Source organism: Paucibacter sp. TC2R-5 (assembly GCF_025717605.1).
Classification (GTDB): Bacteria; Pseudomonadota; Gammaproteobacteria; order Burkholderiales; family Burkholderiaceae_C; genus Paucibacter_A; species Paucibacter_A albus.
In genome coordinates, this window is record NZ_JAJIRQ010000004.1 from 446,091 (window position 1) to 501,032 (window position 54,942).

Below are 54,942 nucleotides of genomic sequence, written 5' to 3' on the forward strand. Positions count from 1 at the left end.
TCGTTTCAGCGCCTCAGCGTTGACTTCGAGGCGCAGCCGCTGAGCCTGCACGGCCTGCGCGCCGATGGCCGGCTGGTCGGCGTGGGCGGCATGAGCGAAGGCACCCGCGACCAGCTGTTTATGGCGCTGCGCTTGGCAGCCTTGGAGCTGCATATCGAGCAAAATCCGGTTCATGCCTTGCCCTTTGTCGCCGATGATTTATTCATCAACTACGACGACACCCGCGCCGAGGCCGCCTTGCGGGCATTGGCTGCGCTGTCAGAGCGTACCCAGGTGATTTTTCTGAGTCACCATGCGCATCTGCTGCCTTTGGTGCGGGCGGTGTTCGGCGAGGCGGTCAATGTGATTCGGCTATGAGCTCGCACCAAGCTTTTCAATCACGTCTTTCGCTTCCTTCAGACCCAGTCCGGTTTGCTCACGGTAGGCCTTGATTGCCGCAATTTTTGCTTTCGGGTCCTTGGCCAGGGCTTTGACTTCATCTGACGGTTCGGCGTACTGGCCCCACTTGATGCCCATATGTGTGAGCAAGGCGTTCAGCTTGGCTTCGCTCTCCCGCAGCCGCGTGTGAATGCCCACCAGCTGGGACAAGGCGATGGCCAGGGCCAGCAGTGTCAGGACGAAGAAAGTGTCGTTGTTCATCCGAGGCTCCAGGGTTCATGCGCGCCGAGCGATGCTAGCAGCCTTGGCCCAGTAGCCTTGTGAGACCAGTGGGCCCAGGCGAGCCCAAGTAGACTCCACCACAGCCATGCAACAAACCCGAATCCTTTTAGAAAAAGCCGCCGATCAAGCCTTGCCAGACTGGGATTTTTTGGCACCGGCTTACCAACTCGGCCAATTTACCAAGGGCGTCGATATTTTTGCGCCCGGCGAGTGGCAGCCCTTCGTCTATGTGCTGCGTGGTGGCTTGGTCAAACTCAGCTATACCAACGCGGAGGGCGAGGAATGGATCAAGTCCTTCATTGGCGAGGGCGACTTCTTTGCCTGCCCCAATGTCTTGGTTGCCGGCCTTAAGACCGACTACGGTGCCGTGGCGCTGGAGGACTGCCAGGTCGAACAAATCGATTACGCCGCGATGAAGCGGTTGATGGCCCTTCACCCGGCCTGGCAGCGGGCGATTTCGCAGCTGCTGCAAAGCCATATCGTGCGCAAGGAGCAGCGCGAGCGCGAACTGCTCACCATGCGCCCCGAAGAGCGTTACCAGTCCTTTTTGCAGACCTATCCGGCCTTGGCCAAGCGCATACAAGTACGGGACATAGCGCATTACCTGGGCGTCACGCCGGAGGCCTTGAGCCGGATCCGTAAGCGCTTGCGGGTTTGATGCAGATCAAGGGCGGAGAAGCCGCGACCTCGCGATTGATTCAGATCATTTGACGCGCAGACGAAGCCGGCGAAGCTGTGGGCTCTTCATCACCTCCCTGTGAATTTTGTGCAGGGCGGTGATGCCGGGCCCTTTTCTTTTCAGTCAGGCTTTCGCCATGCAAACCTCAGTTTCCAGTTCCAGTTCCAGTTCCAGTATCAATCGCACCCAGCTCAAGGCTTATTTGCTGGGCGGCGGCATAGGCTCGATGGCGGCCGCCGCCTTCATGATCCGCGACGCCCAGGTGCCGGGCGCCAACATCACTATCCTGGAGGCGCTGCCCTTGATGGGCGGCAGCCTGGATGGCGCGGGCGACGCCGCAAGCGGCTATTCGCTGCGCGGCGGCCGCATGCTGACCACGGATAACTACGAATGCACCTGGGATCTGTTCAAGACCATCCCCTCGCTAGAGCATGCCGGGCAAAGCGTGTTCGAGGAAACGCTGGCCTTCAATGAAAAGCACCAAGCTCATTCAATGGCGCGCCTGGTCAACCGCCAGCGCGCCAAGATGCCGGTGGAAGCTATGGGTTTCACGATGAGCGACCGGCTTGAGCTGCTCAAGCTCAGCCAAGCCAGCGAGGAGGCGCTGGGCAGCTCGGCCATCACCGACTGGTTGTCGCCGGCCTTCTTTGAGACCGAGTTTTGGTTTATGTGGGCCACCACCTTCGCCTTCCAGCCCTGGCACAGCGCCGTTGAGTTCAAGCGTTATCTGCATCGCTTCATGTTGGAGTTCTCCCGCATTGAAACGCTGGGCGGCGTCAAGCGTACGGTCTACAACCAATATGACTCGCTGGTGCGGCCCTTGCAGGCTTGGTTGCAGGCGCAAGGCGTGCGCTTCATACCGGATTGCAAGGTCACCGATCTGATTCATGCCGAGCAAGACGGCCAGTTTGTGGTGACGGCGATTGAGTGCCAGCGTGCCGGTGCGGCCGAGCGCATCGTCGTCAGGGAAGGGGATCTGGTGTTCTTCCAGAATGGCTCGATGACCGATGCGTCCAGCCTGGGCAGCATGCACAGCGCGCCGCCGGCCTTGAACAAGCACGACAGCGGCGGCTGGCAGCTCTGGGAAAAGCTGGCCCAGGGTCGGCCCGAGTTTGGTAACCCTGCCGCCTTCAACAGCAGCATTGCCGAGTCGATGTGGGCTTCGTTCACGGTGACGCTGAAGGACACGCGGTTCTTCGACAAGATGCAGGCTTTCAGTGGCAACGAGGCCGGCACCGGCGGCCTGGTGACCTTCAAGGACTCCAACTGGCTGATGTCCATCGTGCTGGCGCACCAGCCGCATTTCGCCAATCAGCCGGCCGAGGTGCAGGTGTTCTGGGGCTATGCCTTATTCCCCGACCGGATCGGCAACTTTGTGGCCAAACCGATGGCCGACTGCAGCGGCGCGGAGATCCTGCGTGAGCTCTGCGGCCATTTGCGCTTTGATCTGGACGCGGTGGCCCAGGCCAACTGCATCCCCTGCCGCATGCCCTACATCACCAGCATGTTCATGCCGCGGGCCCACAGCGATCGGCCCTTGCCGGTGCCCAAGAATTCGAAGAACCTGGCCTTCATCAGCCAGTTTGTCGAGATCGCTGACGACGTGGTGTTCACTGTCGAGTATTCCGTGCGTGCCGCTCAAATGGCGGTGTACGAGTTGCTGAACGTGGCCCGCCCGGTGCCGGCCATCACCCCGCATGACAAGTCGGTGAAGACGCAGTTCGAGGCCTTGGTGAAGGCCTTGAAATAGGGCCTGCGGCGGACCGCGCCAACGCAGGTGGCAAGGCCACACTAGGCCTTCATCGGCGCGGGCCGCCCCAGCAAGAATCCCTGCACCTCGTTGCAGCCGAGTTGATTCAGCTGAGCCAACTGGCCGCTGCGCTCGACGCCGGCTGCGCTGACTTGCAGGCCCAGCGCTTGCGCCATCGCGATGATGGAGCCGACCACCTGCTGGGCATGGGGGTCGGTGTCCAGCGCTTCAATCAGGCTGCGGTCGATCTTGAGCTTGTCAAACTGGCCGCGCCACAGATAGGACAGGCTGGCCGGGCCGGAGCCGAAGTCGTCCATCACGATGCCCGTGCCTAAGTGGCTCAGGCCCTCCAAGGTACGGGCCACGGCCTCACGTTGGGGTAGCAGGATGGCCTCGTTGATTTCGAGGTTCAAGCGTAGCGCCGGCAGGCCGCTGGACTTGAGTGCGGCGGTCACGCTCTTGATCAGCTTGCCGTGCAAGAGCTGGCTCGCGGCCAGATTGACCGACACCGTCAGCGGGCTGGGCCAGCGCATCGCTTCGGCGCAGGCCTGCTGCAACACCCAGTCCCCAAAGGCTTCCATCAAGCCGGCGGCGTCGGCCGGTTCAATGAAGGCCTGCGGCAGCAGCGGGCCGAGCTGCGGGTGCTCCCAACGCAGCAGCGCTTCGTAGCCGAGCAGGTGCTCGCCGCCATGGGCAAAGATGGGTTGGTAATCCAGGCTCATCTGCGAGCTGCCTATGGCTGCGCGCAGATCGCTCATCAACTCGCGCTGGCCTTTGAGCTTGTCATCGAGTTGCTCGTCATAGAGGCTCCAGCAGCCGCGTCCTTGGGTCTTGGCGCGGTACATGGCGAGGTCGGCTTTGTGCATCCAGTCTTCGCAATCGACCACCTCGGCGCTGTATTGGGCGATGCCTATGCTGGCGCCGACGCGAGCGGCCTTGCCGGCCAGCATGACCGGCTGGGTCAGCGCATCGATGATGCGCTGGGCCAGCACCTCCAGGTCTTGCGGGCTCGCAATTTGCTGCAGGATGACGGCGAATTCATCGCCCCCTAAGCGTGCCAGGTGATCACCCAGACGCAGCAGTTCGCGCAGGCGCTGGGCGGTGATGCGGATGACTTCGTCGCCATGCGCGTGGCCGAGGCTGTCGTTGACGGCCTTGAAATGATCGAGGTCGAGGTAGAGCACCGCCAGGCCCCGGCTGCCACGCCTCGCTTGGGCGAAGGCGATATTCAGCAGCTCATTGAAGCTGGCCCGGTTGAAGGCGCCGCTCAAGGAATCGTGGCGCGCCATGTACTGCACCTGCGCTTCGATGGCCCGGCGCTCCAGCAGGCGCATCCGCACATGCTCCAACGCAGCCAGCACGCTTTTGGGATGCTGTGGCGAAACCGGGACCGGGCTGTCCAGGTCGCCCTTGGCGATGGATCTGGCGATGCGCCGGGCCAGGCCGGGGTCGCCGCCGAGTTGATGGTCGAGCAAGCGCACCAAGCCTATACCTGCAAGAGCGGTCAGCGCGGTCAGGCCGAGCAGGCCACCGACCAACCAGAGCTCGCCGGCCTTGAGTTCGTCACTGGCTGTTCGCTCGGCGCGGTCCTGGGCGGCCAGCAAGATGGGCTTGAAGGCCTCCATGTCCTTGGCCAGGCGGCCATAAGCGATCAAGGTGGAGTCGTCCTGGGCATCAATCAGGCGCAGCGCCAGCAAGTCGTCGATATGGGTCTTCAACTGCGGCCACTTGAGCGCGGCCTCGGCACTCACCGGGTCACTCTGCGGCAAGGCAGCCAGATCGTCGGACACATGCGTCATGGTCCGGGCAAGCGCTTCACGTGCGCTCTTGGCACCTTGTGAGAGCAGCAGTTCGCCACTCAAGCGCAGCAGCCTTTGGCCGTCCAGCGTCAGATGATGGGCGGCGTTGGAGCGGGCCTGCGCCTCATCCATGCGCTCAAAAGCGGCGCGCGCCAGCAGCAGCATCACCAAAGCCAGCAATGCCAAGCCGGCAGCGCCCCAAACCACCCGTTGGCGCAGCGTCAGACGCTTGGGGCGCGCTGCTGTCTCGTCCTTGCTGAGGGCGGGTCCCTTTGTGCTCAAGGTGTCCATCGCTGATTGGTGGTTGAGGTGCTTGGATTGATTTTGCCGTGGGGCTATTCCTCTTTCGGCAGACCGGCAGCTTCCCAGCCGGCCCAGCCGCTGCGCAGGTAATGCACATTCACATAGCCTCGGCGCTGCGCAAGCACGGCCGCTTTGTAGGACTTCCAGCCGGTCGGTCCATCACTGTAGAACACCAATGCTGTTTGCTTGGTCGGCGGCAGTTTGCCGAAGTCGAAGCTGTCGAGCGAGGCGTCGAAGTTCTCGGCAAACTCACTTTTCTCCTTGTAGAAAACCGAGATTGAGCCGGGTATATGGCCTTTGGCAAAACTCAGTGGGCTGCGCGCGTCGAGAAAAACCGCTTTGCCGCCGAGCAACAGCGCATGCGCCTCTTGCGGGCTGATCACCTTGGCGCCAGCCAAGCGGGTCGGCGTCTGGGGTTTGTCTTGCGCTCGGGCCGGCAAACTGGTGACCAAGGAAGCGGTCAACACTTGGATCATCAAGCCCACGAAAAGTCTGCGATCTTGCATCGGGAACTCCGGCAATGGAACATAGTCAGCGCCCAAGCGCTGACCAAGCCCGGGCCAATATTGCAGCAATATCGGCTTGCGCGTGACCGGCTTGAGACGAAATAGCGACTCTGTTCTTGCGCTGCAGCCTTGTGGGGCTAGGGATGGTGGCTTGGGAATCAGGCCAGCGCGACTCGGTCGCGGCCCAAAGCCTTGGCTTGATAAAGAGCCCGGTCGGCGCGCTGGAAGATGGCGTCACCGTCGTCGCCCGGCTGCCAGACGGCGACTCCAAAGCTGGCGCTGATGGCCGGCTTTGAGGGCTCGGCTGCCGAGCCCACTTGCTGCCTGAGGCGCTCGGCCAGAACCAAGGCGCTGTCTGCGCGGGTATCGGGCAGCAAGGCAATGAACTCTTCGCCGCCGTAGCGAAAGGCCTGATCCTGGGAACGCAGGCCGCCGCGAAGCCGTGCGGCGAAGGTTGCGAGCACTTGGTCGCCGGTGTGATGGCCGAAGCGATCATTGATGCTTTTGAAGAAGTCCAAGTCGATCATCAGCAGCGCGAAGGGCTGTTCTTGTCGCTGTGCTGCACCCAAGGCCGCATCCATCGCTTCATCCAGCGCGCGGCGGTTTGGCAATCCGGTCAGGCCATCGGTCAGCGCTTGCATGCGTACCTCGGCCTCGGCGCGCATCTTGCACATTTGCAAGAAGCCGAGGTTGGTGGCGATGATGTAGATGAAGCCCAACAGGTAAATCGGTTGATTCCATGCCTCGGGGATGCTGAACTGCCCCACATTGATTGCGTCGAGCAGCAACACACCGGCGCGTACGGGCAGCAGCAGAGCCATGGCAAAGTAGAGCAGGGCCACGATGCGCTGCACCCGACGCAACTCCGGCCTGGGGCTTCGCCACAGCGCCAGCGCATTCAGCCACTCCAGGCCGGCGTAAACAAAGCCGTTGAAGATGGTTGGTATGAGTCGATGTTCGCTGGGTGTCAAGCCGCTGGCAACGGTTGCAGCGGCCGTCACCAGGACGAACATCAAGGCCAGTCTTCGAATGGCGATGGGCAGGCCGAGGAACTGCCGAATGGCGGTAAAAAACAAGGCCACGCTGAGGGCACCCAGCGCATTGCCGAGCAAGGTCGACAGCGGCATCGGCCACCAGCTTAAATTGGCCAGCAGCAGGTAGGCCAGGGCCTGGCAGCCCACGGCCCACATCCAAGTCTTCAGCCCATTGCCTTCGTCGGCCGGGCTGCGGGCGACCCAGAGCATGGCGGCAATGGCCGCCATGGCACAGGTCTGGGCGAGAAACAGGGTTCGGATGTCCAAGTGGCTAGCGGCGATGTTCAACAACTGGGTTTGTCATGGGCGGCAGCCAATGTAGCGGCAAACGCTTGCTTGCCTAGCTGGAGTCTTGCCTGTGTGCTTGGCTTTGGTCCAGCTTTTCACGCTTGGCCTCGCGCAATTGCGCCTGCGCGCGCTGTACATCGCCGCTGAGGCGGCTGGCCAGCAGGTCGATCAGGTGAAAACCAAAGGCATGGTCTTGGTAGTAGAGCTGCCGGACGGTGCTGTCATGAATCCGCAGCACGGTGCAAGGCGTGACGCAGCGCACGGTGCTGGTACGAATGCGGTCGGGGGAGAAAAGTGCAATTTCGCCAAAAATGCGGCCGGGCTCCAAGACCTTGCCCAACTCGACCAGTTCCATCTCTCCTTCCACCAATAAAAACAGATGCTCAGCCAAGTCGCCTTTGCTGAACAGGGTTTGGCCGGCCTTGAGCTTTTTGGCCTTCATATAGGGCTTGAGCCAAAGCCCGGCCTGACGGGCGTCGGCCTCCGCGCGGTGGACCCGGCGGGTCAGCTTGCTGACTTCAATCGCGCGGTAAAGGTTGACCGGCAGCAGCACGGCTGCGATGGAAAAGGTGATCGGCGACGGATGCAAGGCGCCGTAAATCATCAAGCCGACATTGCTGCCGGCAGCCAACCAGCGCAGCGGCATCATGGTTCGGGCCAGCGCGCCGGCCATCACCAGCGCGACGGCGATGGCTGCCGCCAAATGCGCCAGCGTTTGTTGTGGCGAAGCCAAGACGTCCCCGAGCCATGCTTGGGCAAACTCAGTCAGCTGTGAAATCGACTCGTTCAAGATGGCGCTCGCTACCCAGGCTGTTACCGTGACCTAGTGCCCAAATTGTGCACTGCAAGATGTCCCAAGGCTATCCAAGGCGGGCGCAACCGTGTCGCGTCCCTTTGTGCTGTTTATAATCTCACCCGACGCCGGTTCAACGGTGTCACCGCCGATTTACCAACTACTTGCGGGCGGGCTATCAAATACGGCTAAAGCGTTGCGGCTCCGAGATGCCCTGGGCCGGCAAACGCCGGTGTCAGGGCACTCGGAGTTATCATTTTTATCATGCAAGGTCTTGCTTCTTTTGATCGTTGGTTGACCCGCCGGGCCGCCTCACTCGCCGCTTCAGAGTCAGCGCAGCACGCCAACCCTAAGTCGACCCAGCCCGTCGCATTGCCGGCCCAGGTTGCATCGGCCTCTCGCCATCTCATCAGCCCTTGGGGCGAAGCCCTCGCGCAGATGCCCAGGCGTGCTTCGGCGGCCCGCATCGTGCGCGCGGCCTATGGCGTGCGCAGCGGTGATTGGCTGGGCTTGCTGGCCGATGAGGCCCAGGCTTGCGGCACCCAGCATGCCTGGCGTTTGGCCCTGTGGCGAGCGTCTGCATCCAGCGAAGCCCAGGCCGCGCCGCAGTGGCTGAGTCCGGTGGTCTTGGCCCGGCCCGGCCAGAGTCCAAACGCCTTGCGCGATGCTGTTTTGGAGCAGGCGCTGCAAGCCTTGTGGCAGCAGGGCTGGCGGCTGCAAGAAGCTTTCTCGCCGGACCTGCACTGAGCGCGGTATGAGCCCTCAAGCGAGCAGCCATCCGCCCCTGACCCAGGAGGAGATGCGCGCGCTGTTGGCGGTGACGCGCGCGCTCGCCGCGCCATTTGATTTGCCGACCATGCTGCAAACGGTGGCGGCCGCTGCGCGCCAAGTGCTGCACGCCCAGCGCAGCTCGATCTGGCTGCTGGACAGCGAGGCGGAGGAGTTGGTGCTCGAAGTTTCAAAGGACTTGTCCCAGGTGCGCTTGGCCTTGGGCGCGGGGCTGGTCGGTGCTTGTGCGCGCGACCGCTGTTTGATCAATGTCCCCGACTGCTACGCCGACCCGCGCTTCAATCCCGAGGTCGACAAGCGCTCGGGATTCCATACCCACTGCAGTTTGACGCTGCCCCTGATTGACCATGCCGGGCAATTGGTGGGGGTGATGCAGGTGCTGAACCGCATGGACGGCGTGTTTGAGGCCGAAGACGAGGGCTTGGCGCAGGCCCTGGCGGCCCAATGTGCGATGGCTTTGAGCCGGGTGCGCATGACGGCAGCGATGCTGGAAGGCGAGCGCATGCGTCAGGAGTTGGAGTTGGCCCGTGCGGTGCAGCTGTCGACGCTGCCGGCGGTGCTGCCGCAGATTCCCGCTTACGACATGCATGGCACTTTTTTGCCGGCCTCCTTGACCGGCGGCGATACCTATGACATCGCCTTGATCGAGCAAGGCCTGCTCTTGGTCCTGGGCGATGCCACCGGGCACGGCATCGCGCCGGCCTTGTCGGTGACGCAGATGCATGCCATGTTGCGCATGGCCTTCTCTTTCGGGGCGGACCTGGAGACGGCGTTTCGCAAGGTCAATGATCAATTGGCCGCCACCTTGGCGGACAGCCGTTTTGTCACCGCCTTTATCGGCTTGCTGGACACGGACAAACATTGTTTGCGTTTCCTGAGTGGCGGGCAGGGCCCTATTCTTCATTTTCAGGCGGCCACAGGGGCTTGCGTCAGCTACAAAGCCACCAGCTTCCCAATGGGTGCGATGCCGATCACGAACTTGCGCCCGCCGGTGCAGATCGAATTCGCGCCGGGCGATATCTTGTGCCTGCTGACCGACGGTATTTATGAATACGAGGCGCCTGATGCAGAGCAGTTCGGGCGCGGGCGGGTCGAGCGATTGCTGGCACAGCATTGCGACGCATCGGCAGAACAACTATCGGCGCTGATCTTGGCCGCGGTGCGGGAGTTTGCTCGCGGCGCGCCGCAAGAAGACGACATCACAATGCTGCTCTTGAAACGCGCCGCAGCGCAGCGTCACTGATTTGTCATGTGTTTGAGCTAGGCTCGCTGGCAAGCGGCCAACCGGGCGTGTGCAAGCTGCTCAGGCCCAAGGCCTGGGCCGAGCTAACAAGGAATGACCATGGAACTTGAAGTTACTGAAATTGACGCGGCGACGCATTGCGTGCGCTTGCAAGGCCGCTTGGACGCTGCGGGCGCGGATCAAATCGGCGTTCGATTCACCGCCTCGACTGCCGCTGCCGGCCAACATGCCTTGGTGGATTTGGCCGGCGTGCCCTTCATCGCTTCGATGGGCATTCGCCTCTTGATCTCCAGCGCCCGCGCTCTGCATGCCAAGGGTGGCAAGATGGTCTTGTTCGGGGCCCAGGAACTGGTGCAAGACGTGTTGGAGCAAGCGGCGGTGGATCAGATCATTCCCTTGGTGGCGACCCAGCAGCAAGCGGTTGACTCTTTGCTGGCTTGAGTTGCTCTGCTCAAATGTTGAGCCTGTCTCTGCCGAACAAGCTGGAGTCTCTTGAGACTGCCCGGTCGGCCTTGCTGGCCTATCTGGCCCCGCAGGCGTTGAATGCCAAGGTCTTGTTCAACTTGGAACTGGTGCTGGAGGAGAGTCTGATGAACGCGTCCTTGCACGCGTTCAAGGACGCCGGCCTGCATCTGATCGAGTTCAGCGCTTGGTGTGACGACGAGGCGGTCTACCTTCGGTTTGAAGACGAGGGCCTGGCTTTTGATCCCACCCAGGCCGCCGAGCCCGTCTTGCCCCAGTCGATTGCCGAGGCTGCGCCCGGTGGTTTGGGGCTGATGCTGGTTCGCAAGCGGGCTTTATCGGTGAGCTATTCGCGGACCGAGGGACGCAATCGCTTGACGATAGCGCTGGCCCGGCGCTGAGCGCCTCTTCATTGTGTGGCTCATTGCGCGGCTCATTGCGCAGTTATAGCAAGCTGGTGATCTTCACCGAGGAGCCCAGGCTTTCGACCTGCACATTGTCGGCCAGGCTGCGCGCCAGTTTGATCATGTGTTCGTTATTGGCCAAGACCTCGGCGACGAAGCCCCGCACGCCGCGCGCCTTGGCATGTTCACTCATGCGTTGCTGAAGCAGGGCACCCAGGCCTTGGCCTTGCCAGTCGGGGTGAACCATGAAGGCGGTCTCGGCCAAATTGGTGCCGGGGTCGACCATATACATCGCGTGCGCAATGATCTTGGGGTTCTCGCGTGTGCCGACGCAAGCCACCAGGCCGACCTCGGTTTGTGAATTCAGATTGCACAGGCGTTGCACATCGCGGTTGGACAGCCCGCGCAGACGGCGGAAAAACCGCGTGTAGATGTCATGTTCGGGCAGCTGATGGAAGAGGCTACGAATGCCTTCGCCGTCGCTGGGGCAGGCCGGACGCAGCAAGACCGGGCGCTTGTCCTTGAGCTGCAGCTGACGCTCTTCTTCGACGGCATAGGCTTGCAAATTACGCAAGCTCTGCTCGCCCGACACATAGCCCAGCGCCTGGGCTTGTTCGAACAGCCCCGGGCGCGCGCTCGGGTGAGCAATCTGAATCATCGCCACCGCCCGCTCGCGGATCGACTTGCCGAACAGATAGGCGATGCCGTACTCGGTGATCACGTAATGCACGTCGCTGCGCGGTATGGCCACTCCTTCGCCGGCCAGCAGGGCAGGGCGGATGCGGGAGCTGAGGCCGTCTTCCTCGGTCGAGGCCAGGCAGATGATGGCCTTGCCGCCGGGCGAGCGCGATGCACCCTGCAAGAACTCGGACTGAGCGGCCACGCCGCTGTAGAAGTCGCCCTGATATTGGTCGACGCAGACTTGGCCCGTCAGGTCCACGGCAAAGGCCTGCGTCACCGACACCAGCTTGTGGTGCGAGCCCAGCGTCCAGGCATCGCAGACGGCCTCGATGGGCTGGAAGGAAAACATCGGGTTGCGATCGATCAGATCGTAGAGCCGACGCGTGCCCATCGCAAAGCTGCTGACGATCTTGCCGCGCTGATTGCTTTTGCGCTGGCCGGTCAGAATGCCGCGCTCCAGCAGCGGGATGATGGCGTCGGTGATGACGTCGGAATGGATGCCCAGGTCTTGGCGGTCGGTCAAATACTTGAGTGCTTCATTGCTGAAGCGACCCATACCGATCTGCAGCGTCGAGCCGTCATCGATGATGCTGCTGATGTAACGCGCTATCTTCTCGACCACCTCGGTCTGCTGGGCCGGGTGGGTGTACTCGATCACCGGCGTGTCCACCGGCACCAGCCAATCGATCTCACCCACATGCAGGGTGGAGTCGCCCATGCTGCGCGGCATATGCGGGTTCACCTCGGCAATCACCAAACGGGCCTTGGCCACGGCGGCTGGGGCGATGTCGACCGAGACCCCCAAGGACACATAGCCGAATTCATCGGGCATGGAGACCTGTATCAGCGCCACGTCGAGCGGAATACGCCCGATCGCGATCAGCTGCGGCACGCGCGCGATCGAGATCGGTACATAGTCGGCCAGGCCCAGCTTGACCGCGCGGCGCAAGTCTTGGCCGACGAAGAAGCAGCGGTGCTGGTATTTGGTTTGCGGCTGGCCATTGGCGCCTTGTTGCACGGCTTGGTCGGTCAGAAAGTGCAGCAGCTCGACATCTTGCGGGGCCGGCGAGAGCGCTTCCAGCGCGGCGACCAGCGCGCGCGGCGTTGCGCACGCGGTGCCCACAAAAACATGGTCACCGGGCTTGATCTGGGCGGCAGCCATTTGCGCGCTGCAGATTTTCTCGGCACATAAAGCCAGACGCGGATCCACGGCCGGCCCACTGCCATCATCATCAGGCTTGGCCTCGGCGCTCGCAAAGCGGCCCTTCCAGGCCTGCGTCAAGCGGTTCAACAGGCCGGCGGCGCCGTTGTTTGGGGATGCGGATTCAAGCGGCTTGTTCATGGGCACCAACTCCGGCTTCAAGCTATTTTTTAGGTGTTTGGGCGTCCAGCACTTCGCAGGCATGTTGGTAGCCAAGCTGGACCAATTCGTCGAAACGACTCCACTGCAACATGCCGATGCGCTGCAAGGGCGGGTTGAAATAGAGATCGATCAACTTACGCACCTCGCGCTGCCTGGAGGTGCTGTAGAGCACAGTGACGTTCATCAGCAGCGCCGACAGCGCGGGCAGTTTGTAGCGGCGTTTGGAACGCGGGCGCAGGCTGTCGCGCAAGAGGGCCAGGCTGCCGGGCACTTCGTCGAATTCAAAGCGGCGCGGCTTGTTGGAGCCCAGGTCCACGCCAATAACCCGACCTATGCCCCAGCGGCCGCGCATCACATCGGCGGGTAAGTTGTTGAAGGTGCCGCCGTCGCAAAGCAGGTCGCCGCCCAGCACGACGGGCGGCAATGCACCGGGAATCGCCACGCTGGCCAGCAAGGACTTCAGCAGCGAGCCCTGAGCCAGCAGCTGCTCGCGCGCCTGCGAGTAGTTGGTCGCGATGCAAAAGAAGTTCTTCCACAAGTCTTCGATTTGCGCGTCGTGACCGGTCAGCTCGGTGATTGAGCCGGCCACCACGCGGCGCAGGCGCCGTCCGCGGATCAAGGAAATCATCGGCAACCAATTGAAGTCGCCGGTTGGATTGGTGGCAAAGGCCTTTTGAGCGGCGAGCGTGACCGCGTCGATGGAACGGTCAGTGCCGACCAAGGCGGCCATCACCGCGCCGATGCTGGTGCCGCCCACCAGGTCGATCTCGATGCCGCGTTCGGTCAGCGCGCGGTAGATGCCGATATGGGCCAGACCGCGCGCGCCGCCGCCGGCCAGCACCAGGCCAACGCCGTTGCGACTGACCAAGCGCGCCAAGCGTGTCAAATCGCGCGGCAGTTGCGGGCGAATATGCACATGGCCGGCCAGCGGCCTTCGAGCCAGCCAAGCCTGTGTGCCCTGCGGAGACAGGCGATCCTGGGGGTGCAGCAAGACCAAGATCTCGGTCGCATCGGTGCGCGGCGGGCGGCTGATCAGGCATTGGGTTTCGATGAGGTGCAGCTGCGCGGGCTGATCGGCATCGGCCAGCAGCAGCAATTCATCGCTATGCCTGCAGCAACGCTCGGTCCAGGGTGTGGGGCCGTCGTCGCCGATCAGGATGACGAAATCATGATCGGATTCGATGTGGTCCAGATGGACCGCGATGCGGCGAGTGGCCTCGGTGTCGGCGCGCGGGCGCTCACAGATGGCGGGGTCGCCCAAGGTGAGTCCTATGCTCGCAGCGGACACCGTGGCGACGCGCCCGAAGCCGCCGAGCTGCTGGGCGAGCTGAGCGGCAAAACTGGCGTGATCAAGGCCAGCGCTGACGGGCAGTACGCCAATCGTGACCGGCTTATCGGGCAGCGAGCGCGCACCTTCGGTCTTCAGCCTGACGATGATTTGCCGCGTTAGTGCGATCGAAACCTGTCCACTGATCGCCAGCAATTGTTTGAAGCGCTCCTTGCCCAGCCGCACCAGCACCGAGTCGCGGATGGCCACCAAGGTGGCGGAACGAGGCTCGTCGGTGAACAGACTCATCTCGCCGACGATCTGACCACGGCCGATCTCGCGCACTGCTCGGGTCTCACCAAATTCATTGCTGATATAGGTGCGCAGACGCCCGCTGAGCAGCAGATACATGGCGTCGCCGGCGTCACCTTGATTCATCAAGGCCTGGCCGGCGGATACTTCCACCCATTCCAGGTGTTGCAGCAGCAACTCAATGGCTTGCGGTTCGATCTCGCCCAGCAATGCGGCCAGGTGCTGGCGCAGTAGTGCTTCTAGGTGTTGTGGGTGTGCGGCAGAGGCTTCGGGCATGGCAAGCGCGGATAGGAAAATGCAGGTCTTAGGCTAAGGGTCGAACGTAACAGGAAAGCCACGCCGATGGCGGCGCTGGGTTTGCTGGTTTTCCCTGGGTTCGTGGGTGCTTGCACCAGCTTGGGAGCATGTCGCCGCGCCAAAACGGGCTCAGCGTGTGCTGCTGCGCTTGACTATCCGGATCTTGTTGCTCGTTTCACAAAGCCAGGCGACGGAGATGTCGGTGTCGCAGAAGTCTTGCTCCCCGATCGCGGTGCCCGGCGCGGCGACCGATTTGGTGTCGCTCCTTGCCGCTTTGCCCGGGCTCAAGGGCAGACCAATATGGACATGGCGGCCCTCCAGCAATGCGGCAATGCGTTTAAACATGGTGTTCATCTCAGACCCTCTTCGCCATGCGTCTGTTCGGTGACGCTTAGGCGCACTATCGCGGCAAGAGCTGGGCAGGGTTCTGAAAATTCTGTGAAACAAGGGTGGCAGGTGGGGGCGCCCTTACAAACGCCTAGGACGGCTGTGCCTGGATGCGGTAGCCATGCCCCGCCACGGTGCGTATCAGTTCACGACCCAGGGCGCGGCGCAGCGTGGCGATCTGGACCGAAATATTGTTCTCTTCCACGACCAGTCCGGGCCAGACCCGGTCCAGCATTTCACCCTTGGTGACCAAACCACCTGGCCGCTCCAGTAGCAGTTGCAGCAAGTCCAAGGCGCGCGCACCAAGAGCGACTTCGACGCCTTTGTCCAGCAGCCGGCGCTCGCGCAACTGCAGCTCAAAGCGGGTGCTGTCGTCAGCCGGCCCGAAACGCCATGCCGCCGCGACGGCCTTGCCTGGGCTGCGGCTGTGGCGGTTGATGCGTTCGGCCAGCTTGGCCGCGTCGCGGGCCAGACCGCGCTGAAACTCCAGATGAAAGCGAGCCGGCCGGCAGGCCAGCCAGGCCCGCACGACGCGCGAAGGTGCCGCCGCCTTGGCATGCAGGAGCAGCAGGGTTTCATGGGCGCCACTGGAGGCGGGGCGGCGCAGCATCAAGGCATGCTCATTCGGATGCAGCGTGGGGGCCTGCGCGGTGTCGCCGACCAGCAACAGTTCATCGCAATGGCGTGCGCAAGTCTCACTCCAGCGGCTCGGGTGCGCGTCGGCCAGCAGCAGAACATAGTCATGGCTGGCCTCGATTTCTTCTAACTCGGCATCCGTGAGCGCCGTCGCTATCGTGGCGACACGGGCGCCGGGGCGCAGCTGTTCGGCCAAGGCCGCGGCCAGCGCGCTCAAGTCCAAGTCGGCGCTGATCGGCAGCAAGGCAATGGTGGCCGAGAGCTGATGCGGTGCGCTTGAGTTCTCGGTGCGCAGGCGCTGAATGATTTGCCGCGTCAGCAGCAGCGAGGCATGCTTGTTGCTGGCCAAAAAATGCTCGAATTCAGCCTGGCCCAAACGCACCAGCACCGAGTCGCGGGCGGCCACCAAGGTCGCCGAGCGCGGCTCCTTGGTGTAGAGACTGATCTCGCCGACCACTTGGCCACGGGTGATTTCGCGCACCATCCGTTGTTCGCCACTGCCTGGCCTGTCGCCGCTGCTGTCGGCCATATAGGTGCGCAGTCGGCCGCGCAACAACAAATACATGGCGTCACCGGGCTCGCCCTGGCGCAGCAAGGTTTGTCCGGCCGGCAACTCGACCCATTGCAGTGATTGGCGCAGCAAGGCCAGTGTGGGCGGGTCAACCTCGCCGAGTAAGTTGGGCAAATGCTGCATCAAGAGGCCATCCAATGGATGCTTGGGTGGCTCGCGACGCTCGGGAATCAGGTGCATGGCTGGGCAGAAATGGGTGCGCAGGCGGCAACATAACATGAGTCTTTGACTTTGCTGAACCGGCCAAGCCGGCGGCTCCGCTACAGTGCTCGCATGAATGGCCCGCCCAAGATCTCGCTCAGCATCCGCCGCATCGGCATCGATACCTGGCGTGAAAACGTCGCCTATTTGCACCGCGATTGCCCGGTGGTGCGAGCGGCCGGCTTTCAGGCACTGTCCAAGGTCGAGATTCACGCCAATGGCCAGGTGATCTTGGCGGTCTTGAATGTGGTGGACGATGCGCAAATCGTCAGCGCCTGCGAACTTGGCGTTAGCGAGGAAGCGTTTGCGCGACTGGGCGTGGCGCAGGGCCACGCAGCCAGCATCGCGCATGCCGAGCCGCCGGCTTCGATTGCCGCGCTGCGTCGCAAGATTGGTGGCGAGCGGCTGAGCAAAGATGATTTGTTCGCCATCATTCGTGACGTGGCGCAGGCGCGTTACTCAAAAATCGAGTTGGCCGCTTTTGTGGTCGCGACCAATCAGTACGAGTTGGACCGCGAGGAAGTCTTGCACCTGACCGAGGCGATGATCGCGGTGGGGCGCAAGCTCGACTGGAAGCTGCAAGTGGGCGCCGGCCCGGTGGTCGACAAGCATTGCATAGGCGGCATCCCCGGCAACCGAACTTCGATGCTGGTGGTGCCCATCGTCAGTGCGCATGGCATGCTATGTGCCAAGACCAGCTCGCGCGCGATCACCTCGCCATCGGGTACCGCCGATACCATGGAGATGCTTGCCACGGTGGAGCTGAGTTTCGAGCGCATGGTGGAGGTGGTCAAGGCGACGCGGGCCTGCCTGGCTTGGGGCGGTACGGCCGATTTGTCGCCCGCCGATGACATCTTGATTTCGGTCGAGCGGCCGCTGGCGATTGACTCTCCTGGCCAGATGGTGGCGTCGATCTTGTCCAAGAAAATTGCCGCCGGCTCGACCCATTTGGTCTTGGACATTCCGGTCGGCCCGAGCGCCAAGGTGCGCTCCATGGTCGAGGCGCAGCGGCTTAAAAAGCTGTTTGAATATGTGGCCGGTCATCTGCGTCTGCAGCTCGATGTGGTGCTCAGCGATGGCAGACAGCCGATCGGGCGCGGCATCGGGCCGGTGCTGGAGGCGCGCGACGTGATGCAGGTCTTGCAGGGCGAGCCAGATGCGCCGCAGGACTTGCGCCAAAAAGCGCTGCGTCTGGCCGGCCGCATGATCGAATTCGACCCCGATGTGCGTGGCGGCGAAGGCTACAACATCGCCCGCGGCATTCTTGATTCTGGCCGCGCCTTGGCGCAGATGAATGCCATCATCGACGCTCAAGGGCGCCGCGCGGAAATGCCGGCGGTGGGTGCCTTGACGGCCGAGCTGCGGGCCAGCAGTGACGGGGTCGTGGTGGCGATTGATAACTTGCGTATTGCACGCATCGCGGGCCTGGCTGGCGCGCCCCAAGTGCCGGGCGCAGGCCTGCAACTGGTGAAGAAATTGGGCGATCCAGTCCGTGCCGGTGAACTGCTTTACCGCATTCATGCGCAGTACGAGGCCGATCTTCGCTTCGCGCAGGCGCATGCCGAGCAGGATTCGGCCTACCGCCTGGGTTCGGATGACCAGTTGCCGCATGAATTTGCCCGCGGCACGATGTTCTCTCTTTGAAAAGACCTGTTTATGACTTCGAATGCAATGCTGTTGGCCTTTGATGATGAGCGCCTGCTGGCGCTGGAGTTGGCCGAGGCCTTAGGCATGCCGCTGAGTTTCATCAGCCGGCACCGTTTTCCGGACGGCGAGATGCGCTTGGTGCTGCCAAAGCCGCTGCCTGCAACCGTGCTGGTGCTGCGCGGCCTGCAGCAGCCGAATGACAAGTTAGTTGAGCTGATGATTGCGGCGCCGACCGCGCGCGAGTTGGGGGCAAAGCGCTTGGATCTGCTCTCGCCCTACCTGGCTTATATGCGCCAAGACATGGAATTTACGCCCGGCGAGGCGGTCAGCCAGCGTCACATCGCCAGGCTCTTGGCCCATCACTTCGACCATGTGCTGACCATTGACCCGCATCTGCACCGCATCAACAGCCTTGACGAGGTGATGCCCGGCGGCTGCGGCGTGACGCTGTCGGCAGCGCGCTTGCTGGGCCAATGGGTGGCGGCAAAGGTGCCGGGAGCTTTGTTGATCGGGCCGGATGAAGAGTCCGCGCAATGGGTCAGTGAAGCGGCCGGCGCGGGCGGCTTGCAGCATGCGATCGGTAACAAGGTTCGCTTGGGCGACCATCAGGTGAGCTTGGCCTTGCCCGATGTTGATGTCAGCGACCGCGCGGTGGTCTTGCTCGACGATATGGCCTCAACCGGCCGCACCTTGATAGGCTCAGCCCAGCAATTGCTGCTGCGCGGCGCCAGCTCGGTCGATGTCGCTGTGACCCATGCCTTGTTCAATGGCGATGCGCTGAGCCATCTGAAAGAGGCTGGCGTGCGCCATGTCTGGAGCAGCAATTCCGTTGCCCATGCGAGCAATGCGGTCTCGGTGGCCGGCTTGTTGGCCGAGGGTTGGCGTAGTTTGAACTAACGCCGGCGGCAAAACGCAGCGACTCCGCTGCGTTTTGTTGCGCTTTGCCGCCCGGGACTCAGGCCTTGCCTTGGCTGGCTACGGCTGCGGCCGCCTTGGCTGCGGCTTCGGCGTCGCCGAGGTAGTAGCTCTTGATCGGCTTCAGATCAGCGTCCAGCTCATAGACCAGCGGGATGCCGTTGGGAATGTTGACGCCGACGATATCGTTGTCGCCGATATTGTCCAGATACTTGACCAGGGCGCGAATGCTGTTGCCGTGCGCAGCGATCACGACGCGCTTGCCCAGCTTGATCGCCGGTGCCACCGCATCGTTCCAAAACGGCATCACGCGCTCGACGGTGTCTTTCAGACATTCGGTCAGCGGGATGTCGAGCGGGTTCATCTTGGCGTAGCGGATATCGCTGCGCTCGCTGCGCACATCGGTTGGCTCCATGGCAGGAGGGGGCGTGTCGTATGAACGGCGCCACACTAGCAACTGCTCGTCGCCGTATTGCTTGGCGATGTCGGCTTTGTTCAAGCCTTGCAGGGACCCATAGTGGCGCTCATTCAGGCGCCAACTGTGGACAACCGGCAACCATGTGCGATCCATTTGATCCAAACAGTGCCAAAGAGTCCAAACTGCACGCTTGAGCATCGAGGTGTAGGTGATGTCGAAGTCCAGCCCAGCTTCCTTGAGCAGGCGGCCGGCTTGTTTGGCCTGCTCCACGCCGGTGGGGGTCAGGTCTACATCGGTCCAGCCGGTGAAACGATTTTCGAGGTTCCAGGTCGATTCGCCATGGCGAATGAGCACGAGTTTGTACATGGAATGTGATCTTCAGAGTGGCCGCCCATTTGGGCTGCTGCGGATTCTATCGGTGTGCGCAGCACGGCTTTTCGAGTGATTGAATCGAAAGAAACGTTACATAGTTGTTACGTTTGGCCGATAAGCTGATCAATGTCGTTGGTGGCCGGTGCATGCTCGGCATGTTGCGGCCTGGATGTTCAATAAGAAGGAGACTTTATGAAGAGACTGACTGTTGGGCGCTTATCGCCCGTGGTGCTGGCGCTTGCCGGCTTTGTAGGCCATTCCCAGGCTCAAGCTCAAGAACCTGCGGCTGCCGATTCGATTTTCTCGCTGTCCGGCTTCGGCACGGTCGGCGCTGTCGGCACCGACACCAGCGAGGCTCGCTATGTGGTGTCAGGTCAACCGCGCGGGGCGACCACGGCCTGGAGCGGTGACGTGGACACCAAGCTCGGTGTGCAGGTCAATGCCAAGTTGAACAAAATGTTCTCGGCGACGATGCAAGTCCTGTCCAAGCAGAATGGCGACGGCAGCTACAAGCCCGAACTGGAATGGGCCTTCGCCAAGGCGCAGTTCAGCCCCTCGGTGGCGGTTCGTTTGGGGCGCATGGGCGCACCATTCTTTGCCGTATCTGACTTCCGTGATGTGGGTTATGCCAATACCTGGCTGCGTCCGCCCCAAGATGTGTACGGGCAGGTGCCGGTAAGCCACTTTGATGGTGGCGATGTCAGCTATCAAACCAATATTGGTTCCGCCACGCTGAATTTGCAGGCTTATGCCGGCAAATCCAAAGCCGTCTTCGAAGGTGTTGATGTCACGATGGACAGCATGCTGGGCTTCAACGCGTCGCTTGAGCTGGATGGCGGCATCACCTTGCGGGCCGGCTATGTGGACAGCAAATTGACGGTTGACAGCGCTTCGCTGAAGCAACTGGTGGGCATCTTGCGCAAGGTGCCGGTGCCCGGCGCTGCGGCGGCTGGCAACCAGATGGATGCGACCGACAAAAAGGCCACGTTCACCGGCTTCGGCGTCACGCTGGACCGCGACAACTGGCTGGTCATGGCTGAATACACGATGCGCCGCACCGAGTCCTACGTGCCCGACACCGATGGCTGGTATGCCACGCTGGGCTATCGCCTGGGCAAGTTCACCCCTTACGTGACGATCTCGGATCTGAGCCAAAAGTCCAGCAATGTCGACAACACCATCCCAGCAGGCGTGCCCATTCCTGGGTTGACCAAGGACTTGAGGGCGCTGGTGGATGGCACCTTGCGCTCGCAGAGCAATCAGCAAAAAACCAATGCGATCGGCGTGCGCTGGGATGCTTACCGCAATGTCGCGGTAAAGGGCCAGTACGAGCAAATCAAGGCGGACGGGCCTGGCCTGTTTTCCTCTCCATCGCAGGCCTTTATAGCCGGCAAGAACACGGTCAATGTCTACAGCGTCGCTGTGGACTTCGTGTTCTGAGCGGGAGGATGACATGAAAAGCAACTATCAATATTTCAGCGGTTTGGCTCTTGTTTCGGCGCTGTGCCTGTCCGGCATGGCTCAAGCGCAAGTGGCCGTGATCGTCAACTCCAAAAGCCCTACGGCGACGATGACGGCCGATCAGGTCAGCGCGATTTTCTTGGGTAAGAGCAATACCTTGCCCAGCGGCGCGGCAGCCATGGCCGCCGATTTGCCTGAATCGGCGGCGGCGCGCGAACAGTTCTACAGCAAGGTGACCGGCAAGCAGGCGGCCCAGGTCAAGGCGGCTTGGTCGCGACTGGTGTTTTCCGGCAAGGCCACCCCGCCCAAGGAGCTGGCCACGGCTGCCGATGTGAAAAAGTATGTCGCGGCGAATGCGGATGCGATCGGATACATCGAAAAGTCAGCAGTGGACGGCAGCGTTAAGGTGGTCTTGAGCGTAGACTGATTGTTGATCTCAGGCCCAGGCGTGCCGACCCGGGTTGGCACGCCGCCATTGGAGAAGCGAATGAATGTGAGAACAAGAATCTGGCTCCTGCCAGTGTTTGCGGCCTTGATTTTTGCGGTCGGCATCGCGGTCGTGTGGGCCTTCTCGGCGCGCACTTCTTCGGCCATCAATGCGGTCGAGCAGGTGCACTACCCCTTTGTGGACGCGACTTCTCAGCTCGGCGCCCAAATGGACGCCCTGGGCGCGACGATTCAGAGCGCAGTGGCCGAGGGTGAGAAAAAGCGCTTGGACGAGGCCAATGAGCGTGCCGCGACGATTCGCAAATTGCTCGATGCGATTGCCAAGATTGACGGCAAGGCCGATACGGCAGGCAAGCTCAAGGCCTCTTTTGAGGCCTACTTTGCTGCCTCCGTTGACACCGCCCAGTTGTTCTTGGGCATCAAGCAAGGCGATCAAGCCGGCGCCATCCCGAAGATGCAGGCCGCGCTGAAAGTCTTCGAGGCTGACGTGGCCAAGGCCAGGCGCGAAGCCAGCGACGGTTTTGACAATGGCTTGAAGACCGCCGATGCGGGCGTGTCGTCCAGCTTGGCGGCCATCTTGGTGAGTGGCTTGGTTGTGGTGGCTGCACTGGGTGTGGGCTCTTTCTTGGTCATCGGCAGCGTCTGGCGCCAGCTGGGCGGCGAGCCAGAATATGCGCGCGATGTGATGCGGCTGATCGCTGCCGGCGATTTGTCGCAGTCGATCACCGTGGCGCCGGGCGCCGGTGAGAGCCTGCTGGCCGCGGTGCGCGACGTGTCACAGGGCTTGGCAGGTATCGTCGCGAATGTGCGCTCGGGCACCGATTCGATGTCGGTGGCGTCGCGGGAAATCGCGGTCGGCAACCATGATTTGTCGATGCGGACCGAGAAGCAAGCTACATCGCTGGAGCAAACCTCCAGCAATATGCAAACGCTTACTGATACCGTGCGCCAAAGCGCCGAGGCCGCTGCACAGGCGAACCAGCTGGCCGGTTCGGCCGCTACCGTCGCGCGCAAGGGAGGCGAGGTGGTCAGTCAAGTGGTCACCACCATGGATGAGATCAACACCAGCTCCAAAAAGATCAGCGACATCATTGGCGTTATCGATGGCATCGCTTTCCAGACCAATATCTTGGCGCTGAATGCGGCGGTGGAAGCCGCGCGTGCCGGTGAGCAGGGGCGTGGGTTTGCGGTGGTGGCGAGCGAGGTGCGCTCGCTGGCGCAGCGCTCGGCCGAGGCGGCCAAGGAAATCAAGGCGCTGATCGGCGCCAGCGTCGACCGGGTTGAAACCGGCAGTCGTTTGGTGCAAGACGCCGGCAGCACGATGAACGAAATTGTCGCCAGCGTGCAGCGGGTTTCGGACATCATCGGCGAGGTGACAGCGGCCACTGGCGAGCAGAGTCAGGGCATCGGTCTGGTCAATCAATCGATCACGCAGCTCGATCAAATGACTCAGCAAAACGCGGCCTTGGTGGAGCAAGCGGCGGCCGCAGCCAGCAGTCTGGAGAGCCAGGCGCAGGCCCTGCAAACAGCGGTGGCGACCTTCAAACTCTGAGCTTCAAACCCAAGCGTTCAAGTTTGAAAACCGAGGCCCGCCGGCATGCCGGCGGGCCTTTTTCTATAATCATCGTTTTTCGCCCTTGTGGTGCCCCAATATCTCTCCAATAACCGGACTCCCCCTTTGAACTTCCTGCTCGATAACTGGATTTTGGTTCTGGTCGCCTTGGCGTCCGGTGGTTTGCTGCTTTGGCCGAACTTGGTCAATAGCAGCCAAGGTAAGGCGCTGTCCCCGGCCGAGGCGGTACGCTTGATGAACCGCGAAAAGGCGGTGGTGATCGATGTGTGTGAGCCGGCCGAGTTTGCCGCCGCTCACGTAGCCGGTGCCCGCAACATCCCTTTGGATGCGCTGGAAGGTCACAAGTCTTTGCCGTCCAACAAGGCCTTGCCCTTGGTGGTGTTGTGCAAGAGCGGCGCCAGGTCACAACGCGCGGTGGCGACGCTGCGCAAGCTGGGCTATGAGAATGCACAGGCGCTGGCCGGTGGCATGAATGGCTGGCGGGAAGCCAACCTGCCTATAGAGAAGAGTGCCTGAATATGCAAACAGTCAAGATGTACACGACCCAAGTCTGCCCTTATTGCGTGCGGGCCAAGGCCTTGCTGAAGCAACGCGGCGTGGAGCAGGTGCTTGAAGTGCGGATCGATTTGAATCCGACCGAGCGGGATGCGATGGTGGCCCTGACCGGCCGACGCACCGTGCCGCAAATCTTTATTGGCGACACCCATGTCGGTGGCTGCGACGATCTGATCGCGCTGGATCAGCGCGGTGGCCTGCAGGCCTTGTTGCAAGCGGGCTAATTTCAAGAGGGGGGAAGCCCCCAGCAAATCGTCATAAACGCTAGGTGATAATTGCCGGCGTTGCCCGTAGCAATGCTTGGCGGGTCTCACTCAAATTTGAAAGCAATCATGTCCGAAGAGAACAACATCCCCAGCAACGCTCCCGTGTTCCAGATTCAGCGCATGTATCTGAAGGATCTGTCGCTGGAGCAGCCCAATGCGCCCCAGATCCTGTTGGAGCAGACCCAGCCTCAGGTTGATATCAATCTGGCCTTGTCCGCCGAGCCTGTGGCCGAAGGCGTGTTCGAAGTCTGCGTGACCGGTACCGTGACCACCAAGGTCGGCGAGCGTACCTTGTTCCTGATCGAAGCCAAGCAGGCCGGTATCTTCGAGATCCGCAATGTGCCGCAAGAGCAGGTCGAGGGCATCCTGGGCATCGTCTGCCCACAGATGATTTACCCTTATCTGCGCGCTATCGTGTCGGACGTTTGCACTCGCGCCGGCTTCCCGCCTGTGTTGCTGACGGAAGTTAACTTCCAGGCCATGTTTGAAGCTCAGCAGGCCCAGCGCGAAGCCGCTGCCTCGCCAACGCTGAACTGATCGGTTCCCGCATGCAACGCGCCCCACGCTGCTTCAGGCAGCCGGGGCGCGTATTTTTTTGTCGAGCAAGCCTATGAAAATCAGTGTTTTGGGCGCTGGCGCCTGGGGTACGGCCTTGGCGATTCAGGCCAGCGCCCGCCATCAGGTGAAGTTATGGGCGCGCGACGCAGCGGCGGTCGCCGTTATGCGTGCGTCGGCCCGCAATAGTCAATACCTGCCCGAGGCGGTTTTGCCGCCGGCGCTGCAGATCGAGTCCGATCTGGCCGCTGCAATCGCGCATGCCACGCAAGAGGATGGCTTGATCGTGGTGGCCACGCCGATGGCGGCGCTGCGCAGCATGCTGGTCGCCTTGCCCGATGGCGCCCGCGTGCTTTGGTTGTGCAAGGGTTTCGAAGCTGGCACCGGCTTGCTCGGCCATGAGATTGCGCGTGAGGTGCAGCCGCGCTTGCGCGTTGGGATTTTGTCGGGACCGAGCTTTGCCCAAGAGGTCGCGGCCGGCCAACCCACAGCGCTGGTGGCAGCGAGCGAAGACACTGAACTTGCGGCTGCCGCCGTTGAGGCTTTTCACAGCGAGCGCTTGCGTGTCTATACCTCGGCCGATCCGATCGGCGTCGAGGTCGGCGGCGCGGTCAAAAACGTGATGGCGATCGCGGTCGGCACGGCCGACGGCCTACGCCTGCGGGCCGAGCGGATTGGTGTGAGTGCGGATGCGCCCGGCCTCAATGCGCGTGCAGCGTTGATCACGCGCGGCTTGGCCGAAATGTTGCGCCTGGGGATGGCGCTGGGTGCCCGCAGTGAAACCTTCATGGGCTTGTCCGGCATGGGCGATCTGGTGTTGACGGCGACCGGCGATTTATCGCGTAATCGCCGCGTTGGCCTGCTCTTGGCCGAGGGCCTGCCGCTGTCGCAGATCCTGCACGATCTCGGTCATGTGGCGGAGGGTGTTTACAGCGCGCCGACGGTTTTGGCGCGCGCGCAACTCAAGGGCGTGGACATGCCGATCACCGCAGCGGTGGTGGCTGTGCTGGAAGGGCGGCTGAGCCCGGTGGCAGCGGTTGACTTGCTGATGGGCCGGCAAGCCAAATCCGAGCATTGAGCAAGGCTCTTGCTTGTGCGGTTTCAGCCGCCGCCCGCGTAACCGTTTTGCCGCCAGGCCTCGAATACCGCCACCGCGACGCTATTGCTCAAATTGAGGCTGCGTTGCTCAGGCAGCATGGGCAGACGCACCCGCTGCGCTAGGTCGAATTGCTCGCGTACAGCCTCGGGCAGTCCGGCTGTCTCTGAGCCGAAAACAAAGTAGTCGCCGGCCTGCCAATGTATCTCCGAGAACGGCCGACTGCCCTTGGTCGTGAAGGCAAACATGCGCTCGGCGGGCGGCTGCTGCTTGCTGAGGAAGGCGCTCCAACTGGCATGCCGGTGCACGGCGGTGTACTCGTGATAGTCGAGCCCGGCGCGCTGCAGCAGGCGGTCTTCCATCAGAAAACCTAGTGGCTCGATCAGGTGCAAGCTGCAGCCTGTGTTGGCGGCTAGACGAATGATGTTGCCGGTGTTCGGCGGGATCTCTGGCTGCACCAGCACGATATGGAACATGAGTTTTTCGAAAAAATCTTGGAGGAGAGAAATTCAGGCAATGCTGGCGTCTGGCGTGCGGGCTACCACCCAGGCCTGCACATTGACGGCGCCGGCCTGTCTGAGCACGCGAGCGATTTCATACAACGTGGCCCCGCTGGTCATCACATCATCGAGCAAGACCACATGGCTGCCGCGCAATTCTGCCGCACGCGTGGGTTTGACCGCAAAAGCGCGCTGCACATTGGTGGCGCGCTCATGCAGGGGCAGCTGCGCTTGTTGCGCGGTATGGCGCACCCGCAACAGCAACTCGGGCTCGCAATTCAGCTTGCGCTGCCTAGCCAGCGCGCGGGCCAGCTCGTAGCTCTGGTTATAGCCGCGCTCACGCTGGCGGGCCTGCGTCAAGGGCACAGGCAGCAGCCAATCGGGCGCTTCGGCCTCGGCAATGCTGAGCGCCTGGTTGAGGCGTTCCAGCAGGGTTTCGCGCAGTTCGAGCGCTTGGTGAAATTTGTAGTGCTGCAGCAAGCCGTCCCAAGGAAAGCCATAGTCCAGCGCTGCGATCGTGCGGTCCAAGGGAGGAGGCTCACGCAAGCAGGCGCCACACTTGGCTTCGCGCCGGCCCGTCAATGCCGGGGCCAAGCGAGCGGCGCAGGTCCAGCAGCGTGGCGCCGGCCGTGCATAACGCATCAAGCACTCGCCACAGACATGCTGCTTGCACCAAGCGCGGCACACCGCACATTGGCCTGAGCAACGCATCAGTACCCGCTCTACCGAGCTGGGTCTATGAGGTGCGAGGCTGCGCTCAGACATGGCTTCAATATACTGCCCCCAATGTCTGCTTCGCCTCCCCCCCCTAAGTACGAAAACGCCGGCCCACGAGAGCTGGATGCCCTTGCTCTTGCGCGTCATGCCCATCGTTTAGCCCAAGCCGAAACGCCGCCTTGGCTGCATCTTGATGTGGCCGCGCGGATGGCAGAGCGGCTCCCCATCATCAAGCTGCAGCCCAAGCGGGTAGTGCAGTGGTCGGCCTTTTTGGGGGCAACGGGGCAACTGCTGAGCGACGCCTATCCCAAGGCCGAGCAGCAGTGGGTGGAGGTAACGCCGGATCTGCGCGCGCGCAGCGCGGCCGTCAACAAGCGTGCTTGGTGGCAACTCTTGCCCGCAGGCTCGCAAGCCGCGGTGCTGGCCCCCGAAGCCGTCGAGGCCGGACGCGCGGACTTGGTCTGGGCCAATATGTGTTTGCATGCCAGCCCCGATTTGCCCGCCGCCTTGAAGGCCTGGTCAACGGCCTTGGCGGTGGACGGTTTCGTGATGTTTTCTTGCCTGGGGCCGGACAGCTTGGTGGAATTGCGGGCTATTTTCGCGCGCATGGGCTGGGGCAAAACCGCGCCGGACTGGTGGGATATGCACGATGTCGGTGACGCCATGGTGGCGGCCGGCTTTGCTGACCCGGTGATGGATCAGGAACGCATCACCTTGACCTGGGCCGATGGCGAAGCCTTGCTGCGCGATCTGCGTGCGCTGGGCGGCAATCTCGCGCCGGCACGCTTCCAGGGTAGCCGGGGGCGCACTTGGCGGCAAAAATTGTTGGCCGAACTCGAGAGCTTGCGGAGCGGAGATGGGCGCCTGAAGCTCAGTCTTGAGCTGGTCTATGGGCATGCATTCAAGCCCAAGCCCAGGCTGCGTATCAGTGCTGAAAGCAGCCTCTCACTCGAAGAAATGCGGGCGATGGTGCGCCGATCGGGGGCATGAAGTGCCGCAAAGACCACAGAGAGGTGATGGCGGTAGGCTAAACTATTTAATTAGTCAACATTTGACCCCGTAGTCTAGGGTCAGGACTTGCCGTAAGGCTTGAGCTGGCGCAAATGCGAGCTGATTCCTGCGGCTTCCCAGAATTGAATTAGAAACAAGAGTGACGACCATGAAAATGATGAACGCACGAGTGCATCAGGCCGCGCGCCGCTTGGGGCAAGTGGGGCAATTGGCACTTGCGGCCGGTGCAACGCTGGCGACGCAAGTGGCCTTGGCGGTGAACGATCTGCCGGGCGGCCCGGCCGTCAATCAGCTCAATCTGCACCCGCCGGTGACCAAGATTGCGACCGACCAGATGTGGTTGCACAACTTCATGATGGTCATCTGCTTGTTGATCTTTGTCGCCGTTTTCGGCGTGATGTTTTATTCGATCTTCAAGCACCGCAAGTCCAAGGGCGCGGTGTCCGCCAACTTCCATGAGAGCGTGGCGGTTGAGATCGCCTGGACCATCGTTCCTTTTGTGATCGTGATCTTGATGGCGCTGCCTGCTACCAAGGTGGTGGTGGCCATGAAGGACACCACCAATGCCGATGTGACTATCAAAGCCACCGGTTACCAGTGGGAATGGGGTTATGACTACCTGAAGGGTGAGGGCGAAGGCATCGGCTTCATCTCGGCCTTGGATGCTGGGCAGCGGGAAATGTCGGATTCCGGCAAGCCATCGGGCGATGACTATTTGTTCCGCGTTGATCATCCGCTGGTGGTGCCGGTCAATAAAAAGATCCGCATCATCACCACCGCAAACGACGTCATTCACGCCTGGATGGTGCCGGCCTTCGGCGTCAAGCAAGATGCGATTCCTGGCTTTGTGCGCGACACCTGGTTCAAGGCCGAAAAAGAAGGCGACTTCTATGGCCAATGCGCCGAGTTGTGCGGCAAAGAGCATGCTTATATGCCCATCCATGTGAAGGTGGTTTCCGCCGAAGCGTACTCACAGTGGGTGACCGAGCAGAAGAAGATCATGTCCGCCAAGGCCGATGATCCGAGCAAGGTTTGGGAGTTGCCCGCCTTGTTGGCGCGCGGCGAAAAGGTCTACAACACCAATTGCGCCGCCTGCCACAAGGCCGACGGCAAGGGCGCCGGCCCGATCAAGCCCTTGGACGGTGCTGCCGTGGTGCTGAGCGACGAGAAACTCAAGCAGATCTCCGTGCTGCTGAACGGCCAGAACCAGAACACCATGCCCTCATGGAAGCAACTCAGCGACACCGATCTGGCGGCTGTGATCACCTTCACCAAGAACCACTGGTCGAATCAAACCGGTCAAGTGGTGCAGCCGGCCGAAGTCCTGGCAGCGCGCAAGTAAGCGTCTGAACGTCAACAAGCATCGAAAAAGGAAACAACATGAGTGCAGTGCTTGACCATCACGGTCACGACGTTCATGACCACCACGATCACCATGCCCCATCGGGCTGGCGTCGCTGGGTGTTCGCTACCAATCACAAAGACATCGGTACCCTGTACCTGCTGTTCTCGTTCACCATGCTGATGATCGGCGGCGTCTTGGCCTTGTGTATCCGCGCCGAGCTGTTCCAGCCGGGTCTGCAGTTCTTCAACCCTGAGCTGTTCAACCAGTTCACCACTATGCACGGCCTGATCATGGTGTTCGGCGCCATCATGCCGGCCTTCGTCGGTTTTGCTAACTGGATGATTCCACTGCAAATCGGCGCCGGCGACATGGCCTTCGCACGGATGAATAACTTCAGCTTCTGGCTGTTGATTCCTGCCGCCTTGTTGCTGGTGGGCTCGTTCTTCATGCCTGGCGGCGCGCCCGCCGCTGGCTGGACGCTTTATGCACCGCTGACCCTGCAGATGGGCCCATCGATGGACGCGGGCATCTTCGCCATGCACATCATGGGTGCGTCGTCGATCATGGGTTCGATCAATATCGTCGTGACGATTCTGAACATGCGCGCTCCTGGCATGACGCTGATGAAGATGCCGATGTTCTGCTGGACCTGGCTGATCACGGCCTACCTGTTGATCGCCGTGATGCCTGTCTTGGCCGGCGCGATCACGATGACGCTGACCGACCGCCATTTCGGCACCTCCTTCTTCAACCCCGCTGGCGGCGGCGACCCGGTGATGTATCAGCACATCTTCTGGTTCTTCGGCCACCCCGAGGTCTACATCATGATCTTGCCGGCCTTCGGCATCATCAGCCAGATCGTGCCTGCCTTTGCTCGTAAGCGCTTGTTCGGCTATGCCTCGATGGTGTATGCGACGGCTTCGATCGCGATCCTGTCCTTCATCGTCTGGGCTCACCATATGTTCGCCACCGGCATGCCGGTGACGGGTCAGTTGTTCTTCATGTACGCCACCATGCTGATCGCGGTGCCGACGGGTGTGAAGATCTTCAACTGGCTGGCGACGATGTGGCGTGGTTCGATGACTTTTGAGTCACCGATGCTGTGGGCTGTGGGCTTTATCTTCGTGTTCACGATGGGCGGCTTCACCGGTCTGATCCTGGCGATGGCGCCGATCGACATCCAGGTGCAGGACACCTACTACGTGGTGGCCCATTTCCACTATGTGCTGGTGGCCGGTTCGCTGTTCGGTATGTTCGCTGGCTATTACTACTGGGGTCCGAAGTGGACCGGTGTGATGTATCCCGAGTGGAAAGGCAAGTTCCACTTCTGGGGCTCGCTGGTCACGTTCAACATCACCTTCTTCCCGATGCACTTCTTGGGTCTGGCCGGCATGCCACGTCGCTACGCCGACTACGCTTTGCAGTTCGCTGACTTCAATGCGATTGCATCAGTGGGCGCCTTCGGCTTCGGTCTGATGCAGGTCTGGTTCTTCTTGTTTGTGGTCATTCCGATGATGCGCGGCAAGGGCGAAAAAGCTCCACAGCAACCATGGGAAGGCGCAGAAGGCCTGGAATGGGAAGTGCCTTCGCCGGCGCCCTTCCACACCTTTGAAGTGCCGCCCAAGCTGAACGCTGCGGCCACTAAGATCATTGGCTGAGCACCATGGCAGTCACCCCTGAACAACAAAAGAGCAATCGGCGCTTGGCGCTGATTCTGCTCAGCGTTGCGATCGTGTTCGGCGTGGGTTTTGTCAGCAAGATCATGCTGTTCGGTTTCTAAGCCGGCTTGAATGAGTCAATGAGCATGAAGCCCGATACCTGGAGATTCGCCGCCGCCTTGCGCAGGGACAACCTGCACTTGGTCGGCAAGCTTGTCTTGGTGACGGCCTTGATGTTCGGCTTTGGCTACGCCTTGGTGCCGCTGTACCGCGCGATATGCACGGCGCTCGGCATCAATGTGCTGTCCTTGGCGGAGCGAACGCACGCGGTGCGCGCCGAGGACGTCAAGAACACCCAGATCGATTACAGCCGCAGCATCGTGATCGAGTTTGACGCCAATTCGCGCGGGCCGTGGGAGTTCAGTCCCGCGACCAAGTACCTGACGGTGCATCCGGGTGAGTTGACGACGGTGATGTATGAGTTCCGCAATGTGCAGAACAAGACGATGTCGGCGCAGGCAATACCGAGCTATGCCCCAAAGCAAGCCACCGCGCACTTCAATAAATTGGAGTGCTTTTGCTTCAACGAGTACACCTTACAGCCGGGTGAATCGAAGAAGTGGCCGGTGGTGTTCGTGATTGACCCCAAGCTGCCCAAAGACGTCAAGACCATCACTTTGTCCTATACCTTTTTTGAGGTGGCGGGCAAGGGCGTCAAAAAAACGGCGGCGATGCAGCCGGCGGTGCAAGGATTGAAGGGCTCGGCCTCATGAAGGCCGGCGAAGATTTGAAGCAGGCTGTGGCGCGGCCCCTGTCGTTTTTGCAGACGATGAGAGCGGTGGCCTGGTCGTTTTTCGGCGTGCGGCGCGGCGCCGATTATGAGAAAGATGTAGCCCAACTGAACCCGGTGCATGTCATCATCGCCGGCATCTTGGGTGCGGTTTTATTCGTGTTGGTGTTGGTGGTGCTGGTCCAGTGGGTCATTGGCAGCGGTATCGCCGGTGCCTAGATTCGATCAAGCGTCATCAGGACTGTAATCAGGACTGAATTTAGTTCGAGGAGAAGAGTTATGTCGGCAGCGACCACCACGGGCAAGGCCCCTTATTACTTCGTTCCAGGCCCGTCAAGGCATCCAGTGATGGGTGCGATTGGCCTGTTTTTTGTTGCCCTCGGAGCGGGGCAATGGGTGAATGGCCATCAGTGGGGCGCCTATTCGCTGGGCTTTGGCCTGCTGTGGTTTGCATTCGTGTTGACGCAATGGTTCGGTGAAGCGATTCGCGAAAGCGAAAGCGGTCAATACAGCGACCGGATCGACCTCTCTTACCGTTGGAGCATGGGTTGGTTCATCTTCTCCGAGGTGATGTTCTTCGCGGCCTTCTTCGGTGCCTTGTATTGGGCCCGGGTGCATGCCGTTCCTAACCTGGGCAGCTTGGAAAATTCGCTGCTGTGGCCAGACTTCAAAGCTCTGTGGCCCAGCGTCGCAGCCGGTGCAACCGCTGCACCTGCTGGCACCGTAGAGCCCTTCAGCACCATGGGCCCTTGGCCACTGCCGACCATCAACACGGCATTGCTGCTGACTTCGGGCGTTACTCTGACGATCGCACACCATGCCTTGATTGCCGGTAACCGTGCTAAGACGATCGGCTTTATGTGGATCACGGTTTTGTTGGGCGTGACTTTCCTGGGCGTTCAAGGTTACGAATATGCGCACGCCTATGCAGACCTGAACCTGAAGCTGACTTCCGGCATCTACGGCTCCACCTTCTTCATGTTGACCGGTTTCCATGGCTTCCATGTCTTCGTGGGCATGTTGATGTTGCTGTTCATCACCTTGCGCCTGCAAAAAGGCCACTTCACCAAGGACCGCCATTTCGGATTCGAAGGTGCGGCTTGGTATTGGCACTTTGTGGACGTGGTTTGGTTGGGTCTTTACGTTATCGTTTACTGGATGTAAGCCAAAGCCGATTAGGCTTGCCCTGCAAAAAGCGCCGCAAAATGCGGCGCTTTTTTGTGGTCCAAGGCAAACTTATCAAGGCCGTAGCGGCAAACCGGTGGGTTCAATCCAGCCCATCCAATAGCTGAACAAAATGAACACAAACAGCGCCACGGACAGGCCAACCCGCAATGCCAAAGCGCGCGCCATCTTGGGCCCGCGTTGGCTTTTGTCTGCGCCGCTGCTGTTTTTGAGCATGAACAGACCGGCAGCGCCAAGCGCGCCCAGTATGCCGATGAAGGCGAAAAGAAATATGGTTTTCATGGCTGCTGATTATCTGTCGGCGCGGGTCTGATGAAGCTGAATTCACGGGCTGTTCTGCTCTTGCTCATCAGCTTGTCGTCGGCGGCCTTGACCGCCAGGCTGGGCTTTTGGCAATTGGACCGGGCCCGACAGAAGGAGGCGCTGCAGGCCGCTGTACTGGCGCTTGGCGAAAAGCCGCCGCTGCAAACCACCGAGCTGACTGCATTGAGCCAGATGCCGGATGGTTTGACACAACAGTTGCACAGGCGGGTGTCGCTGCGGGGTACTTGGCTGAATGAACGAACCGTCTTCTTGGACAACCGACCAATGGACGGGCGCACGGGCTTTTTTGTGGTGACGCCTTTGCAACTCGAGGGGCAGTCCGCGCTGGTTTTGGTGCAGCGCGGCTGGTCGCCCCGCGATGCGAGCAATCGTAGTCAGCTGCAAAACGTACCGACGCCATCTGGCCTTGTTAGCGTCAGCGGGCGTTTGATTGCCGCGCCTTCCAAGGTCTATGAGTTTGCGGGCGCACCTCTTGGCCTGATCCGGCAAAATCTAGACCTGCCGGCTTTCGAGCAAGAGCTTGGTCGACCGTTCTTGCCGGTCACCGTCCTGCAACTTGCCGAGGCGCAAGTGGGCGACCAGCCGGCGCCTGATGGACTTCTTCGTAGCTGGCAGGCGCCCGACGCGGGCGTGCACAAGCATTACGGTTATGCGTTTCAATGGTTTTTGCTGTCTGCCTTAATTCTGGGTCTCTATGTCTGGTTTCAAACAATCCGTCCCCGTAAGCAGCCCTAAGGGGCATGTTGAGCTTGTTGATGAGCCCCTCGGTATGACCGTCCATGGTTTGCCCGACCCTCAGCAAATGGCTGCGCAAGAGCGGACCCGTGGTGGGCGCCTGCGCATGTTGCTGGTGGTGGCCGCCTGCGCCGCGCCAGTCTTGGCTTCCTACTTCACCTTTTATGTGATTCAGCCGCGCGGCCAAGCCTATGGCGATTTGATCCAGCCGACCGTCGACCTGCCGGCCCAGCTCAGCCTGCGTGATTTGGACGGCAAAGCTGTTGCTGCCGATTCTTTGAAGGGGCAATGGTTGCTCACCCTGGTGCAGAGCGGTGACTGCGACGATGCCTGCGAGAAGCAGTTGTTCATGCAGCGTCAATTGCGTGAGATGCTGGGTAAGGAGCGTGACAAGGTCGACAAGCTCTTGCTGCTCTCCGATGACATTGCCCTGAAGCCGGCCTTGCAAAAGGCGCTGGCCCAGCAAGGCGTGGCGGTGACGGTGCTGCGGGCGCCCAAGGCCGAGTTGGAGGCATGGCTGAAGCCGGCCGCAGGCGCGGCGCTGCGGGACCATCTGTTTGTGATTGATCCAATGGGCCGCTGGATGCTGAGGTCGCCGCAGACGCCCGACCCGGCCAAGGTCAAAGCGGACTTGATTCGCCTGCTCAAGGCCAATGCAGGTTGGGACAAGGCCGGGCGTTGAGGCCATGACAGCGTCGTTTGACTTCACCCCCTTGTGGCAACTGGCGGGGCTAGGCGCCTTGTTGGCTGCCGGCCCCTTGCTTTGGCTGCGTCTGCGGTCGGCAGGTGCCGGGCCGCAGGCGAGGCTGCGAGCCCTGACTTTGCTGACCCTGTTTCTGACCTTTGATTTGGTGGTGTTTGGCGCTTTCACGCGGCTGACCGATTCCGGCCTGGGTTGCCCCGATTGGCCGGGCTGCTACGGCAGCGCTTCGCCGCTGGGAGCAAGGGACGAAATCTTGGCCGCCCAAACCGCCATGCCTACAGGCCCGGTCACGCATGGCAAGGCCTGGGTCGAGATGGTCCATCGTTACCTTGCCAGCGGCGTCGGCGTGTTGATCCTCGTGCTGTGCGTGATGAGTTGGCGATATGCGCGGGCTAGCCAAGGGCAGGCCGGCGCGGTGTCGCCTTGGTGGGCCACTCTGACCCTGATCTGGGTTTGCATGCAGGGAGCTTTTGGCGCTTTTACGGTGACGATGAAGCTATTCCCGGCCATCGTGACCTTGCATTTGCTCGGGGGCATGGGGCTGCTGATGTTGCTAGCCTGGCAAGCGCAGGGCTATCAGCCCAAGCCTTTGGAGCTTGGCCGCGGCCTCATGTGGGCTGTGGCGGTCGTGCTCGTGCTGAGCTTGCTGCAAGTCGCCCTGGGCGGCTGGGTCAGCACCAATTACGCGGTCTTGGCCTGCTCCGAGTTCCCTCAGTGCCAGGGCGGTCAATGGTTGCCGGAGCTGGATTTCCGCCATGGCTTTACGATTTGGCGTGAGTTGGGTGTGGGCGCCGACGGAGGTTGGCTGCCCTTCGCCGCCTTGACTGCCATCCACTGGACTCACCGATTGGGTGCCTTGATTTTGTTCACTGCGCTGCTGCTCTTGGCTTGGCGGCTTTGGCGCAGTGGCCAGACTGAGGCTGGGCAATGGGCGCGTCGCCTATTGCTGGTCGCCGCTTGGCAGTTGTTAAGCGGCGTATCCAATGTGGTGCTGGATTGGCCACTGCTGGCCGCTTTGGCCCATACCGCCGGGGCAGCTGCCCTTTTGATCTTGTTGACCACATTGTTGGCGCGGCTTTGCGAAGTCCGTCAAGTTCGGCACTGAGTTTCTTATTCCACCGTATTCTTCGTCCCTATGGCTTCATCACCCCCCCTCGCTGCCTCGCCGCCGCCTAGCTCAAGCTGGCAGCAATACTATCAATTGACCAAACCGAGGGTCGTTCAGCTGATCGTGTTTTGCGCGGTCATCGGCATGGCGCTGGCCATCCCCGGCCTGCCCTCCGCGAGCGAATGGGTCAAGGTCGGGGCAGCCACCGTCGGCATTTGGTTGGTGGCCGGCGCCGCCGCTGCATTCAACTGCTTGGTTGAGCAGCAGATTGACTCCAAGATGAAGCGCACCGCATGGCGGGCCACGGCCAGGGGCGAACTCAGCCGCCTTCAGGCGCTGATTTTTTCGGCTGTTCTGTGTGGTTTGGGCATGGCCATTTTGTGGTTTTGGGTCAACCCGCTGACCATGTGGCTGACCTTCGCCACCTTCATCGGCTACGCGGTGATTTACACCGTTATTCTGAAACCGATGACGCCGCAAAACATCGTCATTGGCGGCGCTTCAGGCGCGATGCCGCCGGTCTTGGGTTGGGCCGCTTTGCGTGGCGATGTCGGGCCTGAAGCGATGCTTTTGTGTTTGATTATTTTCCTTTGGACGCCTCCGCATTTTTGGGCCCTGGCGCTTTACCGAACCGAGGAATACCGCAAAGCCGGCTTGCCCATGCTGCCCGTCACCCATGGTGCCGAGTACACCCGCTTGCAGATCTTTCTCTACACCTGGGTGTTGTTTGCTGCGACGCTTTTGCCTTTTTTGACCGGCATGAGCGGCTGGATCTATTTGCTCAGCGCGATTGGCCTGGGCCTGGGCTTTTGCAGTTATGCGTGGAGGCTCTGGCGCGAATATTCCGACGAGTTGGCGCGCGCCACTTTCCGCTTTTCGCTCTGGCATTTGTCGCTCTTGTTTGCGGCGCTGCTGGTCGACCATTACCTGCTGCCCTGGACGAGTTGAACCATGAAGAAAGTTATCGGCATCAGCCGCAACTTAGGCCTAGCGGCCTTGCTGACGATCAGTCTGGGCTTGACGGCTTGCGACCAACTTGGCTTTGGCAGCAATGCAAAGCCGACCTTTCAAGGTGTTGATCTGACCGGCGCCGAATACGCCCGCAGCCTCAATATGAGCGACCAGGACGGCCGCAGCCGCAGCTTGGCCGAGTTCAAGGGCAAGATTCCGGTGGTGTTCTTTGGCTATACCCAGTGCCCCGACGTGTGCCCGACGACCTTGGCTGAGCTGGCCGAGGTCAAGCGCTCGCTGGGTGCGGACGGCGAAAGGGTGCAGGGCATCTTTGTGACCATTGATCCCGAGCGAGACAGCGCGGCCTTGCTCAAAGCCTATGTGGCAAGCTTTGACCCCAGCTTTATTGCCCTGCGCGGCAGCGATGAACAAACCAAGGCGGTAGCCAAAGAGTTCAAGGTCTATTTCGCCAAGGTGGCCGGCAAAACGCCAGAGAGCTACACCATGGACCACACCGCCGCCAGTTTCATCTTTGACACCCAGGGCCGGGTGCGCGTGTTCTCACGCTACGGTTCAGGGGCATCGGCGCTGGCCAATGACATCAAACTGTTGTTGGCGGAAAAGAACTAGCTTCAGCGCATGCTGCTCAACAAAAAGCCCCAGCGCGCAAGCGACTGGGGCTTTTTTCTGACAGGCTGCTGGCCTGATCAAGCCGGCGTCAAGGCCTTGCGCATTTTCTTCATCGCCGCCACTTCGATCTGGCGGATCCGCTCGGCGCTGACGCCGTACTCGGCGGCCAGTTCGTGCAGCGTCATGCCGCCAGTGTTGTCGTCGTTGACGTTCAACCAGCGTTCCTGAACGATGCGCCGGCTGCGTTCATCCAGTGCCTCCAGGGCCTGATTGATACCGTCGCTGGCCAAAGTATTGCGGGCCTGTGTTTCCAGTACGCGAGTCGGCTCTTGGCTTTCATCGGCCAGATAGGCGATTGGCGCATAGCTTTCGCTGCCGTCCCCATGGTCGTCGGTCTGCGGCTCCAGCGCCACATCGCCGCCCGACATGCGGGTTTCCATCTCCAGCACTTCTTCGCGCTTCACATTCAGCGTCGTCGCGACATGATCCAGCTGCGCCTCGGTCAGGCTGTTGCGGTGGCTCATGTCATCCGACTGGTCTTCCTTCATGCTGTGCTTCATCGAGCGCAGATTGAAGAACAGCTTGCGCTGCGCCTTGGTGGTGGCGACCTTCACCATGCGCCAGTTGCGCAGCACATATTCGTGGATCTCGGCCTTGATCCAATGCATCGCATAGCTGACCAAGCGCACGCCTTGATCAGGGTCGTAGCGCTTGACAGCCTTCATCAGGCCGACATTGCCTTCCTGGATCAAATCGCCTTGCGGCAGGCCGTAGCCCATGTACTGGCGTGAAATAGAAACTACCAGCCGCAAATGGGACAAGACCAATTTACCGGCGGCCTCAAGATCACCCGTATCGCGCAGGCGGCGAGCAGCTGCGCCTTCTTCTTCCGCGCTCAGCAGGGGGAGGCGGTTGATGGCGGAGATGTAGGCATCCAGATTGCCGAGCGAAGGCACCAGCGACCATGGGTCGCGCACCGTCAGAGCAGAGGGGTTAGACATCGTCATCATCTTCTTTCTCAAAGCAAACCTTGTGAGGTCGACAAGAGCAATATTAGCACTCCATCGCGAGGAGTGCCAAAGATGAGGGGGCTTCGGAGTCTGGCCAAGTAAAAAATTGTGTCTCCGCGAGTGCAATCACTAACTTGGGCGCTAGATTGCCGGCCATGACCAGTTATTCGAGCTCATTTTCGCGCCCATATGCCCCGAAGCCATGCCTGTTGAGCGGGGCTCCGGGAACTCTTCCGGGCGGCTTGTGCAAAGCAAGTTCCAGGAATGGCCAGTCGATCGTTTAGGTGATCGGCGCCGGGTTGAACAGCACCAGCGCGTTGTGCAACTGCCATTGCTCGGCCCAGGTCTTCTTGCGCCCACTGGCCACGTCAAGCAGCAGCCGGAACATCTCCCAGCCTATGTCCTCGATGCTGGCTTCGCCGCTGGCGATGCGGCCGGCGTTGACGTCCATCAGATCATGCCAGCGCCGTGCCAGATCATTGCGGGTAGCGACCTTGAGCACCGGGCAAGCCGCCAGACCATAGGGTGTGCCGCGGCCGGTGGTGAAGATATGCAGATTCATGCCGGCCGCCAATTGCAGCGTGCCACAGATGAAATCGCTGGCCGGGGTGGCGGCAAAGACCAGGCCACGCAAGCCCTTTGTCTGCACGCGCTCGCCCGGCGACAAGACGCCGTTGATAGGCGCCGTGCCACTTTTGACAATCGAGCCCATCGCCTTCTCGACGATATTGGATAGGCCACCGGCCTTGTTGCCCGGCGTGGTGTTGGCGCTGCGGTCGGCGCTGCCGCGCTGCAGATAGGCGTCATACCAGGCCATCTCACGCCGAATCGCCTCGGCAAGCTCGGCTGTCGCGGCGCGCCCGGTCAGCTGATCCACGGCGTCACGCACCTCGGTTACTTCCGAAAACATCACGGTAGCCCCGGCGCGCACCAGCAAATCGGTGCAAAAACCGACGGCCGGGTTGGCGGTGACGCCTGAAAACGCGTCGCTGCCCCCGCATTGCACACCGACCACCAGCTCGGACGCCGGCACGGTCTCGCGCCGGCGCTGGTTGAGCCGCTGCAAATGGCGCTCGGCGCTGCGCATGATTGAATCCAGCATCGATTGAAAGCCGATATGCGCGTCATCCTGCAGGCGCACGACATCCAGCTCCTCCTGTCGTTGATCGGCGATCGCAATGCTGCCCGGCGGCAGCAAGCGTTCCGGCTGCAGTTTTTCGCAGCCCAGGCTGACGACCATCACTTCACCGCCGAAGTTCGGATTCAGGCTGATATTGCGCAGCGTGCGGATAGGGATGATGGCGTCAGGCGCATCGATCGCCACACCGCAGCCGTAGCCATGCTCAAGGGCGACCACATCATCCACATGGGGGAACAGCGGCAGCAACTCGGCCTTGATGCGCTTGAGAGCGAGCTCCAGCACGCCGGCCACGCATTGCACGGTGGTCGTGATGGCCAAGATATTGCGCGTGCCGACCGAGCCATCGGCGTTCCGGTAGCCTTCAAAGCTGTAGCCCTCCAGCGGCGCCAAGGCTGGGCTAGCCACCGTGCAGATCGGCAACTCGTCCAGGCTGCGCGCGCTGGGCATGGCCAGCAGCTTCTCATGCACCCAAGCGCCGGCCTTGATGTCTTGGATGGCCAGGCCAATGCTGACGCCGTAGCGCAGCACCGGCGAACCGCTCGGAATGTCAGTTAGCGCCACCTTGTGACCCTGCGGCACGCGTTCAAGCAGGGCGAGGCCGTCGGCAAATTGGCTGCCGGCATGCAGGCCGCCATCATTGACGACGATGGCGACGTTGTCGCCAATTTGCATGCGGATGTAGAGAGGCTGCTGGCTCATCTGGAATAAGTTGCTGTCTTGTCAGGGGTGCGCCCCAGTTTGACCTGGGGCGCTGGGTTCAGAACGACTTGCGCAAGCCGACTTGCATCACGCGTTCTTGCGAGATGTACTCCTGCAGATCGCCGCTGGCAAAGGAGATGCTGGAATACAAAAAGGTGTTCTTCGAGAAACCATATTTGACGCCAAAGCCCAGCTTGCCCAAGGTGGCACTTTTGCCGACCTTGTTGGCGGCGACGCCGCTGTACTCTACGCTGGAGTAGTTGCTGCCCAATAGAAAATCGCCCAAGGGAACTTCAATGCCGAAGGTGTAGCCCTTGATGGCGTCGGCGCTAAAGACGCCGTCCGGGCCGGTCACGGTCAGGCCGATACCGGCCGCCGCGCCGTTCCCGCTGGTGGTCGTCAAGTCATCATTCTTTTGGTAGCCGCCCAGCAGCTTGAACAGACCGAAGTTGTAGTTGGCGGCCAGCGTCAAGGACTTGTTGGTGTCGGCGCCGCTGCTGCGCGACTTGTTCCATTCATAGGACAGCGCCGAATTGAAGTTGCCCAGGGTGTAGGCGGCCTTCAGCCCGTGGAAGCGGTCGGCGGTGGCTTCCCCAGGGGCAATCTGTACCGTGCCGGTAAAGCCGGCCCAGGTCGGCGTCGCGTATTGCACGACGTTGTCGGCCCGCGGTGCATTCAGCCAAAACGGCAGGCTCTTGCCCATATTCGTGACTGCGGTGCCCTGGTTCAGCGTCAGCGCGTTGACGAAGGGATTGCTCAAACCCATCACGCTGTCTTCCAAGATGTACTGACGCCCCATGCGCAGCTCGCCCAGGCTGGCCGATGTCAGAGACACAAAAACTTGCCGACCAAAGGCCCGCCCGCCCTGGGCCAGCGCGCCGGTGTCGGCCAGCAAGCCGCCTTCCATGATGACGCCCGCTTTGAGATCATTGCCGAGGTCTTCGGTGACGCGCATGCCCCAGCGCGAACCATTGAGGCCGTTGACGGTGCCGTCCTGAACCAAAGTTAGGTTGCCGGCCTTGGCCTTGGCGCCGCTGTCATAGTTGCTGACGTTGACGTCCAGCAGACCGTAGAGCACGACGCTGGAGGACTGGGCCTGAGCCGCGCCTGCACATAGCAGCATGGCCGCGTAGCCAAGAAAGTTGATTTTCATGGTGATGTCTCCGTTATAGATGTTGGAAATTCGAAACGGCCGGGCAAATCAGCACGGGTCAGCGTCGGCAGGACGAATTCCGGCATGCGTCCCGGCCATGGCCATGGCCGGGACAGCGGAGCAGACTTGGGCGCAGCATGGCGCCGAAGATCAAGTATTCAAAAATCAGGGAAAGACGATGCCAGGCAACCACAGCGAGAACGCCGGCACATAGGTCACCAACATCAGCGCGGCGATCAAGGCGCCGTAGAAGGGCCAGATGGTCTTCATCACCGTGCCGACCGACACGCCGCCGATGGCGCAGCCGACCACTTGCGTGGTGCCGACCGGTGGCGTGTTCAGGCCCAGGGCGCAGTTGATCAGCATGACGATGCCGAACTGGATCTCGCCCATGCCGTATTTCATGCAGATCGGCAGGAAGATCGGTGTGCAGACCAGGATGGTGGCGGCCATGTCCAGGAAGGTGCCCAGCACGAACAAGATCACATTTACCAGCAGGAATATCACCCAGGGACTGGAGCTGAAATTGGTCAGCGCGCGGCCGGTCAGGTCGGCCACTTCGTAGAGGCTGATGATGTAGCCGAAGGCCGATGAAATGCCGATCAAGAGCAGCACCACGCCGGTCGTTTTGACCGCTTTGGCCGCCGCTTTGACGAACTGCTCCAGCTTGAGCGAGCGGTAGATCACCACGCACAAGAACAAGGCATACAGCACCGCCACGGCGGCCGACTCGGTGGCCGTGAAGACGCCGGACATGATGCCGCCCAGGATCAGCACGACGACGAACAAGCCCGGCAAGGCCGCCGCTAGTGAGCGCGCGACGATGGCCCAACCGGGGAAGCTGCCGGCCGGATAGCCGCGTTTGACGGCCACGCCGTAAGCGGCGACTAGATTGCAGATCGTCAACACCAGGGCCGGGATCAGACCGGCCAGAATCAGCTTGGCGATCGAGACCTTGCCGCCGGCCGCGAGCGAATAGATGATCATGTTGTGGCTGGTTGGCATCAAGGCCCCGACCAGCGCGGCGTGGGTGGTGACGTTGACGGCGTAGTCGGCGCCATAGCCTTCCTTCTTCATCATCGGAATCATCACCGCGCCCATCGCGGACACATCAGCCACCGGGCTGCCCGAGACGCCGCCGAACAAGGTGCAAGCGACCACATTGGACATACCCAAGCCGCCGCGCACATGGCCGACCAGGGCGCGGGCGAAATCGACGATCTTGTCAGCGATGCCGCCGTAAAGCATCAGCTCGCCGGCAAAGATGAAGAAGGGGATCGCCAAGAAGGAGAACACATTCATGCCCGAGGTCATCTGCTGGAAGATGACGGCCATCGGCAAACCTTCATACAGAATCGTCGCGAGTGCCGACAGGCCAATCGCAAAGGCCACCGGCACGCCCAGAATGAGCAGGCCGAAGAAGGCGATACAAAGAATAGTCAGTGCCATGCGGGCTTCACCTCTTCGCCGCGCTGCAAGGCGACGATATGTTCAAAAGAAAAAAGCATGATCAGCAGTCCGGCCAGCACCATGGGCACATAGCGCAAGGACTCTGAAACGCCCAAAGTGGGGATCAAATAGCTGCGCACGGAGAGCAGCATCTCGGCGCAGTTCCAGGCCATCAGGCCGCCGAACAGCATGGTCAGCAAATGGATCAGGATCTCTAGCGGACGACGCCAGTTGTTGGGCAGCAGGCCGTCAAGCAGCTCCATGCCGATATGCCCGGCGTCGCGCACACCGACCGCGCAACCCAGCATCGTCACGTAGAGCACCAGCAACAAGGCCAGGCTTTCCGCCCAGGTGGGCGTGTTGTTCATCACATAACGGCCGAATACCTGGTAGCTCACGGCCAGCAGCAGCAGCAACAAGCCGAACACGCCCAGGCGTAAGCAGGCCTTGGCGATGGCCGCACAAAATTTGGTCAACATGGTGTTTCCGGTTCGGTCGGGGCGCGGCCCGACGCACAGATGAAATCAATGCGAGCACAAGTCACCCGCCCGGCCTTCAATCACAAGGCCGGGCGGGCAGCGGCCCTGGCTTATTTGGTTTCTTGAATCCGTTTGACCAGATCCTTCAGCTTGGCATCGGTGATGAATTTGTCGTAGACGGGTTTCATCACGGCCTGGAAGCTGGCCTTGTCGACCTCGATGATCTGGGCTCCGCCGGCCTTGACCGTGGCGAGTGACTTCTCTTCGCGTTCATCCCAGAGCTTGCGCATAAAGGGCACGGAGTTCTTGGCGGCTTGACGCAGCGCTTTTTGGTCCTCGGCGCTCAAGCCGTCCCAGATCTTTTTGGAGAACAGCAGCATCTCCGGCGCCATCGAATGCTCGGTCTTCGAGTAGTACTTGGCGACCTCGAAGTGGCGCGAGCTTTCATACGAGGGGTAGTTGTTCTCCGCCGCATCGACCAAGCCGGTTTTCAAGGCCGTGTAGACCTCGCCGAAAGGCATCGGCGTGGCGTTGGCGCCCATGGCCTCCAGCAGCGAAACCCAAAGGTCGGATTGCTGCACGCGCACCTTCAAGCCCTTGGCGTCGGCCAAGCTCTTGATGGGTTTTTTGACGGTGTAGATCGAACGGGCGCCGCTGTCGTAAAAGGCCAGGCCGATAAAGCCCTGCGCTTCGCAGCTCTTCAGAATATCTTCACCAATCGGGCCGTCCAGCACCGCGCGCATATGTTCCTTGGAGCGGAACAAGAACGGCATGGTCGGCACCACGGTGGGCGCGCAGATATTGTTCATCGGCGCGATGTTCACGCGTGTCATCGCGATTGCGCCGATCTTGGCCTGCTCGATGGTGTCCTTCTCGGCGCCCAGGGCGCTGTTGTTGAAAACCTTGATGCTGTGGCGGCCGTTGCTGAGCTTGCTCAGTTCCTGGCCCATGAACTTGACGGCGTCCACGGTGGGATAGCCGTCAGGATGGATATCGGTGGAGCGGAAGTCGGTCGCTTGGGCACTCAGGCTGGCGCCAAGTATCAGTCCGGGTAGCAATTTGGCAAACAATTTCGCTTTGAGTTTCATACGGTCTCCGTTCGGTTTTTTTGAGTGTTTTTTTGAGAATGGCGCCATCAATCCGCGTAGGGCGTTTCGGGCAATCCTGTCACTCCGGGCCGCAGCGCAAACAATGCGCCCGCCAGAGTTGCTTGCACGCCGGCGCCGGCAGGGCGCATCGACGTGATCAGAAGGGTGGCCATGTCGGCGCCGCCAAAGGCGCACATGGTGGGTTTGGCAACGGGCAGCTCAATCCGGCGGTCGAGTCGCCCGGCGGGTGTGTATCGCAGCACGGCGGCGCCGTCATTGGCGCAAATCCAGTAGCAGCCTTCGACGTCGACGGCTGCGCCGTCGGGTCGGCCCGTTATGAGGCGATCGATGAAGACCCTCGGCTCGGCGGCTTGGCCGCTGGCCGGGTCGTAATCGCAGACCCAGACCTTGGCGACGGCGGGGGCCGAGTCGCTGAAATAGAGCTTGTCGCCGCTGGGGCTGAAGGCCAGACCGTTGGGCACCAGCATCGCTTCCCGCAAGGCTGGTGCCCAGCTGCCTGTGCTTTCTGAGGTCGCAGCCAGTCGGGCCAAGCGGCCGAGCGGCAGTCGTTCAATTGCTGCCGGATCCTCATGCATGCTGCCGACCCAGAAGCGCCCCTGGCGGTCGCAACGGCCATCGTTGAAGCGCAAGCCTTTGCCATGTAAAGCGGCGGCCAGCAACGTCATTTGGGGCTGTGCCGCCGCGCCGAGTTCGAGGGCGTAAACGCCGTCCTGCAGCGCCGCAACCAAACCGCCGCCAGCTCTCAAGGCGATGCAGCCGACCGTTTGATCCAGCTGCCAGTTTTGGGCCGGCCGGGTCGAGCCATCGTGACGCCAGATGCGCTTGCCCGAGATGTCGACCCAATAGAAACAGGCCTGCGCTGCGCACCAAAGCGGGCTCTCGGCCAAGGCCGCGCCGCCATCCCACCACAGCTCGACGTGGCTCATGGCTGGGCCTGGGGCTCAAATGGTCCAAGACCGAGGAAGCGCCCGCCCTGCAAGCGGGCCATCGGCGAGCCTGCGGCAAAGTCAACGCCTTGCACGCGCTCGCGCCAGGCTTCGGCATTGTCTTGTGGCTCGTAGCCGATCTTGTCCCAGCCCTCGGCGCTCCACCAGCGCTCGCTATTGGCCGAGACGCCGTAGACGGTCAAGCAGCCCACGTTGGGCGCGAATAGCGCCGCCCGCACCAAGCGCTCGAGATCATTCGGGCTGAGCCAGGTGGACAGCGCGCGCCGGTCTTCGGGCTCGGGCGTGGCCGTGCCTATGCGCAAAGAGACCGTCTCGATGCCGTAGCGATCCCAGTACAGCTGCGCCATGTTTTCGCCGAAGAGCTTGGACACGCCGTAGTAGCCGTCAGGCCTGGGCTTGTCGCCGACGCTTAGGGGCTGACCCTGCTCGTAGCAGCCTATGGTGTGATTGGAGCTGGCAAAGACGATGCGCTTGCAGCCGCTCAGGCGCGCGGCCTCATACAAGTTGAAGACGCCGTGCAGATTGCTCGCCGCCACTTGTTCGAAGGGGTTTTCTACCGACACGCCGCCCAGATGAACCACACCGTCAACGCCTTGCAGCAAGGCCAGCATGGCTGCCCGATCGGCGAGGTCGCAGATCTGCTCGGTCTCATGGGCCCCGATCTCGCCGCAGCTGATGCGGTCCGACAGCAGCAGCAACTCGCAGCTGGCCTGCAGGCGTGGGCGCAGCATACGACCCAGCGTGCCGGCAGCGCCGGTCAGCAGCAAGCGTTGCAGTCGCTGGAGTCGTTCATTGGACGGGCCAGGCGGGTGGGCGGTGAAGGGCCGGAAGTCACTCATGAATAAAGCTGCGTTGGGTTTGGATTTGCCGACTGGATTTGATAGAGTTCGACCACGGATGATGTTTGTCATCGGTTGTCGTACAACTTGAGCGATGTTCGCTGACTCGATCAAGGGTGTCAAGAAGCTTAATCACAGGGAATTCCCTTAAACATGCCGAATGCGAAGACCGCCCCGCCTGGGGCTTTGGCCAACATCGCCCCCGCCGGGGTTTTGCGTCGCCCGCGCAATCTTGCTGTCGCATTGGTTGATGCTTTTGGCCTGCGCATCCGCGAAGGTCTGCTCAAGGTGGGTGAGCGGCTGCCGACCGAGGCGGCCATCATGGCCGAGTTCGGGGTCAGTCGCACGGTGGTGCGGGAGGCGCTGTCCAAGCTGCAGGCAGCGGGCTTGGTGGAGACGCGGCACGGCATCGGCACCTTTGTGATGAGTGTGGGTGAGCGGGCCAACTTTCGAATCGCGCCGGAACAGTTGGCGACGCTGCGTGAAGTGATCGCAGTGCTGGAATTGCGCATCGGCTTGGAGGCTGAGGCGGCCGGTTTGGCGGCCCAGCGGCGCAGTGACGAGAACCTTCGGGTGATGCAGGCCAGTTTGACCGCGTTTGCCGTGGCCATCGAGGAAAAGACCGATGCGGTGGCGGCCGACTTCCAGTTGCATATGGAAATCGCGCGGGCCACGCAGAATGTGCACTTCGTCGATCTGATGACTTATTTGGGGGCCATGCTGATCCCGCGCAACCGCATCAACACAGCGGGCTTTGCCGGCGAGGACAGGCGTGACTATTTGCGCCGCGTGCATGTCGAGCATGAGAGCATCGTCAATGCGATTGCCAGCAAAGATTCGGAGGCGGCAAGGGCCGCCATGCGCACCCATTTGTCGAACAGTCGTGAGCGCTTGCGGCGTGCGCAGGAGGCTGCCGCAGATTGAAGCGGGCGGCGTTCGATTATTTGAGCGGCGAATGTTCTGGTCGCCTCGGCCAGGCTGGCAACAGGCCTGCTGCCCAGGTTGGGCTTGGCTTGAGCTGTGCTGGAGTCTTGACTGAATCTTGGGTGGAATAGGGCTTTGGGCGCCGCATTTTCTTGTTGACTGATTTATCTTGAGTTGTATGATGACGTACAAGTAGGGTGCTGATCGGTGCTCGAATCAGGCGATCGTCGGCGCTGCCCGATGTCTGCCGCCCCATCAATTTGCAGCCACAGGAGCATCCCCTTTCATGTCGCCCCAAGATCTCAAGTCCGTTCTTCAATCCGGCCTGCTGTCCTTCCCTTTGACCGACTTTGACAGCGCCTTGAACTTTGCGCCCAAACCTTATGCCGAGCGGCTGGAATGGCTGCAGCCCTATGGCGCGACGGTCTTGTTCGCGGCCGGCGGCACCGGCGAGTTCTTCTCGCTGGAGCCGCAGGAATATGCGCAGGTGATCAAGGTCGCGCTGGACACCTGCCGCGGCCGCACGCCCATCGTGGCCGGCGCCGGCGGCGGCACGACGCTGGCGATCAAATATGCGCAAGAAGCCGAAGCGCTGGGCGCGCAGGGCATTTTGCTATTGCCGCATTACCTGACCGAAGGCAGTCAGGCCGGCTTGATCAATCATGTCGAGGCGGTTTGCAAGAGCGTGAAGATCGGCGTGATTGTCTATAACCGCGGCGCCTGCCGCCTGACGCCAGCCAGCTTGCTGGTGCTGGCCGAGCGTTGCCCCAACTTGGTCGGTTTCAAAGACGGCGTCGGTGATATCGAGAAGTTCGTCGCCATCCGTCAGACATTGGGAGAGCGCTTTGCCTATCTGGGGGGCTTGCCAACGGCCGAAGTATTTGCCGGCGCCTACAAGGCGATGGGCTGCCCGGTCTATTCGTCAGCGGTGTTCAACTTCATTCCGAAAACGGCAATGGACTTCTACCGCGCTCACGCCGCCGGCGACTCCGCCACTTGCGATCAATTGATCCGCGACTTCTTCTTGCCCTATATCGCCTTGCGCAATCAGGGTGAGGGCTACGCGGTGTCCATCGTCAAGGCCGGCGCGACGCTGGTCGGCCACGGCGCCGGCCCGGTGCGCCCGCCCTTGTCGGACCTGCTGCCGGCCGAGGTCGAGCAGTTGCGCGCCTTGATCGCCAAGCTCGGCGCGCAGTAAATTGCAAGCGCTGCGCCACAGGGCGAGCCCGTCGCGGGCTGCCGGAGCATTGAAATGAGTCTGTCAGCCACCCCCGTCATCACCGGCCTGCGGGTGATCCCGGTTGCCGGCCACGACAGCATGCTGCTCAATTTGAGCGGTGCCCATGGGCCCTTCTTCACCCGCAATCTGTTGATCCTGACCGACAGTGACGGCCGCACCGGCGTCGGCGAGGTGCCGGGCGGCGAGCTGATTCGTCGCACGCTGGAGGATGCGCGCGAGCTGATCGTCGGCCAGCCGCTGGGCTCGCAGCAGCGCCTGATGGCGAGCGTGCAGCAATGCTTTGCCGACCGCGACAGCGGCGGGCGTGGCCTGCAGACCTTTGATCTGCGCACCACCATCCATGCGGTCACTGCGATCGAGTCGGCTCTGCTGGATTTGCTGGGCCAGCATCTGAATGTGCCGGTGGCCGCGCTTTTGGGCGAGGGTCAGCAGCGCGACGCCGTGGAAATGCTGGGTTACCTGTTCTTCATCGGCGACCGCTCGCACACCGATTTGCCCTACCGCAGTGAAGCCGGTGCCAGCGATAACTGGCTGCGGCTGCGGCATGAAAAAGCGCTGGACGCTGCGGCCATCGTGCGCTTGGCCGAGGCGGCGCGCGAACGCTATGGCTTCAATGACTTCAAACTCAAGGGCGGCGTGCTGCGGGGCGAAGAGGAGGTCGAGGCTGTGCGCGCGCTGCACGAACGCTTCCCTCAGGCCCGCGTCACGCTGGATCCGAATGGAGGCTGGCTGCTCAAGGATGCGATACGCCTGATGCGCGATATGCGCGGCGTTCTGGCCTATGCAGAAGATCCTTGCGGCGCCGAAGACGGCTATTCCGGCCGCGAGGTGATGGCCGAGTTCCGCCGCGCTACCGGCTTGCCCACGGCCACCAATATGGTCGCCACGGACTGGCGTCAACTCAGCCATGCGCTGGCCTTGCAGGCGGTGGACATTCCGCTGGCCGACCCGCATTTCTGGACCATGGCCGGCTCGGTCCGGGTGGCGCAAACCTGCCGCGACTGGGGCCTGACTTGGGGTTCGCATTCGAATAATCATTTCGATGTTTCGCTCGCCATGTTCACCCATGTGGCGGCGGCGGCGCCCGGTCGGGTGACCGCCATCGACACCCATTGGATCTGGCAAGACGGCCAGCGCCTGACCCAGCAGCCGCTGCAAATCGTGGGCGGCCATGTGCAAGTGCCCAAACAGCCGGGTCTGGGCGTGAGCCTGGACATGGTCGCGGTCGAGAAAGCGCACCAGCTCTATCTTCAACATGGCCTCGGCGCGCGCGACGACAGCATGGCCATGCAATACCTGCTGCCCGGCTGGAATTTCAATCCCAAGCGGCCCGCCCTGGACCGATAAAAAGGCAATTCCCATGTTCAAGAATTTCATTGCCGGCGAATGGCTGGACGGCGCGCGCGTGTCGCGCAATATCAACCCCTCGGACACGCGCGACTTGGTGGGCGAATACGCGCAAGCCGATGCCGCCCAGGCCAGGCTTGCCGTCGCTAGCGCCGAGGCGGCGTTCCCGGCCTGGAGCTTGTCAACGCCTCAACAACGCTTTGACATCCTCGATGCCGTGGGCAGCGAGATCCTTGCCCGGCGCACTGAGATCGGTGATTTGCTGGCGCGCGAGGAAGGCAAGACGCTGCCCGAGGCGGTGGGCGAAGTGACGCGGGCCGGCCATATCTTCAAGTTCTTTGCCGGCGAGGCCTTGCGCCCGGGCGGCGAGCTATTGCCCTCGGTGCGGCCCGGCGTTGGGGTCGAGATCACGCGCGAGGCGCTCGGCGTGATCGGCATCATCACGCCTTGGAATTTCCCTATCGCCATACCGGCCTGGAAGATCGCCCCGGCCCTGGCCTATGGCAATTGCGTGGTTTTCAAACCGGCCGATCTGGTGCCGGGTTCGGCCTGGGCCTTGGCCGAAATCCTCTCGCGCAGCGGGCTGCCGCAAGGGGTGTTCAATCTCGTGATGGGGCGTGGCTCGGAAGTTGGCACTGTGCTGCTTGAGGATGCGCGCGTTTCGGCAGTGACGTTCACCGGCTCGGTCGGCACCGGGCAGAAAGTGGCAGCGGCTTGTGTGGCGCGCATGGCCAAGTTCCAGCTCGAGATGGGCGGGAAGAACCCGCTGATCGTGCTGGATGATGCTGATCTGGATGTGGCGGTCAATTGCGCCGTGCAGAGTGGCTTTTACTCGACCGGCCAGCGCTGCACGGCTTCTTCCCGCGTGATCGTCAGCGAGGGCCTGCAGCAGCGTTTCGTCGCGGCCATGGTTGAGAAGATGAAGACGCTGAAGGTGGGCAATGCCCGCCAGACCGGCATCGACATTGGCCCTGTGGTCGACCAGACGCAGCTCAATCAAGACCTCGACTATGTCCGCATTGCGCAGCAGGAAGGGGCCAGTCTGGCCTTTGGCGGCGAGGCCCTGGCCGAGAACGCTGAAGGGCAGCCCGGCTTTTACTTGCGGCCGGCCTTGATCACCGAGACTTCGCCCGAGATGCGCATCAATCGCGAGGAGGTCTTCGGCCCGGTGGTGAGCGTGCAGACGGCGCGCGACTACGAACATGCTTTGGCGCTCGCCAATGACACGCCGTTTGGCCTGGCCGCAGGCATCGTCACCCGCTCGCTCAACCATGCCACGCATTTCAAACGCCATTCACAAGCCGGCATGGTGATGGTCAATCTGCCCACGGCGGGTGTCGACTACCACGTGCCCTTTGGCGGGCGCAAGGGCAGCAGCTACGGCTCGCGCGAGCAGGGCCGCTACGCCGCCGAGTTCTACACGGTGGTGAAGACGGCCTATACGCTGCCCTGAACAAGCCTCAGCAAGCCTGCCTCGCTGTATCAGGGTGTTTGCTGTTTCAAATATTGTATTTGTCGACATAAAATAAAGAAACACCGTTTCAAAATAGCAAATACCCGATGAAAACAAGTAGAACGATGCAGGTGGCCCTGGTGGGGGAGTGCATGCTGGAGTTGCAAGGCCAGGCCTTTGGCGCGATGCAGCAGAGCTACGGCGGAGACACCCTCAACACGGCGGTCTATCTGGCGCGCTGCGGCGCCGCGGCCGGTGTTCGCAGCCATTACGCCACCGCTTTGGGCGACGACAACCTGAGCAGCGGCATGCTGGAGCGCTGGGCTGCGGCCGGCATCGAGACCGATTTGGTGCGGCGCATTCCCGGCCGCATGCCGGGGCTGTACATGATCGAAGTCGATGCGCAGGGCGAGCGCCGCTTCAACTATTGGCGCGACACCAGCGCCGCCAAAGCCCTGTTCGATGATGGCATCACGGCGCTGGAGCAAGGCCTGTATCGCTGGGATGCGCTTTATCTGAGCGGCATCAGTCTGGCCATCCTGCCCCCGCAAGGGCGCCAACGGCTGTTGATGCTGATGCAAGCGATGCGTGAGCGCGGCCAGATGGTGGTGTTCGACAACAACTACCGGCCGCGCCTGTGGCGGGATGTGGCCGAAGCGCAAGCCGTTTTCATGCAGGCGTTTGAGCTGGCCAGCATCGCTTTGGTGACGGCGGACGATCATCAAGCGCTGTTCGGCCTGCCCACGCTGGAGGCGGGTGTGGCCGCCGCGCAAGCGCTGGCGCCGCCCGAGTTGGTGATCAAGCGCGGCATGGCGGCGACCTTGGTGCGTGCGCCGGATGCGATCGAGCTGGGCTGGCAGCCAGCGGCCACCGAGCATGTGCCCAAGGTGGTGGACACCACGGCCGCCGGCGACTCCTTCGCGGCCGGCTATCTGAGCCGCCGCCTTGTGGGCGCTTCGGCCTTGGAGGCGGCCCGCTTCGGCAATCGCCTGGCGGCACGGGTGATACAGCACCGCGGCGCCTTGATCGCGCCCGAGTTGATGGCCGATTTGTTGCTTGAACCCTTGGTCGCTCCACAGGCGCCTCAGCTATGACACCTCCCACCTATCGAAACCGGCCGACCAAAAGCCAGGGCCTGAGCAAGCTGATCAGCCTCGCCGTTGGTATTGGCCTGGGTGCCGCCGTCTTGATGACGGTCGCTTCGCCGCCAATGAGTGAGCCCGCCAGCAAGCCTGCTTCCGCATCTCAGACCTTGGCGCTGCCCGCAGCCGACGCAGCGCAGGGCGCCCTGCGCGTCTTGGCGCAGCTCAATCCCGCCAGCTACGACATCCTCGGTTGGGCCGCAGGCACGGTGGGCGGGCAGGGCGGCCGGATCATCCGCGTGCGCAATCTGAAGGAATCGGGGCCGGGCTCCTATCGGGAAGCGGTCGAGGCCGAGGGGCCGCGCATCGTTGTCTTCGAGGTCGGCGGCGTGATTGATATGGGCGGCAAGAACATCACCATTCGCCACCCCTATTTGACCGTGGCCGGCCAAACCGCGCCCAAGCCCGGCATCACCGTCATCAAAGGGCAAACCAATATCGCCACTCACCAGGTGATCATCCAGCACTTGATGATTCGGCCCGGCGAGTTCGGCCGCGCCAAGCGCAGCGGCTCTGATCAAGACGGCATTGGTACGGTAGGGGCGCCGGGCGGCGCCCACCATGTGATCGTCGACCACTGCAGCTTTTCATGGGCGACCGACGAAAACCTGTCGGCCAGTGGTCCGCGCTTTGAGGGTGCTAAGCCCGAAGAATGGCGGCGCAACACCTCGCATGCGATCACCTACAGCTACAACCTGATCTATGAGGGCCTGGCCAATTCGGTCCACAACAAGGGCGAACATTCCAAGGGCAGCCTGATTCACGACAATACCAACGCCGTCCTGCTCTACGCCAATATCTACGCCTCGAATCAGGAACGCAATGCCTTGTTCAAGGGTGGCGTGCGCGCGGCCATGGTCAACAACCTGATCTACAACCCCGGCGCCAAGGCCGTGCACTACAACCTGGTTGCACATGAATGGGTTGGTCACGCGCCGCAAACCGGCTGGGTCACGCTGGTCGGCAATGTCTACCGCCAAGGGCCGGACAGCAAGCCCAACACGCCGCTTTTCGCGCTCGGCGGCATAGGCGATGTGGAACTGTTTTTGCAAGACAACCTGGCGGTTGATGATGTCGGCAAGCCGCTCGCCCAGACCGGCCTCTACACGGCCAGCCAGGCGCGCATATTGCAGGCGGGCAAGCCCTATCTGCCGGACGATATCCAGGTCTTCCCGGTGCAACAACTTGAGCGCGAGCTGCCGCTGGCCGCAGGCGCGCGGCCCTGGGACCGCGACCCCATCGACTTCAAGCTGCTCTCCGACGTGGCCGAGAGTCGCGGCAAGATCATCGATTCGGAGCTGGAGAATGCCCACGGATATCCGCGTTATGCGCCGACCAGCAAGGCCTTCAATCCGGCCGAATGGCAGCTGCAGGACATGAGCCCGAAAGCCGGTTGGGGCTCGCTCTTCCTGCCCGCCGTACCCCATTAAGCTCGGGTCATCCCAAGGCCCATCTATTCGGAGTCAACGAGATGAAACTTTTACGCTGGGGCGCAGCCGGTCAGGAGAAACCGGGCATCTTGGGTTCGGACGGCCAGCGCCGCGACCTGTCCATGCTGCTGAGTGATATTGGCCCGGCCCAGCTGAGCCCGCGAACCTTGGCCGCTTTGGCCTTGTTGGACGTGGACAGATTGCCGCAGGTGCCCTTGGACCAGCGCCACGGCACGCCGTTTGGCGGCACCGGCAAGATTGTCTGCGTCGGCCTCAATTACGCTGACCATGCGGCCGAGGCCGGGCTGGCCTTGCCGCCCGAGCCGGTCTTGTTCTTGAAGCCCAGCAGCGCGATCTGCGGGCCTTTTGACGAAGTGATCATTCCGCGCGGCTCGCGCAAGACGGACTGGGAAGTCGAACTGGGCGTCGTGATCGGCAGTACCGCCCGCGACGTCAGCGAAGCCCAGGCGCTGGCCCATGTGGCTGGCTACACCATCGTCAACGACATTTCCGAGCGCGAATTCCAGCTCGAGCGCAGCGGCCAATGGGACAAGGGCAAGGGCTGCGATACCTTTGCGCCGATTGGCCCCTGGTTGGTGACGGCCGATGAGATCGTCGATCCGCAAGACCTGGCCCTGTGGTTGGAGGTCAATGGCCAGCGGGTCCAAAACAGTTCGACCCGGCAATTGGCTTTCGGCATCGCCGCCCTGGTCAGCTATATCAGCCGCTTCATGACCTTGCAACCTGGCGATGTGATCAGCACGGGCACACCTCCCGGGGTCGGCTTGGGCCAGAAGCCCGAGCCTTGGTTCCTCAAGGCCGGGGACCGCATGAGCCTGGGCATTCAGGGCCTGGGCGTGCAGGAGCAGCGCTGCGTGGCGGCCGGCGATCCGCAGATGCCGCATGTCTGAGAGGAGGGGGCATGACGCGCTTGTGATGACCCGAAGTTGGCTCCGTTCGTCCCTGCAGTTACTGTGCCTGGTGCTGATGACCTTGAGCCCGGTCTATGCGGAAGATCTGGTGGTCAGCTATCGCTCGCCGGAGAGCGATAACGATCGACGGCTTGACTACACGACCGACCTGTTGCGCTTGGCGCTTGACAAGACCATAGCCAGCCATGGCGGCTATCGCTTTGAGCAGCAAGACCGTATGAACAAGGTGCGCAATATCCGGGTCGCCAAGAGCAATATGCA

57 protein-coding genes (2 of these 57 running past the window's edge) are annotated in these 54,942 nt (G+C 61.7%); 36 read left to right on the forward strand and 21 right to left on the reverse strand.

What is annotated here, in order from left to right; all coding sequences use genetic code 11:
* Positions 1-357, forward strand: the 3' portion of a protein-coding gene (locus tag LNV08_RS12140; RefSeq protein WP_263533953.1) for an ATP-binding protein. 3,144 nt of this gene lie to the left of the window's left edge; only the last 357 of its 3,501 coding nucleotides appear in the window; its start codon lies beyond the left edge, outside the window; its stop codon occupies positions 355-357.
* On the opposite strand, the gene LNV08_RS12145 is transcribed toward LNV08_RS12140, so the two are convergent.
* Positions 352-639, reverse strand: coding sequence for a ribosomal protein L7/L12 (locus LNV08_RS12145; RefSeq protein ID WP_263533954.1), 288 nt, complete (start codon positions 637-639; stop codon positions 352-354). The two genes, LNV08_RS12140 and LNV08_RS12145, sit on opposite strands and share 6 nt — an antisense overlap.
* Before the next feature lie 106 nt (positions 640-745).
* On the opposite strand from LNV08_RS12145, the gene LNV08_RS12150 reads away from it, so the two are divergent.
* Positions 746-1,318, forward strand: coding sequence for a Crp/Fnr family transcriptional regulator (locus tag LNV08_RS12150; protein ID WP_263533955.1), 573 nt, complete (start codon positions 746-748; stop codon positions 1,316-1,318).
* A 157-nt stretch (positions 1,319-1,475) separates the two neighbouring features.
* The gene (locus tag LNV08_RS12155; RefSeq protein WP_263533956.1) at positions 1,476-3,089 is read left to right on the forward strand and encodes an oleate hydratase; all 1,614 of its coding nucleotides are present in this window, start codon (positions 1,476-1,478) and stop codon (positions 3,087-3,089) included.
* Positions 3,090-3,130: 41 nt separating this feature from the next.
* On the opposite strand, the gene LNV08_RS12160 is transcribed toward LNV08_RS12155, so the two are convergent.
* The 4 genes from LNV08_RS12160 to LNV08_RS12175 all read right to left on the reverse strand — a co-directional run bounded on the left by LNV08_RS12160 (position 3,131) and on the right by LNV08_RS12175 (position 7,809).
* Positions 3,131-5,170 carry a putative bifunctional diguanylate cyclase/phosphodiesterase gene (locus LNV08_RS12160; protein WP_263533957.1) on the reverse strand — a complete coding sequence of 680 codons (2,040 nt, stop codon included), beginning with the start codon at positions 5,168-5,170 and terminating at the stop codon, positions 3,131-3,133.
* Between the two features lie 53 nt (positions 5,171-5,223).
* Complete coding sequence (locus tag LNV08_RS12165) at positions 5,224-5,697, reverse strand: rhodanese-like domain-containing protein (RefSeq protein WP_263533958.1); 474 nt, start codon at positions 5,695-5,697, stop codon at positions 5,224-5,226.
* Between the two features lie 158 nt (positions 5,698-5,855).
* Positions 5,856-6,998: a sensor domain-containing diguanylate cyclase gene (locus tag LNV08_RS12170; protein ID WP_263533959.1), complete on the reverse strand. Its 1,143-nt coding sequence runs from the start codon at positions 6,996-6,998 to the stop codon at positions 5,856-5,858.
* Between the two features lie 73 nt (positions 6,999-7,071).
* Positions 7,072-7,809 (reverse strand): Crp/Fnr family transcriptional regulator, encoded by a 738-nt coding sequence (locus tag LNV08_RS12175; RefSeq protein WP_263533960.1) that lies wholly within the window; start codon positions 7,807-7,809, stop codon positions 7,072-7,074.
* A gap of 267 nt (positions 7,810-8,076) precedes the next feature.
* Between LNV08_RS12175 and LNV08_RS12180 the strand changes: the two genes are divergently transcribed.
* The 4 genes from LNV08_RS12180 (at position 8,077) to LNV08_RS12195 (ending at position 10,707) form a co-directional block, all read left to right on the forward strand.
* Positions 8,077-8,559: a hypothetical protein gene (locus LNV08_RS12180; protein ID WP_263533961.1), complete on the forward strand. Its 483-nt coding sequence runs from the start codon at positions 8,077-8,079 to the stop codon at positions 8,557-8,559.
* A gap of 7 nt (positions 8,560-8,566) precedes the next feature.
* Positions 8,567-9,844, forward strand: coding sequence for a PP2C family protein-serine/threonine phosphatase (locus tag LNV08_RS12185; RefSeq protein ID WP_263533962.1), 1,278 nt, complete (start codon positions 8,567-8,569; stop codon positions 9,842-9,844).
* A 99-nt stretch (positions 9,845-9,943) separates the two neighbouring features.
* On the forward strand, positions 9,944-10,285 hold the full coding sequence (locus LNV08_RS12190; RefSeq protein WP_263533963.1) for an STAS domain-containing protein: 342 nt from the start codon (positions 9,944-9,946) through the stop codon (positions 10,283-10,285).
* Positions 10,286-10,299: 14 nt separating this feature from the next.
* Positions 10,300-10,707: an ATP-binding protein gene (locus LNV08_RS12195; RefSeq protein ID WP_263533964.1), complete on the forward strand. Its 408-nt coding sequence runs from the start codon at positions 10,300-10,302 to the stop codon at positions 10,705-10,707.
* A gap of 43 nt (positions 10,708-10,750) precedes the next feature.
* On the opposite strand, the gene LNV08_RS12200 is transcribed toward LNV08_RS12195, so the two are convergent.
* The 4 genes from LNV08_RS12200 to LNV08_RS12215 form a co-directional block, all read right to left on the reverse strand.
* Complete coding sequence (locus LNV08_RS12200) at positions 10,751-12,733, reverse strand: GNAT family N-acetyltransferase (RefSeq protein WP_263533965.1); 1,983 nt, start codon at positions 12,731-12,733, stop codon at positions 10,751-10,753.
* Between the two features lie 22 nt (positions 12,734-12,755).
* Entirely contained in the window at positions 12,756-14,609 is a 1,854-nt protein-coding gene (locus LNV08_RS12205) for a patatin-like phospholipase family protein (RefSeq protein WP_263533966.1), read from the reverse strand.
* Positions 14,610-14,759: 150 nt separating this feature from the next.
* Entirely contained in the window at positions 14,760-14,975 is a 216-nt protein-coding gene (locus LNV08_RS12210; protein WP_263533967.1) for a hypothetical protein, read from the reverse strand.
* Between the two features lie 133 nt (positions 14,976-15,108).
* Positions 15,109-16,404, reverse strand: coding sequence for a cyclic nucleotide-binding domain-containing protein (locus tag LNV08_RS12215; protein ID WP_263533968.1), 1,296 nt, complete (start codon positions 16,402-16,404; stop codon positions 15,109-15,111).
* Positions 16,405-16,497: 93 nt separating this feature from the next.
* Between LNV08_RS12215 and LNV08_RS12220 the strand changes: the two genes are divergently transcribed.
* Positions 16,498-18,069, forward strand: coding sequence for a thymidine phosphorylase family protein (locus LNV08_RS12220; RefSeq protein WP_263533969.1), 1,572 nt, complete (start codon positions 16,498-16,500; stop codon positions 18,067-18,069).
* Between the two features lie 12 nt (positions 18,070-18,081).
* Positions 18,082-18,969: a ribose-phosphate diphosphokinase gene (locus LNV08_RS12225; RefSeq protein WP_263533970.1), complete on the forward strand. Its 888-nt coding sequence runs from the start codon at positions 18,082-18,084 to the stop codon at positions 18,967-18,969.
* Between the two features lie 58 nt (positions 18,970-19,027).
* On the opposite strand, the gene gpmA is transcribed toward LNV08_RS12225, so the two are convergent.
* Positions 19,028-19,771, reverse strand: a complete 744-nt coding sequence (gene gpmA / locus LNV08_RS12230) for a 2,3-diphosphoglycerate-dependent phosphoglycerate mutase (protein ID WP_263533971.1) — start codon at positions 19,769-19,771, stop codon at positions 19,028-19,030.
* A 198-nt stretch (positions 19,772-19,969) separates the two neighbouring features.
* On the opposite strand from gpmA, the gene LNV08_RS12235 reads away from it, so the two are divergent.
* The 7 genes from LNV08_RS12235 (at position 19,970) to LNV08_RS12265 (ending at position 25,712) form a co-directional block, all read left to right on the forward strand.
* Positions 19,970-21,217: a porin gene (locus LNV08_RS12235; RefSeq protein ID WP_263533972.1), complete on the forward strand. Its 1,248-nt coding sequence runs from the start codon at positions 19,970-19,972 to the stop codon at positions 21,215-21,217.
* Positions 21,218-21,230: 13 nt separating this feature from the next.
* Positions 21,231-21,665: a hypothetical protein gene (locus tag LNV08_RS12240; RefSeq protein ID WP_263533973.1), complete on the forward strand. Its 435-nt coding sequence runs from the start codon at positions 21,231-21,233 to the stop codon at positions 21,663-21,665.
* A 60-nt stretch (positions 21,666-21,725) separates the two neighbouring features.
* Positions 21,726-23,237: a methyl-accepting chemotaxis protein gene (locus LNV08_RS23070; protein WP_318014120.1), complete on the forward strand. Its 1,512-nt coding sequence runs from the start codon at positions 21,726-21,728 to the stop codon at positions 23,235-23,237.
* Between the two features lie 126 nt (positions 23,238-23,363).
* Positions 23,364-23,774, forward strand: coding sequence for a rhodanese-like domain-containing protein (locus LNV08_RS12250; RefSeq protein ID WP_263533974.1), 411 nt, complete (start codon positions 23,364-23,366; stop codon positions 23,772-23,774).
* Positions 23,775-23,776: 2 nt separating this feature from the next.
* A complete protein-coding gene (gene grxC / locus LNV08_RS12255; RefSeq protein WP_263533975.1) occupies positions 23,777-24,037 on the forward strand; it encodes a glutaredoxin 3 in 261 nt (86 codons plus the stop codon).
* 108 nt (positions 24,038-24,145) lie between these two features.
* A complete protein-coding gene (gene secB, locus LNV08_RS12260; RefSeq protein ID WP_263533976.1) occupies positions 24,146-24,616 on the forward strand; it encodes a protein-export chaperone SecB in 471 nt (156 codons plus the stop codon).
* A gap of 73 nt (positions 24,617-24,689) precedes the next feature.
* A complete protein-coding gene (locus LNV08_RS12265) occupies positions 24,690-25,712 on the forward strand; it encodes an NAD(P)H-dependent glycerol-3-phosphate dehydrogenase (RefSeq protein WP_263533977.1) in 1,023 nt (340 codons plus the stop codon).
* A 23-nt stretch (positions 25,713-25,735) separates the two neighbouring features.
* Here LNV08_RS12265 and trmL read toward each other — a convergent pair whose 3' ends face one another.
* Positions 25,736-26,206 (reverse strand): tRNA (uridine(34)/cytosine(34)/5-carboxymethylaminomethyluridine(34)-2'-O)-methyltransferase TrmL, encoded by a 471-nt coding sequence (gene trmL / locus LNV08_RS12270; protein WP_263533978.1) that lies wholly within the window; start codon positions 26,204-26,206, stop codon positions 25,736-25,738.
* 33 nt (positions 26,207-26,239) lie between these two features.
* Positions 26,240-26,995, reverse strand: a complete 756-nt coding sequence (locus LNV08_RS12275; protein WP_263533979.1) for a ComF family protein — start codon at positions 26,993-26,995, stop codon at positions 26,240-26,242.
* Between the two features lie 21 nt (positions 26,996-27,016).
* On the opposite strand from LNV08_RS12275, the gene LNV08_RS12280 reads away from it, so the two are divergent.
* The 7 genes from LNV08_RS12280 to LNV08_RS12310 all read left to right on the forward strand — a co-directional run bounded on the left by LNV08_RS12280 (position 27,017) and on the right by LNV08_RS12310 (position 32,915).
* The gene (locus tag LNV08_RS12280) at positions 27,017-27,937 is read left to right on the forward strand and encodes a class I SAM-dependent methyltransferase (protein ID WP_263533980.1); all 921 of its coding nucleotides are present in this window, start codon (positions 27,017-27,019) and stop codon (positions 27,935-27,937) included.
* 169 nt (positions 27,938-28,106) lie between these two features.
* A complete protein-coding gene (coxB, locus tag LNV08_RS12285; protein ID WP_414858726.1) occupies positions 28,107-29,300 on the forward strand; it encodes a cytochrome c oxidase subunit II in 1,194 nt (397 codons plus the stop codon).
* Positions 29,301-29,338: 38 nt separating this feature from the next.
* Positions 29,339-30,961, forward strand: coding sequence for a cytochrome c oxidase subunit I (gene ctaD / locus LNV08_RS12290; RefSeq protein WP_263533981.1), 1,623 nt, complete (start codon positions 29,339-29,341; stop codon positions 30,959-30,961).
* A 5-nt stretch (positions 30,962-30,966) separates the two neighbouring features.
* Positions 30,967-31,083 (forward strand): cytochrome oxidase small assembly protein, encoded by a 117-nt coding sequence (locus LNV08_RS12295; RefSeq protein ID WP_263533982.1) that lies wholly within the window; start codon positions 30,967-30,969, stop codon positions 31,081-31,083.
* 18 nt (positions 31,084-31,101) lie between these two features.
* A complete protein-coding gene (locus tag LNV08_RS12300) occupies positions 31,102-31,734 on the forward strand; it encodes a cytochrome c oxidase assembly protein (RefSeq protein ID WP_414858727.1) in 633 nt (210 codons plus the stop codon).
* On the forward strand, positions 31,731-31,970 hold the full coding sequence (locus LNV08_RS12305) for a DUF2970 domain-containing protein (protein WP_263533984.1): 240 nt from the start codon (positions 31,731-31,733) through the stop codon (positions 31,968-31,970). Before LNV08_RS12300 ends, LNV08_RS12305 begins: the two co-directional genes overlap by 4 nt.
* Positions 31,971-32,030: 60 nt before the next feature.
* On the forward strand, positions 32,031-32,915 hold the full coding sequence (locus tag LNV08_RS12310; RefSeq protein WP_263533985.1) for a cytochrome c oxidase subunit 3: 885 nt from the start codon (positions 32,031-32,033) through the stop codon (positions 32,913-32,915).
* A gap of 75 nt (positions 32,916-32,990) precedes the next feature.
* Here the strand turns inward: LNV08_RS12310 and LNV08_RS12315 are convergent, their stop codons facing one another.
* Positions 32,991-33,218, reverse strand: a complete 228-nt coding sequence (locus LNV08_RS12315; RefSeq protein WP_263533986.1) for a DUF2909 domain-containing protein — start codon at positions 33,216-33,218, stop codon at positions 32,991-32,993.
* 30 nt (positions 33,219-33,248) lie between these two features.
* Between LNV08_RS12315 and LNV08_RS12320 the strand changes: the two genes are divergently transcribed.
* Genes LNV08_RS12320 through LNV08_RS12340 form a run of 5 tightly spaced genes read left to right on the forward strand, consistent with a single transcriptional unit; the run spans position 33,249 to position 37,387 of the window.
* Positions 33,249-33,995: an SURF1 family protein gene (locus tag LNV08_RS12320; RefSeq protein WP_263533987.1), complete on the forward strand. Its 747-nt coding sequence runs from the start codon at positions 33,249-33,251 to the stop codon at positions 33,993-33,995.
* Between the two features lie 34 nt (positions 33,996-34,029).
* Positions 34,030-34,677, forward strand: a complete 648-nt coding sequence (locus LNV08_RS12325) for an SCO family protein (RefSeq protein ID WP_263533988.1) — start codon at positions 34,030-34,032, stop codon at positions 34,675-34,677.
* Positions 34,678-34,681: 4 nt separating this feature from the next.
* Positions 34,682-35,803: a COX15/CtaA family protein gene (locus tag LNV08_RS12330; RefSeq protein ID WP_263533989.1), complete on the forward strand. Its 1,122-nt coding sequence runs from the start codon at positions 34,682-34,684 to the stop codon at positions 35,801-35,803.
* Between the two features lie 30 nt (positions 35,804-35,833).
* The gene (gene cyoE / locus LNV08_RS12335) at positions 35,834-36,754 is read left to right on the forward strand and encodes a heme o synthase (RefSeq protein ID WP_263533990.1); all 921 of its coding nucleotides are present in this window, start codon (positions 35,834-35,836) and stop codon (positions 36,752-36,754) included.
* A gap of 3 nt (positions 36,755-36,757) precedes the next feature.
* A complete protein-coding gene (locus LNV08_RS12340) occupies positions 36,758-37,387 on the forward strand; it encodes an SCO family protein (protein ID WP_263533991.1) in 630 nt (209 codons plus the stop codon).
* A 77-nt stretch (positions 37,388-37,464) separates the two neighbouring features.
* Here LNV08_RS12340 and rpoH read toward each other — a convergent pair whose 3' ends face one another.
* The 8 genes from rpoH to LNV08_RS12380 form a co-directional block, all read right to left on the reverse strand.
* Positions 37,465-38,397 carry an RNA polymerase sigma factor RpoH gene (rpoH, locus tag LNV08_RS12345; protein ID WP_263533992.1) on the reverse strand — a complete coding sequence of 311 codons (933 nt, stop codon included), beginning with the start codon at positions 38,395-38,397 and terminating at the stop codon, positions 37,465-37,467.
* Between the two features lie 280 nt (positions 38,398-38,677).
* Positions 38,678-40,237: a galactarate dehydratase gene (gene garD / locus LNV08_RS12350; protein WP_263533993.1), complete on the reverse strand. Its 1,560-nt coding sequence runs from the start codon at positions 40,235-40,237 to the stop codon at positions 38,678-38,680.
* Between the two features lie 58 nt (positions 40,238-40,295).
* Positions 40,296-41,390: a porin gene (locus tag LNV08_RS12355; protein ID WP_263533994.1), complete on the reverse strand. Its 1,095-nt coding sequence runs from the start codon at positions 41,388-41,390 to the stop codon at positions 40,296-40,298.
* 165 nt (positions 41,391-41,555) lie between these two features.
* Positions 41,556-42,839, reverse strand: a complete 1,284-nt coding sequence (locus tag LNV08_RS12360) for a TRAP transporter large permease (protein ID WP_263533995.1) — start codon at positions 42,837-42,839, stop codon at positions 41,556-41,558.
* Positions 42,830-43,318, reverse strand: coding sequence for a TRAP transporter small permease (locus LNV08_RS12365; RefSeq protein ID WP_263533996.1), 489 nt, complete (start codon positions 43,316-43,318; stop codon positions 42,830-42,832). Before LNV08_RS12365 ends, LNV08_RS12360 begins: the two co-directional genes overlap by 10 nt.
* Before the next feature lie 110 nt (positions 43,319-43,428).
* On the reverse strand, positions 43,429-44,406 hold the full coding sequence (locus LNV08_RS12370) for a TRAP transporter substrate-binding protein (protein WP_263533997.1): 978 nt from the start codon (positions 44,404-44,406) through the stop codon (positions 43,429-43,431).
* 47 nt (positions 44,407-44,453) lie between these two features.
* On the reverse strand, positions 44,454-45,353 hold the full coding sequence (locus LNV08_RS12375; protein WP_263533998.1) for an SMP-30/gluconolactonase/LRE family protein: 900 nt from the start codon (positions 45,351-45,353) through the stop codon (positions 44,454-44,456).
* Positions 45,350-46,213: an NAD-dependent epimerase/dehydratase family protein gene (locus LNV08_RS12380; protein ID WP_263533999.1), complete on the reverse strand. Its 864-nt coding sequence runs from the start codon at positions 46,211-46,213 to the stop codon at positions 45,350-45,352. The genes LNV08_RS12375 and LNV08_RS12380 overlap by 4 nt, the downstream gene beginning before the upstream one ends.
* A gap of 153 nt (positions 46,214-46,366) precedes the next feature.
* Here LNV08_RS12380 and LNV08_RS12385 point away from each other — a divergent pair, with 153 nt between their 5' ends.
* The 8 genes from LNV08_RS12385 to LNV08_RS12420 form a co-directional block, all read left to right on the forward strand.
* Positions 46,367-47,137, forward strand: coding sequence for a FadR/GntR family transcriptional regulator (locus tag LNV08_RS12385; RefSeq protein ID WP_263534000.1), 771 nt, complete (start codon positions 46,367-46,369; stop codon positions 47,135-47,137).
* Between the two features lie 286 nt (positions 47,138-47,423).
* On the forward strand, positions 47,424-48,335 hold the full coding sequence (kdgD, locus tag LNV08_RS12390) for a 5-dehydro-4-deoxyglucarate dehydratase (RefSeq protein WP_263534001.1): 912 nt from the start codon (positions 47,424-47,426) through the stop codon (positions 48,333-48,335).
* A gap of 54 nt (positions 48,336-48,389) precedes the next feature.
* Complete coding sequence (gene gudD / locus LNV08_RS12395) at positions 48,390-49,724, forward strand: glucarate dehydratase (RefSeq protein ID WP_263534002.1); 1,335 nt, start codon at positions 48,390-48,392, stop codon at positions 49,722-49,724.
* A 13-nt stretch (positions 49,725-49,737) separates the two neighbouring features.
* Positions 49,738-51,177, forward strand: a complete 1,440-nt coding sequence (locus LNV08_RS12400; RefSeq protein WP_263534003.1) for an aldehyde dehydrogenase family protein — start codon at positions 49,738-49,740, stop codon at positions 51,175-51,177.
* 107 nt (positions 51,178-51,284) lie between these two features.
* Positions 51,285-52,271 carry a sugar kinase gene (locus LNV08_RS12405; protein ID WP_263534004.1) on the forward strand — a complete coding sequence of 329 codons (987 nt, stop codon included), beginning with the start codon at positions 51,285-51,287 and terminating at the stop codon, positions 52,269-52,271.
* Positions 52,268-53,749, forward strand: coding sequence for a polysaccharide lyase family 1 protein (locus tag LNV08_RS12410; RefSeq protein WP_263534005.1), 1,482 nt, complete (start codon positions 52,268-52,270; stop codon positions 53,747-53,749). The genes LNV08_RS12405 and LNV08_RS12410 overlap by 4 nt, the downstream gene beginning before the upstream one ends.
* A 41-nt stretch (positions 53,750-53,790) precedes the next feature.
* Positions 53,791-54,660, forward strand: coding sequence for a fumarylacetoacetate hydrolase family protein (locus LNV08_RS12415; RefSeq protein WP_263534006.1), 870 nt, complete (start codon positions 53,791-53,793; stop codon positions 54,658-54,660).
* A 25-nt stretch (positions 54,661-54,685) separates the two neighbouring features.
* Positions 54,686-54,942: the beginning of a hypothetical protein gene (locus LNV08_RS12420; RefSeq protein WP_263534007.1), read on the forward strand. Its footprint extends 625 nt past the window's final position; the window shows 257 of its 882 coding nt (coding positions 1-257); it begins with the start codon at positions 54,686-54,688; the stop codon falls past the right edge of the window.

What these genes read in the sequence shown, in the direction of transcription:
- LNV08_RS12380 (WP_263533999.1), bottom strand. Translation starts at nt 46,213, where the DNA reads ATGAGTGACTTCCGGCCCTTCACCGCCCACCCGCCTGGCCCGTCCAAT.
- LNV08_RS12220 (WP_263533969.1), top strand. Translation starts at nt 16,498, where the DNA reads ATGAATGGCCCGCCCAAGATCTCGCTCAGCATCCGCCGCATCGGCATC.
- LNV08_RS12180 (WP_263533961.1), top strand. Translation starts at nt 8,077, where the DNA reads ATGCAAGGTCTTGCTTCTTTTGATCGTTGGTTGACCCGCCGGGCCGCC.
- LNV08_RS12215 (WP_263533968.1), bottom strand. Translation starts at nt 16,404, where the DNA reads ATGCACCTGATTCCCGAGCGTCGCGAGCCACCCAAGCATCCATTGGAT.
- LNV08_RS12370 (WP_263533997.1), bottom strand. Translation starts at nt 44,406, where the DNA reads ATGAAACTCAAAGCGAAATTGTTTGCCAAATTGCTACCCGGACTGATA.
- rpoH (WP_263533992.1), bottom strand. Translation starts at nt 38,397, where the DNA reads ATGATGACGATGTCTAACCCCTCTGCTCTGACGGTGCGCGACCCATGG.
- kdgD (WP_263534001.1), top strand. Translation starts at nt 47,424, where the DNA reads ATGTCGCCCCAAGATCTCAAGTCCGTTCTTCAATCCGGCCTGCTGTCC.
- LNV08_RS12155 (WP_263533956.1), top strand. Translation starts at nt 1,476, where the DNA reads ATGCAAACCTCAGTTTCCAGTTCCAGTTCCAGTTCCAGTATCAATCGC.
- LNV08_RS12265 (WP_263533977.1), top strand. Translation starts at nt 24,690, where the DNA reads ATGAAAATCAGTGTTTTGGGCGCTGGCGCCTGGGGTACGGCCTTGGCG.
- secB (WP_263533976.1), top strand. Translation starts at nt 24,146, where the DNA reads ATGTCCGAAGAGAACAACATCCCCAGCAACGCTCCCGTGTTCCAGATT.
- LNV08_RS12405 (WP_263534004.1), top strand. Translation starts at nt 51,285, where the DNA reads ATGAAAACAAGTAGAACGATGCAGGTGGCCCTGGTGGGGGAGTGCATG.
- LNV08_RS12365 (WP_263533996.1), bottom strand. Translation starts at nt 43,318, where the DNA reads ATGTTGACCAAATTTTGTGCGGCCATCGCCAAGGCCTGCTTACGCCTG.
- LNV08_RS12275 (WP_263533979.1), bottom strand. Translation starts at nt 26,995, where the DNA reads ATGTCTGAGCGCAGCCTCGCACCTCATAGACCCAGCTCGGTAGAGCGG.
- LNV08_RS12280 (WP_263533980.1), top strand. Translation starts at nt 27,017, where the DNA reads ATGTCTGCTTCGCCTCCCCCCCCTAAGTACGAAAACGCCGGCCCACGA.
- LNV08_RS12210 (WP_263533967.1), bottom strand. Translation starts at nt 14,975, where the DNA reads ATGTTTAAACGCATTGCCGCATTGCTGGAGGGCCGCCATGTCCATATT.
- LNV08_RS12320 (WP_263533987.1), top strand. Translation starts at nt 33,249, where the DNA reads ATGAAGCTGAATTCACGGGCTGTTCTGCTCTTGCTCATCAGCTTGTCG.
- LNV08_RS12225 (WP_263533970.1), top strand. Translation starts at nt 18,082, where the DNA reads ATGACTTCGAATGCAATGCTGTTGGCCTTTGATGATGAGCGCCTGCTG.
- cyoE (WP_263533990.1), top strand. Translation starts at nt 35,834, where the DNA reads ATGGCTTCATCACCCCCCCTCGCTGCCTCGCCGCCGCCTAGCTCAAGC.
- LNV08_RS12190 (WP_263533963.1), top strand. Translation starts at nt 9,944, where the DNA reads ATGGAACTTGAAGTTACTGAAATTGACGCGGCGACGCATTGCGTGCGC.
- LNV08_RS12325 (WP_263533988.1), top strand. Translation starts at nt 34,030, where the DNA reads ATGACCGTCCATGGTTTGCCCGACCCTCAGCAAATGGCTGCGCAAGAG.
- LNV08_RS12330 (WP_263533989.1), top strand. Translation starts at nt 34,682, where the DNA reads ATGACAGCGTCGTTTGACTTCACCCCCTTGTGGCAACTGGCGGGGCTA.
- LNV08_RS12205 (WP_263533966.1), bottom strand. Translation starts at nt 14,609, where the DNA reads ATGCCCGAAGCCTCTGCCGCACACCCACAACACCTAGAAGCACTACTG.
- LNV08_RS12240 (WP_263533973.1), top strand. Translation starts at nt 21,231, where the DNA reads ATGAAAAGCAACTATCAATATTTCAGCGGTTTGGCTCTTGTTTCGGCG.
- LNV08_RS12315 (WP_263533986.1), bottom strand. Translation starts at nt 33,218, where the DNA reads ATGAAAACCATATTTCTTTTCGCCTTCATCGGCATACTGGGCGCGCTT.
- LNV08_RS12375 (WP_263533998.1), bottom strand. Translation starts at nt 45,353, where the DNA reads ATGAGCCACGTCGAGCTGTGGTGGGATGGCGGCGCGGCCTTGGCCGAG.
- LNV08_RS12195 (WP_263533964.1), top strand. Translation starts at nt 10,300, where the DNA reads ATGTTGAGCCTGTCTCTGCCGAACAAGCTGGAGTCTCTTGAGACTGCC.
- LNV08_RS12400 (WP_263534003.1), top strand. Translation starts at nt 49,738, where the DNA reads ATGTTCAAGAATTTCATTGCCGGCGAATGGCTGGACGGCGCGCGCGTG.
- gpmA (WP_263533971.1), bottom strand. Translation starts at nt 19,771, where the DNA reads ATGTACAAACTCGTGCTCATTCGCCATGGCGAATCGACCTGGAACCTC.
- LNV08_RS12150 (WP_263533955.1), top strand. Translation starts at nt 746, where the DNA reads ATGCAACAAACCCGAATCCTTTTAGAAAAAGCCGCCGATCAAGCCTTG.
- ctaD (WP_263533981.1), top strand. Translation starts at nt 29,339, where the DNA reads ATGAGTGCAGTGCTTGACCATCACGGTCACGACGTTCATGACCACCAC.
- LNV08_RS12235 (WP_263533972.1), top strand. Translation starts at nt 19,970, where the DNA reads ATGAAGAGACTGACTGTTGGGCGCTTATCGCCCGTGGTGCTGGCGCTT.
- LNV08_RS12295 (WP_263533982.1), top strand. Translation starts at nt 30,967, where the DNA reads ATGGCAGTCACCCCTGAACAACAAAAGAGCAATCGGCGCTTGGCGCTG.
- LNV08_RS12310 (WP_263533985.1), top strand. Translation starts at nt 32,031, where the DNA reads ATGTCGGCAGCGACCACCACGGGCAAGGCCCCTTATTACTTCGTTCCA.
- LNV08_RS23070 (WP_318014120.1), top strand. Translation starts at nt 21,726, where the DNA reads ATGAATGTGAGAACAAGAATCTGGCTCCTGCCAGTGTTTGCGGCCTTG.
- grxC (WP_263533975.1), top strand. Translation starts at nt 23,777, where the DNA reads ATGCAAACAGTCAAGATGTACACGACCCAAGTCTGCCCTTATTGCGTG.
- LNV08_RS12415 (WP_263534006.1), top strand. Translation starts at nt 53,791, where the DNA reads ATGAAACTTTTACGCTGGGGCGCAGCCGGTCAGGAGAAACCGGGCATC.
- LNV08_RS12145 (WP_263533954.1), bottom strand. Translation starts at nt 639, where the DNA reads ATGAACAACGACACTTTCTTCGTCCTGACACTGCTGGCCCTGGCCATC.
- LNV08_RS12165 (WP_263533958.1), bottom strand. Translation starts at nt 5,697, where the DNA reads ATGCAAGATCGCAGACTTTTCGTGGGCTTGATGATCCAAGTGTTGACC.
- gudD (WP_263534002.1), top strand. Translation starts at nt 48,390, where the DNA reads ATGAGTCTGTCAGCCACCCCCGTCATCACCGGCCTGCGGGTGATCCCG.
- LNV08_RS12360 (WP_263533995.1), bottom strand. Translation starts at nt 42,839, where the DNA reads ATGGCACTGACTATTCTTTGTATCGCCTTCTTCGGCCTGCTCATTCTG.
- LNV08_RS12340 (WP_263533991.1), top strand. Translation starts at nt 36,758, where the DNA reads ATGAAGAAAGTTATCGGCATCAGCCGCAACTTAGGCCTAGCGGCCTTG.
- garD (WP_263533993.1), bottom strand. Translation starts at nt 40,237, where the DNA reads ATGAGCCAGCAGCCTCTCTACATCCGCATGCAAATTGGCGACAACGTC.
- LNV08_RS12385 (WP_263534000.1), top strand. Translation starts at nt 46,367, where the DNA reads ATGCCGAATGCGAAGACCGCCCCGCCTGGGGCTTTGGCCAACATCGCC.
- LNV08_RS12200 (WP_263533965.1), bottom strand. Translation starts at nt 12,733, where the DNA reads ATGAACAAGCCGCTTGAATCCGCATCCCCAAACAACGGCGCCGCCGGC.
- LNV08_RS12355 (WP_263533994.1), bottom strand. Translation starts at nt 41,390, where the DNA reads ATGAAAATCAACTTTCTTGGCTACGCGGCCATGCTGCTATGTGCAGGC.
- LNV08_RS12300 (WP_414858727.1), top strand. Translation starts at nt 31,102, where the DNA reads ATGAGCATGAAGCCCGATACCTGGAGATTCGCCGCCGCCTTGCGCAGG.
- LNV08_RS12410 (WP_263534005.1), top strand. Translation starts at nt 52,268, where the DNA reads ATGACACCTCCCACCTATCGAAACCGGCCGACCAAAAGCCAGGGCCTG.
- LNV08_RS12305 (WP_263533984.1), top strand. Translation starts at nt 31,731, where the DNA reads ATGAAGGCCGGCGAAGATTTGAAGCAGGCTGTGGCGCGGCCCCTGTCG.
- coxB (WP_414858726.1), top strand. Translation starts at nt 28,107, where the DNA reads ATGAAAATGATGAACGCACGAGTGCATCAGGCCGCGCGCCGCTTGGGG.
- LNV08_RS12185 (WP_263533962.1), top strand. Translation starts at nt 8,567, where the DNA reads ATGAGCCCTCAAGCGAGCAGCCATCCGCCCCTGACCCAGGAGGAGATG.
- trmL (WP_263533978.1), bottom strand. Translation starts at nt 26,206, where the DNA reads ATGTTCCATATCGTGCTGGTGCAGCCAGAGATCCCGCCGAACACCGGC.